This is a genomic window from Streptomyces sp. NPDC051664 (assembly GCF_044453545.1).
Classification (GTDB): domain Bacteria; phylum Actinomycetota; class Actinomycetes; order Streptomycetales; family Streptomycetaceae; genus Streptomyces.
This window is the reverse complement of the sequence record NZ_JBITCU010000006.1, coordinates 335,536-388,034: the sequence shown is the minus strand read 5'-3', so window position 1 is coordinate 388,034 and position 52,499 is coordinate 335,536. Positions and strand designations below refer to the sequence as shown.

At 71.2% G+C, this 52,499-nt stretch carries 36 protein-coding genes, 2 tRNA genes, 1 pseudogene and 2 riboswitches (1 of these 41 running past the window's edge); of the genes and pseudogenes, 17 read left to right on the top strand and 22 right to left on the bottom strand.

Annotation, left to right across the window (positions count from 1 at the left end):
* Positions 1 to 437 precede the first annotated feature (437 nt).
* Complete coding sequence (locus ACIA8E_RS15265; protein WP_399298125.1) at positions 438 to 995, bottom strand: MarR family winged helix-turn-helix transcriptional regulator; 558 nt, start codon at positions 993 to 995, stop codon at positions 438 to 440.
* Between the two features lie 132 nt (positions 996 to 1,127).
* Here ACIA8E_RS15265 and ACIA8E_RS15260 point away from each other — a divergent pair, with 132 nt between their 5' ends.
* The gene (locus tag ACIA8E_RS15260; protein ID WP_399298167.1) at positions 1,128 to 2,438 is read left to right on the top strand and encodes an MFS transporter; all 1,311 of its coding nucleotides are present in this window, start codon (positions 1,128 to 1,130) and stop codon (positions 2,436 to 2,438) included.
* Between the two features lie 16 nt (positions 2,439 to 2,454).
* On the opposite strand, the gene ACIA8E_RS15255 is transcribed toward ACIA8E_RS15260, so the two are convergent.
* Positions 2,455 to 4,215 (bottom strand): SpoIIE family protein phosphatase, encoded by a 1,761-nt coding sequence (locus tag ACIA8E_RS15255; RefSeq protein WP_399298123.1) that lies wholly within the window; start codon positions 4,213 to 4,215, stop codon positions 2,455 to 2,457.
* Between the two features lie 233 nt (positions 4,216 to 4,448).
* Positions 4,449 to 5,855 (bottom strand): NAD(P)/FAD-dependent oxidoreductase, encoded by a 1,407-nt coding sequence (locus tag ACIA8E_RS15250; protein ID WP_399298122.1) that lies wholly within the window; start codon positions 5,853 to 5,855, stop codon positions 4,449 to 4,451.
* Between the two features lie 340 nt (positions 5,856 to 6,195).
* On the opposite strand from ACIA8E_RS15250, the gene ACIA8E_RS15245 reads away from it, so the two are divergent.
* Positions 6,196 to 7,089: a TetR/AcrR family transcriptional regulator gene (locus tag ACIA8E_RS15245; protein ID WP_399298120.1), complete on the top strand. Its 894-nt coding sequence runs from the start codon at positions 6,196 to 6,198 to the stop codon at positions 7,087 to 7,089.
* Between the two features lie 378 nt (positions 7,090 to 7,467).
* Positions 7,468 to 9,456 (top strand): sigma-70 family RNA polymerase sigma factor, encoded by a 1,989-nt coding sequence (locus ACIA8E_RS15240; protein WP_399298118.1) that lies wholly within the window; start codon positions 7,468 to 7,470, stop codon positions 9,454 to 9,456.
* A gap of 52 nt (positions 9,457 to 9,508) precedes the next feature.
* On the opposite strand, the gene ACIA8E_RS15235 is transcribed toward ACIA8E_RS15240, so the two are convergent.
* Positions 9,509 to 11,620 (bottom strand): asparagine synthase-related protein, encoded by a 2,112-nt coding sequence (locus ACIA8E_RS15235; protein ID WP_399298117.1) that lies wholly within the window; start codon positions 11,618 to 11,620, stop codon positions 9,509 to 9,511.
* 1,128 nt (positions 11,621 to 12,748) lie between these two features.
* Here ACIA8E_RS15235 and ACIA8E_RS15230 point away from each other — a divergent pair.
* The 4 genes from ACIA8E_RS15230 (at position 12,749) to ACIA8E_RS15215 (ending at position 18,248) form a co-directional block, all read left to right on the top strand.
* The gene (locus tag ACIA8E_RS15230) at positions 12,749 to 14,344 is read left to right on the top strand and encodes a sporulation protein (RefSeq protein WP_399298115.1); all 1,596 of its coding nucleotides are present in this window, start codon (positions 12,749 to 12,751) and stop codon (positions 14,342 to 14,344) included.
* 161 nt (positions 14,345 to 14,505) lie between these two features.
* The gene (gene lhgO / locus ACIA8E_RS15225) at positions 14,506 to 15,762 is read left to right on the top strand and encodes an L-2-hydroxyglutarate oxidase (protein WP_399298113.1); all 1,257 of its coding nucleotides are present in this window, start codon (positions 14,506 to 14,508) and stop codon (positions 15,760 to 15,762) included.
* Positions 15,755 to 16,564, top strand: coding sequence for a tRNA (guanosine(46)-N7)-methyltransferase TrmB (trmB, locus tag ACIA8E_RS15220; protein ID WP_399298111.1), 810 nt, complete (start codon positions 15,755 to 15,757; stop codon positions 16,562 to 16,564). Before lhgO ends, trmB begins: the two co-directional genes overlap by 8 nt.
* An 82-nt stretch (positions 16,565 to 16,646) precedes the next feature.
* Entirely contained in the window at positions 16,647 to 18,248 is a 1,602-nt protein-coding gene (locus ACIA8E_RS15215) for a PrsW family intramembrane metalloprotease (RefSeq protein ID WP_399298109.1), read from the top strand.
* Positions 18,249 to 18,252: 4 nt separating this feature from the next.
* On the opposite strand, the gene ACIA8E_RS15210 is transcribed toward ACIA8E_RS15215, so the two are convergent.
* The 6 genes from ACIA8E_RS15210 to ACIA8E_RS15185 form a co-directional block, all read right to left on the bottom strand.
* Positions 18,253 to 19,197, bottom strand: coding sequence for an aldo/keto reductase (locus ACIA8E_RS15210; protein ID WP_399298107.1), 945 nt, complete (start codon positions 19,195 to 19,197; stop codon positions 18,253 to 18,255).
* Positions 19,198 to 19,371: 174 nt separating this feature from the next.
* Positions 19,372 to 20,490, bottom strand: coding sequence for a M23 family metallopeptidase (locus ACIA8E_RS15205; protein WP_399298105.1), 1,119 nt, complete (start codon positions 20,488 to 20,490; stop codon positions 19,372 to 19,374).
* An 11-nt stretch (positions 20,491 to 20,501) separates the two neighbouring features.
* Positions 20,502 to 20,654, bottom strand: a riboswitch (cyclic di-AMP (ydaO/yuaA leader).
* Between the two features lie 248 nt (positions 20,655 to 20,902).
* Positions 20,903 to 22,099: a PP2C family protein-serine/threonine phosphatase gene (locus tag ACIA8E_RS15200; protein WP_399298165.1), complete on the bottom strand. Its 1,197-nt coding sequence runs from the start codon at positions 22,097 to 22,099 to the stop codon at positions 20,903 to 20,905.
* 264 nt (positions 22,100 to 22,363) lie between these two features.
* Positions 22,364 to 22,437 (bottom strand) — tRNA-Met (locus tag ACIA8E_RS15195).
* A 117-nt stretch (positions 22,438 to 22,554) separates the two neighbouring features.
* Positions 22,555 to 23,751, bottom strand: coding sequence for an SPFH domain-containing protein (locus ACIA8E_RS15190; RefSeq protein WP_399298104.1), 1,197 nt, complete (start codon positions 23,749 to 23,751; stop codon positions 22,555 to 22,557).
* Between the two features lie 90 nt (positions 23,752 to 23,841).
* Positions 23,842 to 24,063 carry a hypothetical protein gene (locus ACIA8E_RS15185; protein ID WP_326604632.1) on the bottom strand — a complete coding sequence of 74 codons (222 nt, stop codon included), beginning with the start codon at positions 24,061 to 24,063 and terminating at the stop codon, positions 23,842 to 23,844.
* Between the two features lie 161 nt (positions 24,064 to 24,224).
* Here ACIA8E_RS15185 and ACIA8E_RS15180 point away from each other — a divergent pair, with 161 nt between their 5' ends.
* A complete protein-coding gene (locus tag ACIA8E_RS15180) occupies positions 24,225 to 24,641 on the top strand; it encodes an SHOCT domain-containing protein (RefSeq protein WP_399298101.1) in 417 nt (138 codons plus the stop codon).
* A 131-nt stretch (positions 24,642 to 24,772) separates the two neighbouring features.
* Here the strand turns inward: ACIA8E_RS15180 and ACIA8E_RS15175 are convergent.
* Positions 24,773 to 25,060: pseudogene (locus tag ACIA8E_RS15175) on the bottom strand (sulfite oxidase); the annotation flags it as partial.
* 141 nt (positions 25,061 to 25,201) lie between these two features.
* Between ACIA8E_RS15175 and ACIA8E_RS15170 the strand changes: the two are divergent.
* The 5 genes from ACIA8E_RS15170 to cobM all read left to right on the top strand — a co-directional run bounded on the left by ACIA8E_RS15170 (position 25,202) and on the right by cobM (position 29,700).
* Positions 25,202 to 26,587: an FAD-binding oxidoreductase gene (locus tag ACIA8E_RS15170; RefSeq protein WP_399298099.1), complete on the top strand. Its 1,386-nt coding sequence runs from the start codon at positions 25,202 to 25,204 to the stop codon at positions 26,585 to 26,587.
* A gap of 72 nt (positions 26,588 to 26,659) precedes the next feature.
* Entirely contained in the window at positions 26,660 to 26,908 is a 249-nt protein-coding gene (locus tag ACIA8E_RS15165) for a hypothetical protein (protein WP_399298097.1), read from the top strand.
* Between the two features lie 141 nt (positions 26,909 to 27,049).
* The gene (locus ACIA8E_RS15160; protein WP_399298095.1) at positions 27,050 to 27,457 is read left to right on the top strand and encodes an SSI family serine proteinase inhibitor; all 408 of its coding nucleotides are present in this window, start codon (positions 27,050 to 27,052) and stop codon (positions 27,455 to 27,457) included.
* Between the two features lie 207 nt (positions 27,458 to 27,664).
* On the top strand, positions 27,665 to 28,954 hold the full coding sequence (gene cbiE / locus ACIA8E_RS15155) for a precorrin-6y C5,15-methyltransferase (decarboxylating) subunit CbiE (RefSeq protein WP_399298093.1): 1,290 nt from the start codon (positions 27,665 to 27,667) through the stop codon (positions 28,952 to 28,954).
* Positions 28,951 to 29,700: a precorrin-4 C(11)-methyltransferase gene (gene cobM / locus ACIA8E_RS15150; protein WP_399298091.1), complete on the top strand. Its 750-nt coding sequence runs from the start codon at positions 28,951 to 28,953 to the stop codon at positions 29,698 to 29,700. Before cbiE ends, cobM begins: the two co-directional genes overlap by 4 nt.
* Positions 29,701 to 29,816: 116 nt before the next feature.
* Here cobM and ACIA8E_RS15145 read toward each other — a convergent pair whose 3' ends face one another.
* Complete coding sequence (locus tag ACIA8E_RS15145; protein WP_399298090.1) at positions 29,817 to 30,932, bottom strand: cobalt-precorrin-5B (C(1))-methyltransferase; 1,116 nt, start codon at positions 30,930 to 30,932, stop codon at positions 29,817 to 29,819.
* A gap of 15 nt (positions 30,933 to 30,947) precedes the next feature.
* On the opposite strand from ACIA8E_RS15145, the gene ACIA8E_RS15140 reads away from it, so the two are divergent.
* Positions 30,948 to 31,694, top strand: coding sequence for a cobalt-precorrin-6A reductase (locus tag ACIA8E_RS15140; protein ID WP_399298089.1), 747 nt, complete (start codon positions 30,948 to 30,950; stop codon positions 31,692 to 31,694).
* A gap of 175 nt (positions 31,695 to 31,869) precedes the next feature.
* Here the strand turns inward: ACIA8E_RS15140 and ACIA8E_RS15135 are convergent, their stop codons facing one another.
* From ACIA8E_RS15135 to ACIA8E_RS15125, 3 genes are all read right to left on the bottom strand, one after another.
* On the bottom strand, positions 31,870 to 33,384 hold the full coding sequence (locus tag ACIA8E_RS15135) for a precorrin-2 C(20)-methyltransferase (RefSeq protein WP_399298087.1): 1,515 nt from the start codon (positions 33,382 to 33,384) through the stop codon (positions 31,870 to 31,872).
* A gap of 2 nt (positions 33,385 to 33,386) precedes the next feature.
* The gene (locus ACIA8E_RS15130; protein ID WP_399298085.1) at positions 33,387 to 34,013 is read right to left on the bottom strand and encodes a precorrin-8X methylmutase; all 627 of its coding nucleotides are present in this window, start codon (positions 34,011 to 34,013) and stop codon (positions 33,387 to 33,389) included.
* Between the two features lie 67 nt (positions 34,014 to 34,080).
* The gene (locus tag ACIA8E_RS15125; protein WP_399298163.1) at positions 34,081 to 35,397 is read right to left on the bottom strand and encodes a cobalamin biosynthesis protein CobG; all 1,317 of its coding nucleotides are present in this window, start codon (positions 35,395 to 35,397) and stop codon (positions 34,081 to 34,083) included.
* Positions 35,398 to 35,500: 103 nt separating this feature from the next.
* Positions 35,501 to 35,576, top strand: a riboswitch (cobalamin riboswitch).
* A gap of 92 nt (positions 35,577 to 35,668) precedes the next feature.
* On the opposite strand from ACIA8E_RS15125, the gene cobN reads away from it, so the two are divergent.
* The gene (gene cobN, locus ACIA8E_RS15120; RefSeq protein ID WP_399298161.1) at positions 35,669 to 39,268 is read left to right on the top strand and encodes a cobaltochelatase subunit CobN; all 3,600 of its coding nucleotides are present in this window, start codon (positions 35,669 to 35,671) and stop codon (positions 39,266 to 39,268) included.
* 35 nt (positions 39,269 to 39,303) lie between these two features.
* Here the strand turns inward: cobN and ACIA8E_RS15115 are convergent, their stop codons facing one another.
* Positions 39,304 to 40,425, bottom strand: coding sequence for a lipid II:glycine glycyltransferase FemX (locus ACIA8E_RS15115; RefSeq protein ID WP_399298083.1), 1,122 nt, complete (start codon positions 40,423 to 40,425; stop codon positions 39,304 to 39,306).
* A gap of 185 nt (positions 40,426 to 40,610) precedes the next feature.
* Here ACIA8E_RS15115 and ACIA8E_RS15110 point away from each other — a divergent pair, with 185 nt between their 5' ends.
* Positions 40,611 to 42,239, top strand: a complete 1,629-nt coding sequence (locus ACIA8E_RS15110; RefSeq protein ID WP_399298159.1) for an adenosine deaminase — start codon at positions 40,611 to 40,613, stop codon at positions 42,237 to 42,239.
* 114 nt (positions 42,240 to 42,353) lie between these two features.
* Here ACIA8E_RS15110 and ACIA8E_RS15105 read toward each other — a convergent pair.
* From ACIA8E_RS15105 to ACIA8E_RS15080, 6 genes are all read right to left on the bottom strand, one after another.
* Positions 42,354 to 42,426 (bottom strand) — tRNA-Lys (locus ACIA8E_RS15105).
* Between the two features lie 90 nt (positions 42,427 to 42,516).
* Positions 42,517 to 44,037, bottom strand: coding sequence for an amino acid permease (locus tag ACIA8E_RS15100; protein ID WP_399298081.1), 1,521 nt, complete (start codon positions 44,035 to 44,037; stop codon positions 42,517 to 42,519).
* Positions 44,038 to 44,161: 124 nt separating this feature from the next.
* The gene (locus ACIA8E_RS15095) at positions 44,162 to 47,278 is read right to left on the bottom strand and encodes an FG-GAP-like repeat-containing protein (protein ID WP_399298080.1); all 3,117 of its coding nucleotides are present in this window, start codon (positions 47,276 to 47,278) and stop codon (positions 44,162 to 44,164) included.
* Between the two features lie 260 nt (positions 47,279 to 47,538).
* A complete protein-coding gene (locus tag ACIA8E_RS15090) occupies positions 47,539 to 49,842 on the bottom strand; it encodes a DEAD/DEAH box helicase (RefSeq protein WP_399298078.1) in 2,304 nt (767 codons plus the stop codon).
* A gap of 210 nt (positions 49,843 to 50,052) precedes the next feature.
* On the bottom strand, positions 50,053 to 50,646 hold the full coding sequence (locus ACIA8E_RS15085; RefSeq protein WP_399298076.1) for a hypothetical protein: 594 nt from the start codon (positions 50,644 to 50,646) through the stop codon (positions 50,053 to 50,055).
* Positions 50,647 to 50,824: 178 nt separating this feature from the next.
* Positions 50,825 to 51,175, bottom strand: coding sequence for a metallopeptidase family protein (locus ACIA8E_RS15080; protein WP_030929660.1), 351 nt, complete (start codon positions 51,173 to 51,175; stop codon positions 50,825 to 50,827).
* 101 nt (positions 51,176 to 51,276) lie between these two features.
* On the opposite strand from ACIA8E_RS15080, the gene ACIA8E_RS15075 reads away from it, so the two are divergent.
* Positions 51,277 to 52,499, top strand: partial view of a metallophosphoesterase gene (locus ACIA8E_RS15075; protein WP_399298074.1) — the 5' portion only. Its footprint extends 358 nt past the window's final position; the window shows 1,223 of its 1,581 coding nt (coding positions 1-1,223); its start codon is at positions 51,277 to 51,279; its stop codon lies beyond the right edge, outside the window.

Sequence of the window (52,499 nt, the reverse complement as noted above, 5' to 3'; positions counted from 1 at the left end):
TTTCCTCCGGGCTTTTCCCTTCGGTCTTGCGTTTCCGACTCTATCAGACTCTTTCGTGTCCGATTCCCGGTCGAAGCGGGTTCCGCTTTCCAGGTCTTCGCTTTCGCGTTTCCCTTTCCGGCGAGTCCGACTCTATCAGATCCTTTCGGGCCTGATTCCCAGTCAGCGGGGTTCGTCTTCCCGGCTGTTGGACCGTTCCGACGTCCAAACTCTAGCGGACTTTCCCGGCGGCTCATAATCGAGCCTTCGAAATGAATTCCGGCATGCCGAAATTCTCCCGAGTGGGAGATCGTGCAGAGTTTTGGTTGCCGCATTCGCGGCGGGATCGGCTGCCGCAGAACCGTTCCGGCTCCGTGACAACTCGAAGAACTTTACGGATCGACGGGGGGTGTGTCAACCCGCCAGGTCAAGCCGTTTTCCCCCTCGCCCGGCGTGGGTCAGCCCAGGTCGGTGAGGCGGCCGCCGGCGTCCGGCTGGGCTTGTTCCACCCGGCGCAGGAGGCGGATCAGCATCTCGCCGAGGGCTCCGCGTTCGTCGCCCGAGAGGTCCTGGAGCAGGTCCTCCTCGAAGGCGGACGCCATGCGCATCGCCTCCAGCCACTTCGTACGGCCTTCGTCGGTCAGCTCGACGATGACGCGCACCCGGTTGTTCTCGTCCCTGTCCCGGGTGACCAGGCCCTCGCCCGCCATGCGGTCGATGCGGTGGGTCATCGCGGCCGGGGTGAGGCCGAGGCGCTTGGCCAGCTCGCCCGGGCCCAGGCGGTAGGGAGAGCCCGCCACGACGAGGGTCTTGAGGACCTCCCACTCGGCGTTGCTGATACCGAGGTCGGCCAGCTGGCGTCCGTAGCCGACGTTCATCCGGCGGTTCAGTCGGCCGAGGGCCGAGACGACCTGCTCGACCTGGGGATCCAGGTCCCGGAACTCGCGCTGATAGGCCGCGATCTGCTCGTCGAGGCTCGGCTCCTGGAGGCCGGAGGGCTCGGTGGTGTCAGACATGGCGGGCAGTATGGCACGCCTTCATTGGCGTCGAAGTCCTTCGGTCTGTACTGTTGAAGCTCTAACTTTACTGTTAAAGTCTTTGGACGTCAGTCCTTCGTGAGCTTGAGGTAGGTGAGTGTGACCAGGGAAATGGGCGCAGCGCTGCGGCGGATCCAGCTGGGGAGCGCGCTGAGCGCGTTCGGTGTGGGGTTCACCGTTCCGTATCTGTACGTCTATGTGGCGCAGGTGCGGGATCTGGGCGCCGGTACGGCGGGAGTCGTGCTGGCGGTCTTCGCCATGGCTGCGCTGGCTGTCCTGCCGTTCACCGGACGGGCCATCGACCGGCGCGGTCCGATGCCGGTGCTGATCGTCGCCGCCGTGGTGGCGTCCGTGGGGGCGGCTGCCCTCGGGCTTTCGTCGAATGTGACGTCCGCCGTGCTGTCGGCGGCCGTCCTCGGCGCGGGCACGGCCGTCATGTCGCCGGCGCTCGCCACGATGCTCGTCTGGTGCTCCAGCACGGCCACCCGTACACGCGCCTTCGCCATGCAGTTCTTTCTGCAGAACCTGGGGCTCGGCATCGGTGGGCTGGTCGGCGGGCAGATCGTCGACACGAACCGGCCGGAGACCTTCACGCTGCTGTTCCTGATCGAGGCGGCGATGTTCATCGTGCTCGGCGTCGTCGCCGTGACGGTGCGGATGCCTCGTACTCCCGTGTTCGCGGACGCCCGGCCCACCGACGGGTCCACCGCGAAGGGCGGGCTGCGGGCGCTGCTGTCGCACCGGGCCATGGTTCAACTGTGTGTGCTGGGCTTTGTGCTGTTCTTCGCCTGCTACGGGCAGTTCGAGTCCGGTCTCGCGGCGTACGGCACCGAGGCTGCCGGGATCGAGCCCTCAACGCTGGGTATCGCCCTTGCTGCCAACACGGCGGTCATCGTCGTGGCGCAGTTCGTCGTGCTGCGGCTGGTCGAGCGACGCAAGCGCAGCCGGGTCATCGCCTCGGTCGGCCTGATCTGGGCTTTCGCCTGGATCGTGGCGGGGTACGCGGGGCTCGGGCACGGCAGCCAGACCATGGCGACGGCCGCGATGATCTCGACGTACGCACTGTTCGGACTCGGCGAGTCGATGCTGTCGCCGACGGTGGCGCCGCTGGTCGCCGATCTTGCCCCGGAGTCGATGGTCGGTCAGTACAACTCGGCTTTCGCCCTGGTCAAGCAGCTTGCGCTGGCGGTCGGTCCGGCTGTGGGCGGGCCTATGGGGGCTTCGCTGCACGGGCCGTACATCGTGACGTTCGTGCTGTTCTCCCTGGGCATCACCGTGCTCGCCCTGCGGCTGGGCCGTCGGCTCACCCCCGTACAGGACCAGCCTTCGCTCGCGGCGGTGCCGTCGCGGGTGGTGGCCGTGTCACGGCCGGAGGCCGGGATGGTGGCCGAGCGGGTGTCCGAGCCCGCTGCCGCTCGGTGACGTCACCCGCTGACGCTCACTGAGGCAGCGCGAACTCGCACCAGACCGCTTTGCCGCCGCCCGGTGTGCGACGGCTGCCCCAGGACGAGGCGATCGTCGCGACGATGGAGATGCCGCGGCCCGACTCGTCCGCCGGTTCGGCGCGGCGGCGGCGCGGCAGGTGGTCATCGCCGTCGGTCACCTCGATGATCAGGCGGCGGTCGGTGCGGCGCAGTCCCAGGCGCATCGGCGGGATGCCGTGCTGGAGGGAGTTCGCCACCAGTTCGCCGGCGGCCAGGACGCCCAGATCGCACAGCTCGACCGGGAAGCGCCACGACGTGAGGACGCCGGTCGCGAAGGCGCGGGCGCGCGGGGCCGCTTCGATGCCGCCGAGCAGATCGAGCGAGGCGTTGTGGAACAGCTCCGCGTTCGTCCCCGTGCGGGCGGGATGCTGGACCACGAGCACGGCCACGTCGTCGTCGTGTTCGGCCGTGACTCCGAGGGAGCGGATCAGACGGTCGCAGACCACCTGCGGAGACCCCTTGGCACCGGAAAGGGCGCGCTCCAGGGCGGCGACCCCCTCGTCGATGTCCTCACTGCGGCGTTCGACGAGACCGTCCGTGTAGAGGACGGCGGTGGAGCCGGGCGGCAGCGCGATCGTGCCGGAGGTGTGGATCCAGCCGCCGGTGCCGAGCGGCGGTCCGGTCGGGTCCTCTGCCCGGTGGACCGTGCCGTCCTGATCGCGCACAAGGATCGGGAGGTGGCCGGCGGAGGCGTAGACGAGCCGGCCCTCGTTCGGATCGTGGACCGCGTAGGCACAGGTGGCGATCTGGCTGGCGTCGATCTCCGCGGCGAGACCGTCGAGCAGCTGGAGTACCTCGTGCGGCGGAAGGTCGAGACGGGCGTAGGCGCGCACGGCCGTGCGGAGCTGGCCCATCACCGCGGCGGCGCGCACCCCGCGGCCCATCACGTCTCCGATGACGAGGGCGGTGCGGCCCGCGCCGAGAGTGATGACGTCGTACCAGTCGCCGCCGACCGCCGCGTCCGTGCCGCCCGGCTGGTACGTGGCGGCGATCCGCAGGTCGTCCGGCTGCTCCAGCTCCTGCGGGAGCAGGGAACGCTGGAGGGTGACGGCCGTTTCGCGGTGGCGGCGTTCACTGGTACGCAGGCGCTCGGCCGCTTCGGCGTGGTCGGTGACATCGGCGGCGTACAGAAGGACACCGCCGCCTTCGCTCCCCTTGTTCCTGCCGTTCTTGCTCTTGCTCCTGCCGTTCGCGGGGAGACCGGCGGGCGTGGCGACGGGGGTGCAGGTCACGGTGTACGAGTTGCCGCTGCGGACCTTGCGGGACTTGACCGTGCGGGGGGTGCCGCTGCGCAGGACCTGGTCCATGAGGGGCAGCAGGCTCAGCTCGTCGAGCTCGGGCATCGCCTCGGCGGCGGTGGCGCCCGTGGGTCTGGGGCCGAAGGCGGCCGCGTAGGCGTCGTTGACGTAGGCGATGCGGTGGTCGGGGCCGTGCACGAGGGCGACGAGGGCGGGCAGCCGGCCGAGGATCTCGCGGGCGGAGAGATCCTCCAGGAGAGCGGGGCCGGAGAGTTGGTCGGCGGTCCGGCCCGCGCTCTCCTGAGAGATCTCTGCGGATGCCCCGGGGGAGGCCCTGGGGGTGTCGCCGTCCGCCGGGCCGCACCCGGGCTCGGGCCTGGCGTACTCGGCGCGGGCCGCGGGCACGGAACTGCGGTCGTCCCGGGCGGCGGTGCGGCGCGTTCCTGGTAGGCGGGCGCTCCAACGCGTGAAGTTCACGGAATTTCTGGCCTCGTGTGTCGGTCTGGTCCGCTCGGGCGGGCTGCTTCCTCTTCCGGCTCTTGTGCCGGTTCTCTCTCGCCGGGGTCGGGGGCACCGGGGGCCGGACCCCCGGGGAGGCGCAGCCGGGCCTCGTCGTACTGGTCACTGTTGGTCACTGCCGGCCGGGTCACTCTGTGCAGGTGTGGGCCCACCTATGGTCACACGTCCAGTGTGACTGACCGTACTGACAGTCAGCCATCCTTCTTCGGCGGGCCGTCGCCGTCGGTACGTCTTCCCCCCGCGGCGAGTTCGAATTCGGCGCGCGGGTGTTCCAGTGAGCCGAGGGAGACGATCTCGCGTTTGAAGAGTCCGGCGAGGGTCCATTCGGCAAGGACGCGGGCCTTCCGGTTGAACGTCGGCACCCGGCTGAGGTGGTACGTACGGTGCATCAGCCAGGCCGGATAGCCCTTGAGCTTGCGCCCGTAGACATGGGCGACGCCTTTGTGGAGGCCGAGCGAGGCGACGGAGCCCGCGTAGCTGTGCCGGTACTCCTTGAGCGGTTGGCCGCTGATCGCCGCGAGGATGTTCTCGGCGAGGACCTTGGCCTGACGCACCGCGTGCTGTGCGTTGGGAGCGGTCTCCTTGCCCGGTTCTTCCGCGGTCAGATCGGGAACAGCCGCGGCGTCCCCGGCGGCCCAGGCGTGTTCGGCGCCTTCGACGGTGAGCTGCGCCGTGCACCTGAGCCTGCCGCGTTCGTCGATCGGCAGGTCGGTGGCGGCAAGGATCGGGGCGGGCTTGACGCCCGCCGTCCACACGAGCGTGCGGGTCGGGAAGCGGGAGCCGTCGCTGAGGACGGCCACCCGGTCCTCGCAGGAGTCCAGCCGGGTGTCGAGGCGTACGTCGATGTTGCGGCCGCGCAGCTCCCGGATGGCGTATGTGCCCATCGCGGCACCGACTTCGGGAAGGATCCGGTCCGAGGCCTCGACGAGGATCCATTTCAGGTCCTCGGCCTTGATGTTGTGGTAGTAGCGGGCGGTGTAGCGGGCCATGTCCTCGAGCTCGGCGAGCGCCTCGACGCCCGCGTAGCCGCCGCCGACGAAGACAAAGGTCAGAGCGGCGTCGCGGATGGCCGGGTCGCGGGTGGCGGAGGCGATGTCCATCTGCTCGATGACGTGGTTGCGCAGGCCGATGGCCTCCTCGATGGTCTTGAAGCCGATGCCGTGGTCGGCGAGGCCGGGGACCGGGAGGGTGCGCGAGACGGAGCCGGGCGCGATGACGATCTCGTCGTACGGGATCTCCACGGCACCCGTGCCGTCCTCGCCGCTGGCGAGGGTGGTGACGGTCGCGGTGCGCTTGGCGTGGTCGATCTGGCGCGCCTCGCCGATGACGATGGTGCAGTGCGCAAGGACGCGACGGAGCGGCACGACGACATGGCGCGGCGAGATCGAGCCGGCTGCGGCTTCGGGAAGGAACGGCTGATACGTCATATACGGCTCGGGCGTGACGACGACGATCTCGGTCTCGCCGGACTTGAGTCTCTGCTTCAGCTTCCGCTGGAGACGCAGCGCTGTGTACATCCCGACGTAGCCGCCGCCGATGACGAGAATGCGCTCACCCGGCGGCGGGCCGGGGGGCGTCCCCCGGGAATCTGAAGCCATCACCTCCCCATGACGCAACGTGCTCCGATATTTGTCCACAGCCCCGGCAAATTGTGTGACCGGAGGTTTTCCGGGAGCCCGTGTCGTTGATCCCTGCGGGTGTACGGAAGGCGCGCAGGTCAGACGTTGCAGCAGGGGTGGCGGGGTGGGGGCGGAAACGGGAACCAACCGGTCCTAGCTCCGATCGGGGGGCGCTCCGTGCGGAACTACCCCCTTCTGAATTGACCCGGGCTCAACTATGTTCGTATGTCGTCGGGGTGTCGGGGTGGGATGATGATCCACTCCCCGGCTGACACGGCGGGAGTCTCCGGGGGGAGACGTCATAACCGGGGGAAAAGTTATGCACATTCAGGAATCGCATTGGCAGACTGCTGCTGTCTCGTCCGACGGAAACGGACGAATCAGCACAGTGGGGACAGTCGGCTCGGTGAGTTCCGCCGGAGCGGGAAGTCCGGTGGGAACCACGGTCGGATCCGGCGGCGGCGCCCGCTCGGCGCCGCTGCGCGTGGACGCACAGCGCAATCTCGAGCATGTACTGCGAGCCGCGCGCGAGGTGTTCGGCGAGCTGGGGTACGGGGCCCCGATGGAGGACGTGGCGCGCCGCGCCCGGGTCGGGGTCGGCACGGTGTACCGGCGGTTCCCGAGCAAGGACGTGCTGGTGCGCCGGATAGCCGAGGAGGAGACCTCCCGGCTGACCGACCAGGCGCGGACCGCACTGGGGCAGGAGGACGAGCCGTGGTCGGCGCTCTCGCGCTTCCTGCGCACGTCCGTGGCCTCGGGCGCGGGTCGTCTGCTGCCGCCGCAGGTGCTGCGTGTCGGCGTCGATGTGGACGACTCGACAGTCGTCGGGGAGTCGGCGGCTGCACGGGACGCAGGCGCGGCCCCGGGGCAGGGCTCCGGCTCCGGCTCCGGTGAAGTCCGGGGTGAGGTTCGGGTGCCTCACCAGCGGCAGGGGGTGGCGCAGGCCGACCTCCGGGTCGTCGGCCTGCGCTCCGCCGACGAGGACGGGCTCGCGGACGACGACACGGGTGCGGCCGAGCTGCTGGAGGTCGTGGGCCGGCTGGTCGACCGGGCACGGGCGGCGGGTGAACTGCGCCGCGATGTGACGGTGGCGGACGTGCTGCTCGTCATCGCCACGGCGGCACCCTCGCTGCCGGACGCGGCTCAGCAGGCCGCCGCTTCGGCCCGGCTGCTGGACATCCTGCTGGAGGGGCTGCGCTCACGCCCCGCGTGAGCGGGGTGATCGGGCTGCTCGAGTGGGGCCGTCGGTTCCGTGTGAGGTCCAGCGGGCCGGGTGCGTTCTCCGGCACGATCCGCGCATCCATCGGGCCGGCTGCTGTGCGCGGGGGTCTTCGGCTCTCTGAGGGTGCCGCTTCGGGCGGGTGACGGTGGCGTGGGGGGGGCGGTGCGGCTCCTGTGTGCGGGGTCGCGCTCGACAACTCACCCGCCTCTCGGACGCATTGTTCCTTCCCTGTTCGAGTGGCTGTTAGTGCTCGCTTTCGGGAAAACGCCCCGGATGAGTGGTTGCGGGAACTGAACGACCGTCGTCATTGCGCCATGTGACACTCTTGCCCGGTGTTCGGGTCCGAAGGCGCATACGGGGGCTTCCGCGATGAGCGGTGACGGGCAGCAGGAAGAGTCGTTCGACGGCATCTCGACCGTGGGCGGTGGCGCGGAGGCCGGCGGGACGCCCGCCCGGCAGGTACCGGGTCAGGCCGGCCCCGGGCGGTCGGGCGACGACGCCGAAGGCGGCAATGTGCTGCCCGGCCCCTGGCTGCCCGCGACCGGCGGCAGCGGGCCGGTGGAGCCGGCCGGCGGGATCGGAGCCGAAGCCGCCGTACCGATGCAGCGAGCAGGTGGCAGTGGTTCCGGCACCGCCGCACTCGCCCGCTCCGACGCCCAGTTGATCCTGCAGATGCGGGACGGCGACGATCTCGCGTACGAGGAGCTGTTCCGGCGCCACTCGGACAGTGTGCGTCGTTACGCGCGGAGCTGCTGCCGGGACGCCCACACCGCCGACGACCTGACCGCCGAGGTCTTCGCCCGCACCCTGCAGGCGGTTCGGGGCGGCAAAGGGCCCGAGGAAGCCGTCCGTGCGTATCTGATGACGGCCGTCCGGCATATCGCAGCCGCCTGGACGAAGACGGCGAAACGGGAGCAACTGGTCGACGACTTCGCGGTGTTCGCCGCGCAGGCGGCCGGCTTCTCCGAGGTGTCGGACGCGGACACGCTGGATCTCGGCGCCGACGTCCTGGCGATGCACGAGGCCGAGCAGTCGATGGCCATGAAGGCGTTCCGCAGTCTGCCGGAGCGCTGGCAGGCGGTGCTGTGGCACACCACCGTCGAGGAGGAGTCGCCGAGTGAGATCGCGCCGCTGTTCGGGCTCACCGCCAATGCCACGGCGGTGCTGGCCAGCCGGGCCCGCGAAGGGCTGAAGCAGGCATATCTGCAGGCGCATGTGAGCCAGTCGCTCACTTCTGGCGGCAACTGTGCTCGCTATGCGGACCGGCTCGGCACGTATGCCCGGGGCGGGCTGCGGATCCGGGCCGAGCGCGGGCTGCGCAGGCATCTGGACGAGTGCGCGAAGTGCCGGGTCGCCGTGGGCGAACTGGCACATGTCAACGCCGGGATTCCGGCACTGCTTCCGGTCGCGGTCATCGGCTGGTTCGCCGCCGGGTACGCGCTCAAGACCGCCGGGATCGTCGCAGGTGGCGCCGCGGGTGCGGCGGGTGCGGGTGCCGCGGCGGCGACGGGCGGGAGCTCGTCCGGCAGCTCGGCCGGTGGCGCGGCGGCCTCGGAAGGCCTGGGTGCGCCGGTCAAGGCCGGGATCGCGGCAGCGGTGGCCGTCGCGGCCGCGGCCGGTCTGGTGTGGGCGCTGGTCGGGGATGAGTCGCCGAAGCCGGAGGCCAGGCCCGTGACCAGGCCTCCGGTGGTGGCGCCCGCGGTGCCGTCGCCCCCACCGTCGAAGCCGACACCCACGCCCGAGCCGCCGAGGGCTCCCGCGCCGCCGGCCACTGCGCCGACTCCGTCCCCGAAGCCCACGGCTACTCCTACGCCTACGCCTACCCCCACACCTACGCCGAAGCCCAAGCCGCCTGTCCCCGCACCGCCGAAGCCCAAGCCGTCCGCGACGGTCACCTCTGCCCCGCCGCCGCCCGCGCCGCCGACCGTCTACCGGGTCAGCGCTTTGCGCTACTCCGTCCTCGGTGACCACACCAAGCCTGAGGTGGCGACGGGTGAGAGCAGCTGGGTCTGGCGGCGCTCCGGTATGTCCATCGGTGGTACGCGGTACGCGCACGGGGTGACCGTGCAGAGCAATTCCTCGGTCACCATCGAGCTGAACCGGCCCTGCAGCCGTTACGAGGCGATGGTCGGCGTCGACGATCTGACACCGGGGCTCGGCTCGGTGCGCTTCTCCGTGGTCAACGGTGACGGGGCACGGCTGTGGCGGTCCCCGGTGATGAACGGCAACCATCCGGCCGTGCCGGTGAGTCTCGGTATCGCGGGACAGCAGCGGATCCGGCTCCTCGTCGAATCGCACACGCCGTTCGGCGGGGTGGCGCCGGCCGACTGGGCGGAGTCGGCAATCAGCTGCGGCTGAGGCGCGGCCGGTTCGGGGCCGGGCGGTAGGTGACAGCGCCGGCGGCCGGCCGTCAGCGTTGCAGGGTGCGTCGCGCCGGGGTCACTCCGCCCGCCACCGCGCGCTGTCGGGGCGCCGCCGTGCCTGTCCAGCAGGTGCCTCGGCGCGAGACGAGGCGGCGGAGCCAGAGTTCCGTGGCTGCCAGGTCGGCAAGGCCGGCCAAGGGCAGCGGTTCGCCCTCGGAGGCCGCGCGCAGTGCCTTCCGCACGACCCGGGCCTCGATCAGGCCCGCGTCGGCGAGCAGCGGGGCGTCGAAGAGCGCGATCAGGTCGGGGAGCGCGGTGCGCAGGCCGGTGCGGCTGACCGCGGTCGAGGTGTCCTGGGAGGGGGTGCCCCAGCCCGTCGGCAGTTCATGGATGCCCGCGCCGGCGAGGACCCGGCGCAGGATCGCGGCGCGGGCGCCGGGCTGGACCCGCAGCGATTCGGGGAGGGCGCGGGCGGCGCGCACCACCTGATTGTCGAGGAACGGGGCGTGCAGCCGCTGGCTTCGGATCTCGGCGGCCTGCTCCAGGATCCGGTGGTCGGCGGCGTGCCGGGCGAGCGCGGCACGGGCGCGCGCCTCACCGGGGCGCTGCACGGAGGTGGGGCGGATCGCCGCCTCCTGCAGACGGACCGATACTTCGGCGAGCGCCTCCCCCGTCAGCCAGCGTGCGGCCGGGCCGGGCCGCGACCAGGTGAGCGCGGCGAGCGAGGCGTCGGCGGGGGTGTCGAGGCCGGGGGTGTGGCGATTGGCGTCCGGGAGCCGGTCGGCCGCCGCTTCGAGGCCGGTGCGGTACGACGTACGGGCCAGGCGGCGGGCGGCGCGGTAGATGGTCAGCGGGACGAACAACGAGTGCGCCGAAGGACGTTCGGCTCTGGCCAGGGCGGCGACCGGGCGCAGGAGGTGGCGTCGGCGCCGATCCATCAGGAGATCGGCGAGGCGGGCCGGGTGGGCGTCGAGGACCTGCCGGGCACCGTCACCGACGAAGTGGTCGGCGCTGCCCGCGGCGAGCCGGCGACGGTGGCGTTCGGCGACGACGAGGGATGCGGCCGGTTCGTCGGTGAGCGGGCCACTGCCCAGGTCGGCGTAGGGCAGGGCCTCCTCGCCGGCGGCGACGACGACGTGGTGCAGGCGCGGGTTGGCGGCGATGACCGCGGCGCGTTCGAGTTCGTCCTCGTGATCGCGGGTGGTGAGGTCGTTGAAGGTGACCGCGAGCAGCCGCTCGCCCGCGCCCGTGCCGTGGCCGAGGAGCGTGCCGGGCAGCCCCGGCAGCCCCGCGGCGAGCAGGGCGAGGGTGGCGGAGGCGCTGCCTCCGGAGAGGTCGGCGCCGATGCCGGGGACGGGTGCGCCACGGGCGGCGCGGCGTTCGGCAGGGCCCATGCCGGGGACCGGGCCCGGGTCGGGCGGCAGGGACTCGGGGGCGTGGCGCGGGGCCGTGAGCCTGGCGCGTACCGCTTCCACCAGCGCGTCGCGCACCCCGTCCACGGCGCTCACCGGGTCGAGTTGGGGCGCCGCAACGGCGAGGGAGGCCACCGGTTCGTACCCGGTGATCTCGCGCGAGCCCTCGCGGAGGATGAGCGCGTGCCCCGGCGGGATGCGCTTCACACCCACGTACGGAGTGCCGTCGCGCAGCGCCTCCGGTGTCTCGGGGCAGGCGAGCAGCGCGGCCAGGTGGCCGATGTCGAGCTGCGCCTCGATCAGGTCGGCGAGCGGGAGTGCGGCGGTCGCGTACGCCGTGCCGCCGGCCCACGGTGTGTAGAAGACCGGGCGGGCTCCGGCGAGGTCTCCGACGACGGTGACCCGTCGGCCTATCTGAACGACGGCCGTGTAACTGCCCGCCCAGGCGGTGAGATGGCGCAGCGCCCCGCCGCGGGCGGCGAGGAGGCCGAGCCGGAGCTGTTCGTCGGTGGCGCCGCAGCAGCCGAGGACGGCGAGGCGGGCGGTGGGTGTGCCCTCGGCGGTCTCCAGGGTGCTGATCCGGATCTCGTCGGGCCGCCAGTCGCCGACGGCCCAGAGCGGATCCGGGTCGCCCCACAGGAGCTGGGAGCCCACGGGGTGCACCGTGAGCCCCTCGTCACCCGCGCCGACCGCCCCGACCGTGCCGAAACTCGCGGCGATACTGCTCCACCCCACCAACCAACGCATCGCCGCCTCCACAGGCTGTGGACAAAACGGCGCGCCCGGAACATGTCGGGAGAACTGCGGGAGATGCAGCGCCGTTGCGAACATGCTGCCACGACAACGGCGCGTAGGAGTGGCTACGGAGGGCGCACGTCGGAAGCGCATGCGCCCCTGGCAAAGGCCGGAGGGTGGGTGACGGGCGCGCGGCCCCGTCGGCGCGGACGGCGTGGCGGACCGCGGGACAACGGACGCAAAGGTTCCGGGTGTTGCGTTCCCCGCCGCACCCGGACCGTACCGGCTGAAATCCGGCCAGCCTCCGGTCCGCCGGTCAACAGCCCGTCGAGTGTCCGCAAATCGCTCGGCCCAACCCCGACCGACCGACGTCATTCGGCCATTCTCGGAGGGCGCATCGACCGCCGGGCGCGAAGAACGTCGCACATAACGCGCCGTTATATTCCGTTTCGGGGCAAGACTGTCGGGCGGAATCCCTGCCGAATGCGAACTGGCTGCCGCACCGGTCCGCCACCGGCTGCCCATCGGCTCCGCGCACGGTCCGGGAGGCGCGGTTCGCCTCCCGGACCGGTCCGCCGCCTGCGGGGAATGAGGCGGCAGTGTCCCCCAGCCCACTGTGTCCAGTGCAGTGGGCCGACCCACGCAGCACCCATGGAAGCGCTCCCTCGACGGCCGGACAACAGCGCACGGCCGGGCGCACGGCCACACGACAGGAGCACGAGCGGAGCTCGCCCCGCAGGGTCCGGAGCGGCATTCCGGCAGGTCCGCAGGGCGACCGGATCGTCACGGCGGGCTCGCTCCCTGTCCGCCTCGTGTCCGCCGGCCGTCCGCCTCATGCTCCCCTCCCGCCCCTCGCACCCTCCCCCCTCCCCTCCGTCCCGTCGCGCTCCCTCCACCGTCCGTCCGCGACCGTCCGCACGGGCAACAATCCCGCCATACGGACGTCTGCCCCTTAACGGTAGGGATGCGGCGAACTACGCTGGGTTCACTGAGGTTCTCGGCAGGAGGCATATTCCTCGGGGCTCGGCCACATGCCTGTGCGGCCGGAGTGCCGGGGTCCGTCCCTGGGGAGGACACGGTACGAATGCCGCGCGCCTCGACGGGTGACGCGGCGGCCGTCTGTGTGTCGAGGGGTGGCGCATGTCCAGGGAGCAACGCGGGCCGAACGAGAAGCTCGGAACCGTTCTCGCCCTCGCGGGAATCAGTAACGCCGGGCTCGCCCGGCGGGTCAACGACCTCGGGGCGCAGCGCGGTCTGACACTTCGCTACGACAAGACCTCGGTGGCGAGATGGGTCTCCAAGGGCATGGTGCCTCAGGGCGCCGCGCCCCATCTCATCGCCGCGGCGATCGGCGCCAAACTCGGCCGCCCGGTCCCGCTGCACGAGATCGGGCTCGCGGACGCCGATCCGGCACCGGAGGTCGGTCTTGCCTTCCCGCGCGATGTGGGTGAGGCGGTGCGTTCGGCAACCGAGTTGTATCGGCTGGATCTGGCCGGACGGCGGGCGGGCGGCGGCGGGATCTGGCAGTCGCTGGCGGGCTCGTTCTCGGTCAGTGCGTATGCGACACCCGCGTCCCGCTGGCTGATATCCCCCGCCGACGCGTCGGTGGCACGCGACTCGTCGGCCGCGGAGGCGGCGATCCTCGGCACACAGAGTGTGCCGACTGCGCAGGGCGCTCAGAGTGCGCCGGGCGCACAACGGGGCGCATCAGCAGGCGCAGCACCGGGCGTTCCGAGCACGGAGGGCGCGCCGGGCGCGCTGGGCGCACCCGCCCCTCCCGTACAGCCGGGGGCCGACTCCATGAACGACATCTCGCCGCTCCGGGTCGGCCACAGCGACGTGACCAAGCTGCGCGAGGCGGCCCAGGACGCGCGCCGCTGGGACTCCAAGTACGGCGGCGGCGACTGGCGCTCCTCCATGGTCCCGGAGTGCTTACGGGTGGACGCGGCGCCACTGCTCCTCGGTTCGTACAGCGACGAGGTGGGCCGGGCACTGTTCGGCGCCGCCGCCGAACTGACCAGACTCGCCGGGTGGATGGCATTCGACACCGGCCAGCAGGAAGCCGCGCAGCGGTACTACATCCAGGCGCTGCGGCTGGCCCGGGCCGCCGCCGACGTACCGCTCGGCGGCTATGTACTCGCCTCGATGTCGCTGCAGGCGACCTATCGCGGCTTCGCCGACGAGGGAGTCGACCTCGCGCAGGCCGCCGTCGAACGCAACCGCGGGCTCGCCACCGCCCGCACCATGAGTTTCTTCCGTCTTGTCGAGGCGCGAGCCCACGCGAAGGCGAGCGACGCACCGGCCGCAGGGGCGGCGCTCAAGGCCGCCGAGAGCTGGCTGGAGCGTTCCCGGGACGGCGACGCGGACCCGTCGTGGCTGGGCTTCTACTCGTACGACAGGTTCGCCGCCGACGCCGCGGAGTGCTACCGCGATCTGAAGGCGCCCCGGCAGGTGCGGCGCTTCACCGAACAGGCGCTGTCCCGGCCCACCGAGGAGTTCGTCCGCTCGCACGGGCTGCGGCTGGTGGTCTCGGCGGTCGCCGAGCTGGAGTCGGGCAACCTCGACGCGGCGTGCGCGGCGGGCACCCGGGCGGTGGAGGTGGCGGGCCGCATCTCGTCGGCGCGGACGACCGAGTACGTACGGGACCTGCTGCACCGCCTCGAACCGTACGGGGACGAGCCGCGCGTCGCCGAGCTGCGTGAGCGGGCGCGACCGCTGCTGGTGGCGCCCGCGTAGCGGCCTCCGCCGGGCGACGCCCGTCTCCTCGGATGCCTGTGCGGAGTCCTCCGGGCGACGCGCAGGCGGCCGCCGGCCGAAATCTCGGCGCCACGCTGGGCCTCGCTGGTTTGAGTGCGTTGTCAGTGGGTCAGTGCACTATCGGGGTGGGAGGTGGCGTGATGATGACGCACGCGGCGTACGACTGCGATGTGCTGGTGATCGGCGGCGGGATCGTCGGCCTGTCGACGGCGTATGCGATCACGCGGACCGCTCCGGGCACGCGGGTGACGGTGCTGGAGAAGGAGTGGGGCCCGGCGCGCCACCAGACGGGGCGCAACAGCGGCGTGATCCACAGCGGTATCTACTACCGCCCTGGTTCGCTGAAGGCCCGCTATGCGGTGCGCGGCGCCGCGGAGATGGTCGACTTCTGCGCGGAGCACGGCATTCCGCATGCGGTGACCGGCAAGCTGATCGTCGCGACCGAGCGGTCCGAGCTGCCCCGGCTGCACGCGCTGGTGCAGCGCGGCCGGAGTCACGGGCTGCCGGTGCGGGAGCTGGGACCTGCGCAGATCGCGGAGTACGAGCCGCAGGTGCGCGGGCTCGCGGCGATCAGGGTCGGGACGACCGGGGTGTGCGACTTCAAGGCGGTCACCGAGCGGTTCGCGGCCGAGGTGCGTGGCGCGGGCGGGCTGATCCGGTTCGGGGCGGAGGTCACGGCGATCGACCGCCGCCCGTGGGGTGTGGCGGTGCGGACGGCGGACGGACGGGTGGTGCGGGCCCGGGTCCTGGTCAACTGCGCGGGGCTGCAGTGCGACCGGGTGGCGCTCCTCGCGGGCGACGACCCGGGCATGCGGATCGTGCCCTTCCGCGGGGAGTACTACGAGCTGGCCAGGCCGGAGCTGGTGCGCGGGCTGGTCTACCCGGTCCCCGACCCGGCGTTCCCGTTCCTCGGGGTGCATCTGACCCGGGGCCACGACGGCAGCGTCCACGTCGGACCGAACGCGGTGCCGGCGCTGGCCCGCGAGGGGTACGGCTGGCCGGTCGTACGCCCGAATGAACTCCTGGACACGCTGGCCTGGCCCGGCTCCTGGCGGATCGCGCGCAGGCACTGGCGGTACGGGGCGGGAGAGGTGCACCGTTCGCTGTCGAAGCGCGCGTTCACGGCGGCGGTGCGGCGGCTGCTGCCCGAGGTCACCGAGGACGATCTGCGTCCCGCCGCGGCCGGTGTCAGGGCCCAGGCGGTGCTGCGCGACGGCACGCTGGTGGACGACTTCCTGATCCGCGAGGCCCCGCACACCGTGCACGTGCTGAACGCTCCGTCGCCCGCCGCTACGGCCTCGCTGCCCATCGGGCGGGAGGTGGCACGCAGGGCGCTGCTCCGGGCACGCGGGACGGGATGGAAGCCGCCCGCCGTAGAATCGGGGCATTGTGTCTGAGTCCTTGAATCCCGCCCCCGAGACCGACGAGTCCCACGATCTGCGTGCCGCCGCCTTCGAGCGTCAGCGCAGGCTGCGTCAGGAGCCGCGCTTCCCCGGCGGGCCCGCCGCTGATCCGGCCGGTTCGCACCACGAGCGCCGGATCCGCAGTTTCCAGCCGCGCCGCAGCCGTGTCACACCCGGCCAGGAGGACGCTCTGCAGCGGCTCTGGCCGCAGTGGGGTCTGGACATCGACGGGCAATCGGTCCTCGACCTGCCGGAGCTGTTCGCCGGGCTCCCGGTCGTGCTGGAGATCGGCTTCGGGATGGGTGAGGCCACCGCGCAGATGGCGGCCGACGACCTGGGCACCGGCATACTCGCCGTCGATGTGCACACCCCGGGCCAGGGCAACCTGCTCGGCCTCGCGGACCGGAACGGTCTGTCCAACATCCGGGTGGCCAACGGTGACGCGATCATCCTGCTGCGCGAGATGCTGCCGCCGGACTCGCTCGACGGGCTGCGGGTGTACTTCCCCGACCCGTGGCCCAAGAAGCGCCACCACAAGCGACGGCTGATCCAGCCGGAGTTCCTCGACCTGGTGGCGCAGCGGCTGAAGCCGGGGGCCGTGCTGCACTGTGCTACCGACTGGGAGCCGTACGCCGAGCAGATGCTCGAGGTGCTGACCGCGCACCCCCGCTTCGAGAACACCCAGGCGGACGGCGGCTACGCACCGCGGCCCGCGTTCCGGCCGCTGACCCGGTTCGAGGGACAGGGCCTGGACAAGGGCCATGTCGTGCACGACCTGCTGTTCGCCCGCCGCTGAGCCGCTGATTTTCCTACGGGGTCGGTACGCATCCCCGGTCGCCCCATGGTCAGTTGTCAGTCCCCCTCGTTAGGGTCATCGGGTGTCCGACGGGTCTGTGCAGCAGAAACAGTCGCAGCCGGCCGTCCCGCTTCTCGAGGAGCAGCGGGTCGGCGAGATCCTGGCGGCCGTCCCGGAGCGGGGCCAGTGGCGCTACCGGCCGCGCCGGGTCGGCCTGGTCTGGCGGAGCAAAACGTTCCGTGCCGGTGCGGTCTTCACGGTGCTGGCTCTCTGCGGGCTGGTGATCCTCGCCCTGGTCCGCGATCAGACGGGTACGGAGGGGTTCCTGGTCGGTCTGGGCCTCGCCGTACTGCCCGTACCGCTGCTGATGGCGGCGTTCCGCTGGCTGGACCGGGTCGAGCCGTGGTCCTGGCGGAATCTGCTGTTCGCCTTCGCCTGGGGTGCGTGCGCCGCCGCCCTGGTCGCGATCATCGCGAATTCGTTCGCGACCCGCTGGATCGCGACGGCCACCGCCGACCCGGCGAGCGCGGACACCCTCGGCGCCACCGTGATAGCACCGGTGGTCGAGGAGAGCGCGAAGGCCGCGGCCGTCCTGCTGATCTTCCTCTTCCGAAGGCGCCACTTCAGCGGCATCCTCGACGGCGTCGTCATCGCAGGCTTCACCGCGACGGGCTTCGCCTTCACCGAGAACATCCTCTATCTGGGCACTGCCTTCGGCGAGGACCAGCAGATCGGCACGTCGGGCTTCGCGTCGGTGACGGCCGCGACGTTCTTCGTACGCGTCGTGATGACGCCGTTCGCGCATCCCCTCTTCACCGTGCTGACCGGCCTGGGTTTCGGATTCGCGGCGCTCTGCGCACGTCGCCACCGCATCCGCCGGATCCTGTTGCCGCTGCTCGGGCTGATCCTCGCGATGGGCATGCACGCCCTGTGGAACGGCTCGGGATCGTTCGGTCCGTACGGTTTCTATGTCGTGTACGGGGTGTTCATGGTCCCGGTCTTCGGGCTGGTCACCTGGCTGGTGATCTGGTCGCGCCAGCGGGAGCTGAGGACACTGGCCACCGAGCTGCCCGCCTATGCGGCAGCCGGCTGGCTCACCCCGGCCGAACCGCTCGCGCTCTCCTCGATGCGGGCCCGCGGCATGGCCCGGGACATGGCGCGCCACCAGCACGCGAGTGCCTACGGAAGCGCGAGTGCGTACCGCACCTCGTACGGAGTGCCGTACACAAGCGCCGGCTACGGCTACCCCGCGCCCGGCCCGCCACCGGCCCACTCACCGGCGTACGGCAGCAGCCGGGTCGCAGCGCAGGTCCGAAGGCATGCCAAGGCGCAGGCCAAGGCGCGCGGCGGGGCTGCCGCCCGTGCGGTCGCCGAGTACGAGTCGTTCGCGACGTCACTGGCGTTCCTGCGCCGCCGGGCCCGCCGCGGGGCCGCGGACCCGGACTTCGTGGCACGCGAGCTGGAGCTGTTGCACCATCTCTGGCAGCGCAGGGAGGTGGCCGGACCCGCGCTGACGTACGCGGCGCAGGCAACGGGCCGCCTGCGCCCCCGGTACATACCTGTGGGGCCGGCCCCGCACCCGCAGTACGGCGGCTACCGCCCGAACCCGTATCTGCCACCCCACGCCCAGCAGCCGTATGCCCGGCCGCCGTACGGCAGCGTCCCGCCGCCGCGCTCCTGGTGAGGGCTCAGGCCGATGCCTCGGTGAGCTCCGCCAGCTCCTGTTCGGTCAGCTGAAGGTCGGCCACCGCCACCAGGGCGGGCACCTGCTCGACCGTACGGGCCGAGGCGATCGGCGCGGCGACGGTCGGACGGGCGGCGAGCCAGGCCAGGGCGACGGTCGCGACCTCGGCGCCGCGCTCCTTGGCGACCTTGTCGAGTGCGGCCAGGACCTTCTGGCCGCGCTCCGACGCCAGGTACTGGCCGGCCTTCTCGGCCCGCGCGCTCTCCACCGACGCACCCGGACGGTACTTGCCGGTGAGGAAGCCCGAGGCCAGGGCGAAGTACGGGACGGCGGCGAGCCCGGCGCGGGCGGCCGTCTCCTGGAGCTCACCCTCGTACGTGTCGCGGGAGACGAGGTTGTAGTGCGGCTGCAGGGCGACGTAACGGGCGAGCCCCTCGCGCTCGGAGAAGTCCAAGGACGCCTGGAGCCGCTCCGGGCTGATGTTGGAGGCGGCGATCTCGCGCACCTTGCCGTCCTTCACCAGCTGGTCGAGGGCGGTGATGATCTCCTCGACCGGGACGGTCTCGTCGTCGAAGTGCGTGTAGTAGAGGTCGATGTGGTCGGTGCCCAGCCGGCGCAGCGACTCCTCGGCCGCGGCCTTGATGGTGGCGGCGGAGAGCCCCTTGTACGCGGGGTGGGCGCCGACCTTGGTGGCGACGACGATGTCGGAACGGTTGGAGCGTGCGGCGAGCCACTTGCCGATGACCGTCTCCGACTCGCCGCCCTCGTTGCCGGGGATCCACGCGGAGTACGCGTCAGCGGTGTCCAGGAAATTGCCGCCCGCCGCGACGTACGCGTCGAGTACGGCGAACGACTGCGTCTCGTCGGCGGTCCAGCCGAAGACGTTGCCACCGAGCGCGAGCGGGAAGACCTGGAGGTCGGAAGAGCCGAGCTTACGAAGAGAAGTCATAAATGGATCAACGGACTCCGCCGCCCCGGCTATTCCGTACCGGGGGATGAAAGTGGGTCCGCACGGGCATCCGCACCGGCGTCGCAAGTACCGGGTGACAGCGGACCGGCAGCCCTGACGTCGGGGGGGGCGTCAGGACCGCCGGGTTCGAGGGGCCGGAGAACCGGCGCGGGCTCAGACGGTGAGGCCCTTGTCGCGCAGCCAGGTCATCGGGTCGATGCCGGTGCCGTCCGGGGTGTGGACCTCGAGGTGGAGGTGGGGTCCGGTCACGTTGCCGGTGGCTCCGACACGGCCGATGGTTTCACCGGTGGTGACCTTCTGGCCGACGCTGACGTCGATCGACGACTGGTGGCAGAACCACAGCTCCGTACCGTCCTCGAGCTCCAGGACCGTGCGGTAGCCGTACGAACCGGACCAGCCCGCCGACTTGACGGTGCCGGTGTGGACGGCCTTGATCGGGGTGCCGGTCGGCGCCGCGAAGTCGAGGCCGGTGTGGTAGCCGGAGGACCACATCGAACCGGCTTCACCGAAGGTCGAGGTGATCGTGTACGAGGAGGTGGGGATGGCGTAGGAGGCGGCGAGCTTGGCAAGCCGTGCGGCCTCGGCCTTCGCCTTTGCCGCTTCCTCCGCCTTCTTCTTCTCGGCGGCGGCCTTGGCCTCTGCGACGTCCTGCTTCGCCTTGGCCTCGGCGGCGGCCTTCTCCGCCGCGGACTTCTCCTCAGCGGCCTTGATCTCCGCTTCGGCGGCGTTCTGCTGCTGCTCGGCCTGCTGGAGGATGCGGGCTCGCAGCGCCTCGCCGGCGTCGGTGGTGCCCTGCTCGGCCTCGGCGGTGGTGATGCCGGCACTGGTGAGCGGGGCGGTGGCAGCCGCGGACTTCGCCTGGTCGGTGGCGGACTCGTCGGAGAACAGGGCGCCTACGCCGGGAAGGGACTTGGCGTCGGGGAGGTTGTCCGCGAGGGAGTCGGGAAGGGAGATGGAGACCGGCGGCTTGCTCTGCGCGGTGGCCATGCCACCCGCGCCCACGGCCGCGATGACGCCGACTCCGAGCACCGTGGAGCTGCGGGCGAGCCCGTTGCGCTGCTTGACGACGCGGTGCCTGCCGCGTACGGGGCGGACGGACTCCTCGGTGGGGTTCCATTCCTCCCACGCCCGGTCGGTCTCACCGAAACCTTCGGTCGCGAACTCAGTGGTGAACTCGGCGCCGAAATCGGTTCGCTGCTCGGTTCCGTACTCGGTCGTGAAGTCGGAGCCGAACCGGGAGGGGGCTTCGGGGGCAGGCTTGTTGGACGCCACGGGGGCGCACTCCTTTCCTTCCTTCTCGCCTACCGGGTTAGCTGACGGGTTCGGAGCAGGAAGGTCTCCTACGGATCCCTCTGCCTCTCACGAGACACAGGTGTCCGATTCACCCCATGTAGGTGGTTCCCCGGTTCCCTTGCGGAATTCGGCGCTCGCGCACGGTGCCGCCACTGACGACGGCTGGGACAACCGCGCTGCGTTATCGAACGTTAATAGACGGACGGCTCCGATTCCAAGCCGTTCCCACTGATCGTTAACGGCTTTGGCCTGGACTTTACGGGACACAATCGGGCGGAAACGGGCGAGTTGATCGCCACTCGACCACCACCCGTTTTCTGACGTTGCATCAAATGTTATGCGGAGCGAGGCCTTTCGGTTACGCACGGTGGCATCGCCCTGCGAAGCCGCTTCACCGACTCAGCCCTTCCTCACTCGCATCCCGGCCCACGATCTTCACAGTCCTGCGCCGCTTCGGCTGCCCCTGCGCGGGACGTGCGACCGCGAGCAGCGCCATGTCGTCGGTGGACCTGCCGCCGGTGTGCAGCCGTACGTCGTCGGCCAGCGCGGACAGCAGCTCCTCGGGCCCGGGAAAGATCCGCCCGCGCAACCTGGCCGCGGGATCGTAGAAGACCCCCTGGACGTCGCGCGCCTCGGAGAGTCCGTCCGTGTACGCGAGCAGCGTCATCCCGGCGGCCAGCTCCCACACGTCGGCCCGGTCCGTCCACACCCCCAGGTCCATGCCGAGCGGCAGCGCAGGCACCGTCGGCGACAACACGTCCAGTGAGCCGTCGGGGTGGAGCAGCAGCGGCTCGGGGTGGCCGCGGTTGACGATCCGCACCTCGGCCGCACCGGGCGGGATCTCGGCGAGCACGGCGGTGACGAAGCCTTCGACCGGATCGATCCCGCCCTGCCTCGCCCCCTCCCGCGCCAGCGCCCGCTCCAGCCTCCGCGCCACACCCTCCAGCGAATCCTCCTGCTCGGCGGCCTCCCGGAACGCGCCGATGACCACCGCCACCGTCCCGACCGCTTCAAGCCCTTTGCCCCGCACGTCCCCGACCACGAGCCGTACGCCGTACGAGCTCTCCGCCACGGCGAACAGGTCGCCACCGACGAATTCATCCGCCTGGGCCGCCTCGTACCGCGCGGCGACATGGAGCCCCCCGATCCGCTCGGACGGCGTCGGCAGCACGGCCCGCATGGCGGTCTCCGCGATGACCCGCGCCGAAGCCAGCTGCTCGTTGCTGCGGCGTACGACCTGGTTGATGACGACGGCGAGGGCCGAGACCGTGATCACGGTGGAGAGCTCGATGGACGGCACGATGTGCAGCAGAGTGCCGCTGGACAACCTCAGTGCGAGGATCGAGAAAATCGCGGCGACGCCGGTAAGGACGGTGCTGGGCAGCGAGAAGAACGGTGCGGCGATCAACGGAGCGGCCACGAACATCGGCACGGCGGTGAAGGGCGGTGGGCTGAGGTAGTCGAACACGAGCCCACCGACGATCATCAGAAACGGCAGCGCACGGACGAACCACCAGGCCCCGCCGCGCACCACGGCACGCCCTCTGGCACGCCTCCTGGCCCGCCCCCCGCGCAGCTCCTTCGCCATCCCCACCTGTGGTCTCCTGCCCGGCGCGCCCTGTGCTGTCCTGGGCAGTGCGCCCTGTGGTCTCCTGCCCCGTGCACGCACGGGCTTTCCCTGCCCGGCACACGCACGGCTGTCCCGACCTGCACGCGCACGGCTGCGGACATGCGCCCGCTTCCCAGGCTTGCCGGAGCGGCGTCGCGCGGCGACTCCTCATCGGCCAAAGGGGGGACGGAAAACACGAGTCAGGCCCGGCACGCTCAATGCATGCCGGGCCTGACTCTTCAGTAGCGGGGACAGGATTTGAACCTGCGACCTCTGGGTTATGAGCCCAGCGAGCTACCGAGCTGCTCCACCCCGCGTCGGTAAACACAACTCTACGCCATCAGGAACGGACTGCTGACCACCGATGAAATGGCCGCCCGATCGAACGGCCCCGACGCCTTTCCCGCACCCTTCCCGTCCCGGCCCCGCCCTGGTCAGTTCGAATCGGTGATGCGCGGCGCCCGCTTCGCGTCGACCGCCGGTTTCCCCGCGCTCGCGCTGCGCTGGAGCGAGTGGAGAATGGCCAGCCCCTGGCCCACCACACCCGCCGCCATCTCATTGACCCCGTTGGTGCCGTTGAGCACGGTGAGGTTGGCCCCCTCCATCCCGCGGGCGGCCGCGTCGGCCAGCGCCGGCAGGTTCTCCACGATGCGGTTGGCCGCGATCAGTTCCTGGTTGCCGTCCCGGAGCGAGGCGGCGCGGGCGGTGTTGGCGTCGGCCTGCGCCTGGGCCAGGGTCCGTTCGGTGTACGCGTTGCCGTCGGCCTGGAACTTCGCCTGGTCACGGGCGGCCTCGGCGAGCGTGCGCTGCCGGTACGCCTCGGCGTCCGCCGGACGCCTGACTTCCGCCTCCAACCGCTGTGCGGCCAGCCCGGCCTGCCGCTCGGCCAGAGCCGTCTGCTCCTCGATGACCTCCTGCGACGCCCTGGCCTGGGCCAGCGGTCCGGCCTGGGCGGCGCGGGCGTTGTACTGCTCGGTCTCGGCGAGGAAGCCGGCCCGCTTGATCGCGGTGTCCCGTTCGTACTCGGCCTTGAGCGCCGCGGCCTGCTGCTCGCGCTCGGCCGCTTCCTGGTCGGCCCTGGCCTGGGCGATCCGGGCCTGGCTGGCGACGGCGGCCGCGTGCGGGGCGGCGAGGTTGTTGATGTAGCCGGTGGCGTCGTCGATCTCCTGGATCTGGAGGGCGTCCACGACGATGCCGAGTTTCTCCATCTCGCCGTGGCTGCCCGCGATGACCTCCTGGGAGACCCGGTTCCGTTCCCGGATGATCTGTTCGACGGTCAGCCCGCCGATGATGGAACGCAGGTGACCGGCGAAGATCCGGCCGGCGAGCTCCTCCATCTGGTCCTGCTCGGACAGGAAGCGGCGTGCGGCGTTGGCGATGGAGACGGCGTCGTCACCGACCTTGAAGACGGCGACTGCGCGGACGTTGAGACGGATGCCCTGCTGGGTGACGCAGTCCTCGGTGATCTCCGCCTCGCGCAGCGCCAGGGAGAGCATGCGCGCCTTCTGCTTCACGGGTACGACGAAACTGCCGTGGCCGGTGACGATCCGGAACTGGGTGTCCTGCGTCTGCCGCTTCGATCCGGAGATGAGCATCGCCTCGTTGGGGGCGGGAACGTGCCAGAACAACATGAGCGAACTCCTGCCGTTAGGTCATTTTCATCGCGGCGTCGGTTCTCGGCGTCGGTCCCTGGCGTCGGGTCTCGCGCTCCGTTTCTGCGTTCAGGCCGGCAGCCGTTCGACCATCACGCTGCGCGCCGAGACCGAGTCGACGACAACCACACGTTCGTCCCGGTCGATCGACGTCGTCGACCATGCGGTGTAGGCCTCCGACCCACCCCGTACGGCCACCAGCACCTCGCCCGGGCCGCCCTGCGGGATCGGCACGGTCACGCGCCCGATCGCCCCGACCGGGCTCAGGGCCGACTCATCTGCGGCTCTCATACGCCCTCGCCCACGCCTCCCTCGTGATTCCAAGGTACTCCGCACCACCCCCGGAGGAACGGCCTCGAACCACGACGAGCATACGTCTATATGTGGTGATATGACTGGTTCACAATTCAGACATTCGACGCTGTGCCACAGCGAGGACCAGGGAGCCGAACATGGACGACTACCCCCTGCTCAATCTGTTCTGGACCATGCTCTGGTTCTTCCTCTGGATCATGTGGCTGTTCCTCCTCTTCAAGGTCATCGCGGACATCTTCCGCAGCGACGACCTGGGGGGCTGGGCCAAGGCGGGCTGGCTGATCCTGGCCCTGGTGCTCCCGTATCTCGGCGTCCTGGTCTATGTGATCGCGCGCGGCAAATCCATGGGGAAGCGCGACCTCAAGGAGGCCCAGGAGAGAGAAACCGCCTTCAAGGCGTACGTGCGCGAGGCCGCAGGCACCGGTGACACGGGGGGCGGCGCACCGAAGAGCCGCGGCAGCGTCGAGGACCTGGCGAAACTCGCGGACCTCAAGGACCGGGGCGCCATCACGGAGGAGGAGTTCCGGCAGGCGAAGACGAAGCTCCTCATCTGAGCCGCGCCGCCCCTCCGGCCTCCGGGGCGTACTCCTCATCCCACCCGTCCCGCAGTGGACCGGGATCCGCTGGATGCGGTTGTTGCCGAAGCCGCCGCGGTTCCACGGCTGGGTGAGGGGCCGGCCCCGGCAGGGAACGACCGCAGGGCCGCCACGTCCAGCGCCAGCGGTCTGCGGACCCGGCCGGGCACGGTGAGCTGCTGGCGCGCGACGGAGGCGTCGGGGACGTACGGGATGTCGTAGTGGACCAGTACGTAGTGCAGTCCGAGCGGGGTGAGGTCGTGACGCAGCGCCTCCAGCGGCAGTCCATGGTTGCGCGCCGCGAGCGCGAGTTCCTCCCGGCTGATGCCCTCGCCGGGCCCGGCGAGGCGCCCCGGTGGGCTGATGCCGCCGGTAAAGGCCCCTGGCCATGGCTTCATGGTGCGCCCACCGGCGTCCGGCACCCATCGCTCCCCGGCACCGCATGTCGCTCTTTGCGCGGCCCCGGGCGATTGCACGGCTCCCTGCCCGGCGGGAGCGTGGAGGAATCGGCGGTCCGCGCGCCCGGCAAGGAGACGACTATGGACGGCACCACTCTCGAAGCGATGCGAACCGCGCTGCGCGGCCCGGTCATCGGCCCGCAGGACCCGGAGTACCGCGAGGCCCGCACGATCTACAACGCCATGATCGACCGGCGTCCGGCTGCCGTGGTGCGGTGCGCGGACGCGGCGGACGTCATGGCCGCGGTCGGCTTCATCCGCGACGAAGGTCTCGAACTCGCCGTCCGGGGCGGCGGGCACAGCGGTGGCGGACTGTGCCTGGTGGACGACGGCGTCACCCTCGACCTGTCGCCCATGCGCTGGGCGCACATCGATCCGAGCACCCGTACCGCCCGCGTCGGCGGCGGCAGCAGGCTCGCCGACCTCGACCACGCCGCCCACGGCTTCGGGCTGGCCACCCCGGCCGGGATTCAGTCCACCACGGGCATCGGCGGCCTCACCCTCGGCGGCGGCCACGGCTATCTCACCCGCAGCTACGGCCTGACGGTGGACAACCTGCTCGCAGCGGACGTCGTACTGGCCGACGGCAGCTTCGTCACTGCGAACGAGAGCGAGAACGCCGATCTGTTCTGGGCGCTGCGGGGCGGCGGCGGGAACTTCGGAGTCGTCACCTCGTTCACCTTCCGGTTGCACCCGGTGGACACCGTGGGTGTGGCGATCACCGTATGGCCGGTCGACCGGACCCGCGAAGTCCTCGAGTGGTACCGGGACTTCCTGCCGCAGGCGCCCGAGGAGCTGAACGGCTTCTTCGCGGCGCTCAGCGTGCCACCCGGCCCGCCGTTCCCGGAGGAGCTGCACAGCCAGAAGATGTGCGGAGTCGTCTGGTGCTGGACCGGCGACCCCGATCTCCTCGAAGAGACCCTCAGGGCCGTGAACGAACCGGGCCCGCCGGCCTTCCACTTCACGGCACCGATGCCGTACCCCGCACTGCAGGGCATGTTCGACGAACTGCTCCCGGCCGGTCTGCAGTGGTACTGGCGCGGCAACCTCTTCGACCGGATCACGGACGGCGCCATCGACGTACACACCAAGTACGCCGAGAACCTCCCGACCGATCTGTCGACCATGCATCTGTACCCGGTCGACGGAGCCGCCCACCGACTCGGCCCCGACGACACGGCCTGGGCCTACCGGGACGCGGTCTGGTCCGGTGTCATCGCGGGCATCGACCCGGACCCGGACAGCGCCGAAAAGCTCAGGCAGTGGTGCGTGGACTACTGGGAGGAGCTGCATCCGCACTCGATGGGCGGCACGTACGTGAACTTCATCGGCGCGGGTGAGACGCCGGACCGGGTGAAGGCCACCTACCGCGGTCACTACGACAGACTCGCGAAGATCAAGCAGACGTACGACCCGGACAACTTCTTCCACGCCAACCAGAACATCACGCCGGCCGAGCAGCGCTGACCGCTTCTGGTACCTCGGTCGTGTGATGCCGTCCGGCGAGCGCGACGGTCCCGGCGGTCCTATGGTCAAAATATGGGTGTCTTCGTCAAGTTGGTCGAGAATCGCCCCCCTAAGGAATACGCGGAGCGGGGGGTGGCGGACATCTCGTACGTGGACATCGCGGAGGGCGACTCCGAGATGGTCTACGAGTACGACCTGCTCCCCAGCGGCGCCTTGAGGATCCTGCAGGTGGCGAGGGGGGAAGCCCCGCTCGTCCATGCGGTCTACGCGCCGGGCCTGTGGTTCCGCGTCGAGGGGCAGTGGCACGGCGGCACGGAATAGGCGATGTGCGCGGCGATGTGCGGGACCCCTACGGTTACGAGCTGCCCCGACGGGTCGAACGGCATGCCGGAACCTTCCGTTCGACCCACCTGGAAGGAACACCGCTCGTGTCCTCGTGACCGGCGGTTCGTTACCTCCACCGTGATCGTCCCTACCGTCGCCCGGCGCCTGGCTGCCGCCTCGCTGACAGCAGCCGCCCTGGCCGCACCCCTGCTCATGTCCCCGACCGCGCACGCCGACTCCCGGGAAACCGTTCTCTTCCTGACCGTCTCCGGCAGCGAGAACACCTGGATCCGCGGCATCGCCCTCCAGTGTCCGGCCACCTCCCTGGGCCACCACCCGAGGGCGGCGGAGGCGTGCGCCGCGCTGGACGAGGCCGGGGGCGACTTCGACAGGCTGCCCGGCAACCCGCACCTGTGCCCGTTGATCCACGACCCTGTCACGGTCACCGCGAAGGGGATGTACAACGGCGACGCGGTGGACTGGCAGCGCACCTACCCGAACGCCTGCGGCATGGAGGCGGCTGCAGGACCCGTCTTCGCATTCTGATCCAGACTTCTGGCCTCGAACGCCCCTGCCCGGCCCACGCGCCGGGCAGGGGCGTTCCGCTGTCCTGCGGCCCGGTGAGAAGCACCGTCCGGCCGAGGGCGTACCGGCGTACGTATGGCGATGCTCACCCGGCCGGAACGATCTCGCCGGTCGGCGCGAACAGTAGAGTTTCGGCTGCGTCAGCCCCCGAACACCGAGGTACCGGCCGTGATCCCCGCAGAGCCCGCAATACCCCCGCCACCTGCGCCGACCGTGGTGGGGATCGGCGCCGACGGGTGGGCGGGGCTGCCGGAGAGCTCGCGTGCGGTGCTGCTCGACGCGCAGGCGGTGATCGGCGGTGCTCGGCAGCTGGATCTGCTGCCGCCGGTCTGTACGGGGCGCCGTGTGCCCTGGCCTTCTCCGCTACGGCCCGCCGTGGCCGGACTCCTTGCCGCGCATCGGGGCCTTCGGGTCGCCGTGCTGGCCAGTGGCGACCCCATGTTCTACGGCATCGGGCGCGCGCTCTGCGAGGAGTTGGGGGCCGGGAACCTCCGCGTCCTGCCGCATCCGTCGTCCGTCTCCTATGCCTGCGCCCGGCTCGGCTGGCCGCTGGAGGACACCGAGGTCGTCACGCTGGTGGGCAGACCCACCGCCCGGCTGGCCGCCGCCCTGCACGAGGGCCGGCGGCTGCTGGTGCTGAGCGCGGGTGCCGGAACCCCCGGCGAAGTGGCCGTGCTGCTGCGCGAACGCGGCTTCGGGCCCAGCCCGATGCGAGTGCTGGAACAGCTCGGCAGCGAGGCCGAGGACTGTGTCACGGGGACGGCCGACGGGTGGGCGCATCCGGCGGGCGATCCGCTGAACGTCATTGCGGTCGAGTGCCGGCGGGCCCCGGACGCACTTCGGCTCGGCGCCGTACCCGGGCTGCCGGACGACGCGTACGAGCACGACGGACAGCTCACCAAGCGTCATGTCCGCGCCGCCACCCTCGGGGCACTGGCCCCGGCGCCCTGCGAGCTGCTGTGGGACATCGGCGGCGGTTCCGGATCGATCGCCGTCGAGTGGATGCGTACGCACCCGTCCTGTCGGGCCGTCACCGTCGAGCGCGACCCGGTACGGGCCGGGCGCATCGCCCGCAACGCGGACCGGCTCGGCGTCCCCGCGCTCCGTGTGGTCACCGGCCGGGCCCCGGAGGCGCTCGCCGGACTACCGGTGCCGGACGCCGTGTTCATCGGCGGTGGGCTGACCGTGCCGGGGCTGCTGGACGCCTGCTGGGACGCACTGCCGCCCGGCGGACGGCTGGTCGCCAACACCGTCACGCTGGAGTCCGAGGCGCTGCTCGCCGAGCGGTACCGGCGCCACGGCGGCGAGCTGGTGCGGCTCGCGGTGGCGCACGCCGTGCCGGTCGGTGGCTTCACCGGCTGGCGGCAGGCCATGCCGGTCACCCAGTGGTCCGTGTGCAAGCCCGTCGGCACCTCCCCGATACCGTCCTCACCGTCCTCATCAGGAGAGAACAGATGACCGTGTACTTCATCGGCGCCGGGCCCGGCGCCGCCGACCTGATCACGGTGCGCGGTGCCCGGACGCTCGCCGCCTGCCAGGTCTGTCTGTACGCGGGCAGCCTGGTCCCCCGCGAACTGCTCGCCGAATGCCCGACGGACGCCCTGCTCGTCGACACCGCGCAGCTCGACCTCGACGAGATCACCGACGAGTTGGTACGCGCCCACGAGGACGGACACGACGTGGCCCGGCTGCACTCCGGCGACCCGTCCGTCTTCAGCGCGGTCGCCGAGCAGATGCGGCGTCTCGACGCGGCAGGGGTGCCGTACGAAGTGGTGCCCGGCGTCCCGGCGTTCGCGGCGGCCGCTGCGGCGCTGAAGCGGGAGCTGACCGTGCCGACCGTCGGCCAGACCGTCATCCTCACCCGGATCGCCCACCGCGCCACAGCCATGCCGGACGGCGAGGACCTGGCGACGCTCGGGCGCAGCGGTGCGCTGATCGTGCTGCACCTGGCCGCCCGGTACGTGGACCGGGTGGTCGAGGAGTTGCTGCCGCACTACGGGGCCGACTGCCCAGCCGCCGTGGTGGCCATGGCGTCCCGCCCGGACGAGCTGATCCTGCGCGGTTCGCTGAGCGACATCGCCGAGCAGGTGAAGGCCGCCGGAGTGATCCGTACCGCCGTCATCATGGTCGGCCGCACGCTGGGCGCCGAGCAGTTCCGCGACAGCCACCTGTACTCGGCGGAGCGCGACCGGCACGTCTGCTGACCTCAAGGGGGCGCCGCCCCCGGACCCCGGCCTCACTCGCCGGACGGGCTTGAACACTGAGCCCGTCCCGCGCTCGAGGACCCCCGGGAAGGGGCGGGGTGGGGGAAACCCACCGGTCAGTGGACTCCGCTGCGGCCGACGACCGCGCCCGCCCGGTCGATACAGATGACGTCCACGGCCACCGGCGCCCCACGCAGCACCGACAGCGCCTGGTCGCGCGCGGCCACCGCGACCAGGTCACCCAGCGGGACCCCGGCCGCCGCGCACAGCTGGAGGGCGGCCAGGCCCGTGTTGGCGTCCGCCACTTCGGCAGCCAGGGACGCGTCCGCGCCGCCCTGCCGGGCGAGTTCGGCGAGGAACCCCTTGTCGACCTGGGAGCGGGCCGAATGCAGATCCAGATGGCCCGCAGCGAGCTTCGACAGCTTCGCGAACCCGCCGCAGACCGTCAGCCGGTCCACCGGATGCCTGCGTACGTACTTGAGCACCGCTCCCGCGAAGTCCCCCATGTCGAGCAGGGCGATCTCCGGCAGGCCGTACTCGGCGACGACGGTCTTCTCCGAGGTCGACCCGGTACACCCCGCCACATGCGTGTGCCCCGCCGCGCGGGCCACGTCCACGCCACGGCGGATCGAGTCGATCCACGCCGAGCAGGAGTACGGGACGACGACCCCGGTCGTGCCGAGGATCGACAGACCGCCCAGGATGCCCAGGCGCGGGTTCCACGTGGAACGGGCGATCTCCTCACCGTGATCGACGGACACGGTGATCTCGACGTCGCCTGTGGCCCCGTGGTCCGCAGCAACGCGCGCGATGTGGTCGCGCATCATCTGCCGCGGCGTCGGGTTGATCGCGGGCTCGCCGACGTCGAGCGGCAGACCGGGGCGGGTCACCGTGCCCACCCCCGGACCGGCCCGGAACACCACACCCGAACCGGGCGGCAGGCGGCGCACGGTGGCCCGCACCAGCGCGCCGTGCGTCACGTCCGGGTCGTCCCCCGCATCCTTGACCACGCCGGCCGTCGCCCGCTCCCCGTCGAGCTCCTCCACCGCCAGCGCGAACGCGGGGGTCTGGCCCTTCGGCAGGGTGATGGACACCGGGTCGGGGAAGTCGCCGGTCAGCAGGGCCGTGTACGCCGCGGTCGTGGCCGCGGTCGCACAGGCACCGGTCGTCCAGCCGGGCCGCAGACCGGTGTGTTTGAGTTGGGCGCTGCGCCCGCCCTTCGCCTCACTCATGTCTGGACCGATCCCATGCACGTACTCGTCCTCGGTGGCACGACGGAGGCCCGCCGCCTCGCCGAGAGCCTGGCGGGGGCGCTCCCGGCCGGGGCCCGGGTCACCAGTTCGCTCGCCGGCCGGGTGGCCAGTCCGAAGCTGCCGCCCGGCGAGGTGCGGGTCGGCGGGTTCGGCGGAGCCGACGGGCTCGCCGAGTGGCTGCGTACGCACCGGGTCGACGCGCTCATCGATGCCACCCATCCTTTCGCCGGGACGATCAGTTTCCATGCGGCGTCGGCCGCCGCCGCCGCCCATGTTCCCCTGCTCGCGCTTCGCCGGCCCGGCTGGGTGCCCGTCGACGGCGACCGCTGGCATCCGGTCGGATCGCTCGACGAGGCGGCGGCCGCCCTGCCCGCGCTGGGCCGCCGCGTCTTCCTGACCACGGGCCGGATGGGACTCGCCGCCTTCGCCGGCCTCGACTCCCTGTGGTTCCTGATGCGGTCCGTGGACGCCCCCGACGGACCGCGCCCGGCGCGGATGGAGGTCCTGCTGGACCGGGGGCCCTTCACCCTCGACGGCGAGCGCGAGCTGATCCGCCGTCACCGCATCGATGTCCTCGTCACGAAGGACAGCGGGGGCGACGCCACCGCACCGAAACTGGCCGCCGCCCGGGAGGCCGGCATCCCGGTGGTGGTGGTCCGCCGGCCGCCGGTCCCGGAGGGCGTGCCCATGGTCGGTACGCCGGAACTCGCCGTGGACTGGCTGACCGGCCTGCGCGGCTGAGAGCCTGTCGGGTGACCTTCGATCGGATAGCGGACGCGGTCCGGTGCGTGCGATTCCAAGGCGGCGGAATGTCCTCGTAGCGGAGCTACCAGGACATTCCGGCAACGCGGGAAGCGTGCGTGCCAGGGCGTGGCCGCCCGATCAGAGGTCACCCGACAGGCTCTGAGGCCGGACCTCAGACCTCCGGATACCGCCGCGGCGTCCACACGATCTGCCGGCCGTCCCCCCGCCGCACCGACCGCGTCTGCGAGGAACCGACCAGCAGGATCGTCCGCATGTCCACCTCGGCCGGGTCCAGCTCGGCCAGGGTGACGATCCGTACGCTCTCCGCGGGCCCGCCCACATCCCGGCCCACCACCACCGGAGTGTCCGGCGAACGGAGCTCCAGCAGCAGGTCACGGGCCTTGCCGACCTGCTCGGTACGGGTCCGCGAACCCGGGTTGTACAGCGCCAGCACCAGATCCGCCGCCGCGGCCGCACGCAGCCGGGCGGCGATCACCTCCCACGGCTTGAGCCGGTCGGAGAGCGAGATGGTGGCGTAGTCGTGGCCGAGCGGCGCGCCCGCACGGGCGGCAGCGGCGTTGGCCGCGGTCACGCCGGGCAGCACCCGCACGGGCACCTTCGCGTACGCGTCCTGCGAGGCCACCTCCAGCACGGCGGTCGCCATCGCGAAGATCCCCGGGTCGCCGCCCGACACCACGGCCACGCGGCGGCCGCGGCGGGCCAGGTCGAGGGCGAACTCGGCGCGCTCCGACTCCACCTTGTTGTCGGATCCGTGGCGGGCCTGTCCGGGGCGGACCGGGACGCGGTCCAGATACGTGGTGTAGCCGACGAGGTCGTCGGCGGCGGCCAGCGCCCCACGGGTCTCCGGGGTCAGCCACAGCGGTCCGGCGGGACCGGTACCCACGACCACGACCTCACCGGTGCCGGCCGCGTCCGCACTCGCTGCCGGACGGGGTGCGTCGATCCGGCTGGGCAGCACGGCGACGGCGAAGTACGGCACGGAGTCCGGGTCGGTGTCCGCCAGATCGCCGGTACGCTCCCCGGCCATCGTGGCGCGCTCCACGTAGTGCGCCTCGTCCAGCCGCCCCGACGCCTCGAAGGCGCGGCGCACCGCGGGGAACGTACGCCCCAGCTTCATCACCACGGCGGCGTCGGTGGCGGCCAGCCTGGCCGTCAGCTCCTCCTCCGGCAGGGTGCCGGGCAGGATCGTCAGCACCTCCTCGCCCTCGGCGAGCGGGGTGCCGAGCCGGGCGGCGGCCGCGCTGACCGAAGTGACGCCGGGGATCACCTCGGTGGGATAGCGGTCGGCGAGCCGCTTGTGCATGTGCATGTACGAGCCGTAGAACATCGGGTCACCCTCGGCGAGCACCGCCACCGTCCGTCCGGCGTCCAGGTGCACCGCCAGCCGGGCAGCGGCCTCGCCGTAGAACTCCTCCATCGCACCCCGGTAGCCCCCCGGGTGGTCGGTGGTCTCCGTCGTGACCGGGTAGACCAGCTTCTCCTCCATATGGTCCGCGCGGATGTGCTCGGCGGCGATGGAGCGTGCGATCGACCGCCCGTGACGGGCGCTGTGATAGGCGATGACATCGGCCTCGGTGATGATCTGCACCGCGCGTACGGTCATCAGTGCCGGATCGCCGGGCCCGAGTCCCACCCCGTACAGCCGGCCCGTGTTCTGTTCGCTCACTCTTACTCTTCCTCGCTGGCGATCGCGTTGAGCGCGGCTGCGGCTATGGCGCTGCCGCCGCGACGGCCCCGTACGACCAGGTGTTCCAGACCGGACGGATGGTCAGCCAAAGCGTCCTTGGACTCGGCGGCTCCGACGAAGCCGACGGGCACACCGATGACTGCGGCCGGGCGGGGAGCACCCTCCTCGATCATCTCGAGCAGCCGGAACAGCGCGGTCGGCGCGTTGCCGACGGCCACCACCGCCCCTTCCATGCGGTCCCGCCACAGCTCCATCGCGGCGGCGCTGCGGGTCGTGCCCAGCTTCGCGGCGAGATCGGGGACCGTGGGGTCCGACAGGGTGCAGATGACCTCGTTGTCGGCGGGCAGCCGCTTGCGGGTGACACCACTGGCGACCATGGCCACGTCGCACAGGATCGGCGCCCCGGACCGCAGCGCCCGGCGGGCGCCGGCCACCACGCCCGGGGTGAAGTCGATGTCGCGTACGAGGTCGACCATGCCGCAGGCGTGGATCATGCGAACCGCGACCTGGCTGACGTCGGCGGGCAGGCCCGCGAGATCCGCCTCGGCGCGGATGGTGGCGAAGGACTGGCGGTAGATCGCCGGTCCGTCCTTCTCGTACTGGAACACGGTGGTTTCGCTCTCTCCGGTCGGTGGTGGTCGGGCTGACGAGGTGTGGGGCCCTGGGGCCGGTGGTTCAGCTACAGGTGCCGCGGGCGGCCGTCACCGCGGCGGCCAGGTCGGACGGGCTGCCGTGGACCGTAGCCGGGGCGCCCCGCACGTCTCCGCGCACCCGGGACACCTGGTGCCCGCCAGGGACGGCGACGACGTCGACCCAGCTGCCCTTGGGGTGGCCGCACCGGCGTTCGCAGCCGGACCAGTACACGGGGAGTCGCGCAATGCCCGGCTCCCCCGCCGTCACCGTGGCCTCCGCGTCCCCCCGTACATCGGCCAGGGACTTCGCACAGCCCGGCCGGCCGATGCAGGCCCCGACGCCGGTCCACGCGGAATCGGGCCCGGCCACCAGCCCGGCCGCGCCCCACTCGGCCAGCCGCGCCGCCGCCCGGCCGCGCGCCACACCTGTCACGACGACGCTGCGCCAGGGGGTCAGCCGCACCTCACCGCCCGCGCGGGTCAGGCTCTCCCACTGCGCACCGGTGAGGCGTCCGAAAGGCACACCCACGCAGAGTGCGGCCGGGCCGGAGGTGCCGACGAGTCCGTACTCGGGCTCCTGCGCCGCCGTCGGCGGTGGTAGGTGCTCCACGTGGCGGGCCGCGTCAACCCCGGCCGCACGCGACGCCGTTCCCACCGCCTCCAGCAAATCGTCGGAAGGGAGCGGTAGTTCGCTCACCCGCCAGGCGCCCGTCTCCCGCGCCAGCTCCACGAACGTCTCGGCGGCAATGAGCGCGGCCCGGGGCGCATCCGCCCCGGAGACCCTCAGAACCGCACCGGCGGTCCCGGTCCGCAGCAGCGCACTGCCGTCGCTCCGCCCCAGCAACGTCACATCCGCACCCAGGGCATCCACGTCACCACGGCCGTCGTCGAGTGCGAACAGAAAGCGGCCGGACAACCCGGCCGCTTTGTCACTTCCGCACAACAGTCCGTCCAGCTCGGTCAGCCACGGCCGGACGTCCGACCGGCCCCGGCCGTCGAGCCCGGAGAGCGGGGAGGCCACCACGTTACGTATCCGCTCATGGCGCCGGGAGGGCAGCAGCCCTGCTCCGCCGAGGAGTTCGGCGAGCCGTCCGCCGCACTCCTGGCCGAGCCCGCGCAACTGGACATTGCCCCGCGAAGTGAGATGCAGCTCACCGTCGCCCAACTCCCGTGCGGCCTCCAGGAGCACGTCCGCCTGCCGGATGCTCAGCACACCACCGGGGATCCGTACCCGCGCCAGCGCACCGTCGTCCGCCCGGTGCAGCCGCAGCGACCCCGGGCAGGCATCGCCACGGTCCCGGGACGGGGGCTCCCCCGGGGCCGACGGCGGAGTGGGCGAAGTGGACATGGCGGCGAGCATACCGACCATCATCCTGAGCTGTATGAATCCCATCCGATGTATGACCCTTACTATGCCTAGCAGCGGGCCACCCGGCCCGGCATCGCCAGAGACGGCGACATGGGAGGAAGCCCGGTGCGAATCCGGCGCGGTCCCGCCACTGTGAGTCCGGCCGCAACGGCCGGGCGAGTCAGGAACTCCCTTCCCCAAGCTCTCGACGCCGTTCGAGCAGGGGAGACCCCATTCCGACACCGCCCGGGGCGTGGACACCCCGAGGAAGGCCCGACGCCGCATGATCCTGCTCCTGTCGACGTCCGACACCGACCTGCTCAGCGCCCGCGCCGCGGACGGTCCGGTGACCTACCGCTACGCCAATCCCTCGCGCCTGCCGCTCGACGACCTCCCGGCTCTCCTCGACGGCACCGACCTCGTCGTCGTACGCCTTCTCGGCGGTGTCCGTGCCTGGCAGGAGGGGCTCGACCAAGTCCTCGCCACCGGCAGGCCGGTTGTCGTCCTCACCGGTGAACAGGCACCCGACGCCCAGCTGATGGCCGCCTCCACCGTGCCGATCGGGATCGCCGCCGAGGCCCACGCCTACCTGGCGCACGGCGGCCCTGCCAACCTGGACCAGCTGGCCCGGTTCCTCTCCGACACGGTCCTGCTGACCGGCCACGGCTTCGAACCCCCGGCGCCCGCCCCCTCCTGGGGCCCCCTGGAGCGCACCGCGCGCGCCACCGACGGCCCGACCATCGCGGTGCTCTACTACCGCGCCCACCACATGAGCGGGAACACCGCGTTCGTCGACACGCTCTGCCGGGCGGTCGAGGACGCGGGCGCCCGCGCCCTCCCCCTGTACGTCGCTTCCCTGCGTACCCCGGAACCCGAACTCATCGACGAACTGCGCGCCGCCGACGCCATCGTCACCACCGTCCTCGCCGCGGGCGGCACCCGGCCCGCCGAGGCGTCCGCCGGCGGCGACGACGAGTCCTGGGACGCAGGCGCGCTCACCGGGCTCGACGTACCGATCCTGCAGGCGCTCTGCCTGACCGGCTCGCGCAGCGACTGGGAGGACAACGACGAGGGCGTCTCCCCGCTCGACGCGGCCAGCCAGATCGCGGTCCCCGAGTTCGACGGCCGGCTGATCACCGTCCCGTTCTCCTTCAAGGAGATCGACGAGGACGGCCTGCCGGCATACGTCGCCGACACCGAGCGCGCCGCCCGGGTCGCCGGAATCGCCGTACGCCACGCACGCCTGCGCCACATCCCGGCCGCGGACAAGCGCCTGGCGCTCGTCCTCTCCGCGTACCCGACGAAGCACTCCCGCATCGGCAACGCGGTCGGCCTCGACACCCCGGCCAGCGCCGTCGCCCTGCTGCGCCGGCTGCGCGCCGAGGGCTACGACTTCGGCCCCGAAGCCGACCTCCCCGGACTGGTCTCCGGCGACGGCGACGAGCTGATCTACGCCCTGATCGAGGCCGGCGGCCACGACCAGGAGTGGCTGACCGAGGAGCAGTTGGCCCGCAACCCGGTCCGGATCCCGGCCGCCGACTACCGGCGCTGGTACGCCACACTGCCGGAAGGACTCCGCGACGCCGTCGAGCAGCACTGGGGCCCGCCCCCCGGCGAGATGTTCGTGGACCGCTCCCGCAACCCCGAGGGCGACATCGTGCTCGCCGCCCTGCGCCGCGGGAACCTCCTGATCCTCATCCAGCCGCCGCGCGGCTTCGGCGAGAACCCCATCGCGATCTACCACGACCCCGATCTGCCGCCCTCGCACCACTACTTGGCCGCATACCGCTGGATCGCGGCGGACCGGGACGACGGCGGCTTCGGCGCCGACGCGATGATCCACCTCGGCAAACACGGCAACCTGGAGTGGCTGCCCGGCAAGAACGCGGGCCTGTCCGCCGCCTGCGGCCCGGACGCGGCACTGGGCGATCTCCCGCTCGTCTACCCGTTCCTGGTGAACGACCCGGGCGAGGGTACGCAGGCCAAGCGCCGCGTCCACGCCACCCTGATCGACCACCTCGTACCGCCGATGGCCCGCGCGGACAGCTACGGCGACATCGCGCGCCTGGAGCAGCTCCTCGACGAGCATGCCCAGATCGCCGCGATGGACCCGGCGAAGCTGCCCGCGATCCGCGCCCAGATCTGGACCCTGATCCAGGCCGCCAAGCTCGACCACGACCTGGGGCTCGACGACCGCCCGGAGGACGAGGGCTTCGACGAATTCATCATGCATCTGGACGGCTGGCTCTGCGAGATCAAGGACGCCCAGATCCGCGACGGGCTGCACGTCCTGGGCGGCGCCCCGGCCGGTCCGGACCGGGTCAACCTGGTCCTGGCGATCCTGCGCGCCCGCCAGATCTGGGGCGGCACGGCGTCGCTGCCGGGCCTGCGCGAGGCACTGGGCCTCGACGAGTCCGCCGCCACCCGCACCACGGCGGACGAGGCCGAGGAGCAGGCACGCGCCCTGGTCCAGGCGATGGAGGACGCGGACTGGAACCCGTCGGCGGTCGCGACCGTGGCGGCGGCCCACCCTCAACCGGTCCGGGACATCCTCGACTTCGCAGCCCGCGAGGTGGTCCCCCGCCTCGCGGCCACCACGGCGGAACTGGATCACACCGTCCACGCCCTGAACGGCGGCTTCGTACCTGCGGGCCCGTCCGGCTCCCCGCTGCGCGGCCTGGTCAACGTCCTGCCGACCGGCCGCAACTTCTACTCCGTGGACCCGAAGGCGGTCCCGTCCCAGCTCGCCTGGGAGACCGGCCAGGCCCTGGCCGACTCGCTCCTGGAGCGCTACCGCACCGACAACGGCGAATGGCCGACCTCGGTCGGCCTCTCCCTGTGGGGCACCAGCGCGATGCGTACGTCGGGCGACGACGTCGCCGAGGCACTGGCGCTGCTCGGCATCCGCCCGGTCTGGGACGACGCCTCACGCCGCGTCACCGGCCTGGAACCGATCGACCTCGCCGACCTGGGCCGCCCGCGCATCGACGTGACCCTGCGCATCTCCGGCTTCTTCCGAGACGCGTTCCCGCACACCATCGGGCTGCTCGACGACGCGGTACGCCTCGCCGCATCCCTCGACGAACCTGCCGACCACAACCACATCCGCGCCCACGCCCAGGCCGACCTCGCCGAACACGGCGACGAACGCCGCGCCACCACCCGTATCTTCGGCTCCCGTCCCGGTACGTACGGAGCGGGCCTCCTGCAGCTCATCGACAGCCGCGACTGGCGCACCGACGCCGACCTCGCCGAGGTCTACACGGTCTGGGGCGGCTACGCCTACGGTCGCGAACTCGACGGCCGGCCGGCCCGCGACGAGATGGAGACGGCCTACAAGCGGATCGCCGTGGCCGCCAAGAACACGGACACCCGCGAGCACGACATCGCGGACTCGGACGACTACTTCCAGTACCACGGCGGCATGGTGGCCACCGTCCGCGCCCTGCGCGGCACGGCCCCCGAGGCGTACATCGGCGACTCCACCCGCCCGGAGACGGTCCGCACCCGCACCCTGGTCGAGGAGACGTCCCGGGTCTTCCGCGCACGCGTGGTCAACCCCAAGTGGATCGAGGCGATGCGCCGCCACGGCTACAAGGGCGCCTTCGAACTGGCCGCGACGGTCGACTACCTCTTCGGCTACGACGCGACGACGGGCGTGGTCGCCGACTGGATGTACGACAAGCTCACCGAGACGTACGTCCTGGACCCGACCAACCGCGAGTTCCTCCAGCAGGCCAACCCCTGGGCCCTCCACGGCATCGCGGAACGCCTCCTGGAGGCCGAGTCCCGCGGCATGTGGTCCAAGCCCGACCCGACGGTCCTGGAGGCGCTGCGCCAGGTGTTCCTGGAGACGGAGGGGGACCTGGAGGGCGAGGACTGACCCCACGGGCGTAGTGGGACTTCCCGGATCCGGCCTCAGCGGCGGGACATGTACAGGTCGAGTGCCTTGTGCAGGAACCTGTTGAGAGGGAAGTCCCATTCGCCGAGGTACTCCACGGCCTCACCACCGGTGCCGACCTTGAAGCGGAGCAGGCCCAGCAGATGGTTGTCCTCGTCCAGGGTGTCGGTGATGCCACGCAGGTCGTAGACGCTCGCACCGAGTTCGTGGGCGTCGGACATCATCTGCCACTGGATGGCGTTGTTGGGCTGGACCTCGCGCTTGCGGTCGGTGGAGGCGCCGTACGAGTACCAGACGTGCTCGCCCACGGTCAGCATCGTCGCCGCCGCGAGGACCTCGCCCTCGTGATGGGCGAGGTAGAGCCGCATCCGGTCCGGGTCCTCGGCCGTGAGTGCGGTCCACATCCGCTGGAAGTAGGCCGGCGGGCGGGCGATGAACCGGTCCCGCCGGGCGGTCTCGACGTAGAGCCGGTGGAAGGCGGGCAGGTCCTCGTAGCCGCCCCGGACGACTTTGACGCCGGCCTTCTCGGCCTTCTTGATGTTGCGGCGCCACTGCTGGTTGAGGCCTCGCTGGACCTCTTCCAGCGACCTGCCCGTGAACGGGACCTGGAACACGTACCGCGGCTGACCGGCGGCGAAGCCGTCCTCGCCGCCGGGCTCGGTCTGCCGCCAGCCCATCGCGCGCAACCGGTCGGCGATGTCGAAGGCCCGTGGCTCGCGGGCGGTGGCCTCGGCGTCCCCCAGCCGTCCGGCCCGCGGGTCGGCGATCGCGGCCTTGACGGCCTCCGCGCTCCAGCGGCGGGCGACGACGGGCGGGCCCATCTTCACCGAGAACACACCCTGCGCCTTCAGGTGGTCGAGCATCGGCTGCAGCCACCGGTCCAGATCCGGCGCGGACCAGTCGATGAGCGGCCCTTCGGGCAGATAGGCGAGGTATCGCCTGAGCTTCGGCAGCGGCCTGAGCAGGACCAGGCCCACGCCGACGAGCCGATCGCTCTCGTCGAGCCAGCCCAGGCTCCGCGCCCGCCAGTCCGGCTTCACATCCCCCCACGAGGGAAGCTGCATGTGGCTCGCGGAGGACCGGTCCCTGACGAAGGCCAGGTGCTCCTCGCGGGTGATCGCCTTCAGGCGCAGACTCATGCGCAGTGCTCCTTCGTCCGGGCGCATCAGCCTACTGAGATCCACCTCACATCACCGGCAACCGGCTCGCCGCCGCGGAGAAGAGGCAGCAGGACGCAGGTGTGATCACTCGGCCGGGTGGACCCGGCCGGGTGACCGCCCGTCGCGCGTCAAGCGTCCGAGGTACTCGGGATCATGCGCAGGTGATCTTCGTGAACCGCCGCTCCGTGCGCCGCGCGCGTGGCCCCCTGGCCCCGATCGGTCTCGGCGCGCTCGCCGTCCTGTCCCTCCTGCCGGGCACGCTGCCCGCGGCCGCTCAGCCGGTGGCCGCCGCTCAGTCGCGTTCCGCCGCGCCCCTGCCGCCGCCCACCCGCGGGGAGTACCTGGCCTCCGCGCGGCTCACCGCCATCCGGAACGATCCGGCCGCGCTGCGTGCCTTCTTCAGGGCACTGCCGAAGGGAGGGGACCTGCACAACCACCTGTCGGGCGCCGTCTCGACCGAGTACCTGATCTCGCTCGCCGCGGACGACGGTCTGTGCATCGACGAGCAGACACTGACTGCGGTGCTGCCGCCGTGCGGTGCGGACCGACGGCCGGCGTCCGACGCCCTGACCGACGCCGCTTTCCGCCGCGCGGTGCTGCGGGCGTGGTCCATGCAGGACTTCCCGCCGGGCCGGTCGGGGCACGACCACTTCTTCGACACGTTCGGGAAGTTCGGCGAGGTCACCTGGCGCCACCGGGGCAAGCTGCTCGCCGACGTGGCCGACACCGTCGCGAGGCAGAACCAGTTCTATCTGGAGTCGATGGTGACCCCGGCCTCCGACGGCGCGCGGATCCTGGCCGACAAGGTCGGCTGGGACGCGGACCTGGCGAAGCTGCACGGCAAACTGCTGGCCGGCGGCAAGCTGGACGCGCTGGTCGCCGAGGCGAGCCGGGAGACGGACGAGTCCGACGCGGAGTTCCGCACGGCGGCACGGTGCGGTACGCCGCGCGCGGAGGCCGGCTGCCGGGTTCCGGTGCGGTGGATCTCCCAGGTGTCGCGCAGCAGTTCACCTGAGCGGGTCTTCACCCAGCTGGCCCTGGGACTGCGCCTCGCCGAGCGGGACAAGCGGTTCGTCGCCGTGAATCTGGTGCAGCCGGAGGACTGGGACAGCTCCCTGCGGAACTACAGCCTCCAGATGCGGATGCTCGACTACCTGCACCGCGTGTATCCCAAGGCGCACATCACCCTGCACGCGGGCGAGTTGTGGCCTGGCCTGGTCAAGCCCGAGGACCTGGCCTTCCACATCGGTGAGGCCGTGAACATCGCCCATGCCGAGCGCATCGGCCACGGTGTCGATCTGGTCCACGAGGACAACTGGCAACAGCTCGCCCGCACCATGGCCGACCGGCAGATCGCGGTCGAGGTGCCGTTCACCAGCAACGCGCAGATCCTCGGGGTCAAGGGCGCCGACCATCCGTTCACCACCTACCGCGCCTACGGCGTGCCCGTCGTGCTGGCCACCGATGACCCCGGTGTCTCCCGGACCGACATCAGCCACGAGTACCGGTACGCCGCCAGGACGTACGACCTCGGCTACCGCGAGTTGAAGGACCTCGCGCGAGCCTCCCTGGAATACGCCTTCCTGCCGGGTGCCGGCCTCTGGCGGGGCAACCCGACCCGCGACAGCTACCGTCTCACCGGCCCCTGCCGCCACAGCAGCCCCGGCGCTGACAACCCCCGGCAGCAGTGCCGACGACTCCTGAACACCAGCACCAAGGCTCGGATCCAGTGGCGCCAGGAGGCCGCGTTCGTGGCCTTCGAGCGGCGTTTCGCCACCACCAGGGCAGACTGACGGACCCGGACCCGACACCACGGGCGCCTGCCGACGACGGAGCGCCCCGCCCGGTCGGAACCGGGCGGGGCGCTCCCTTGCAGGTCAGAGGTCGAAACCTCGCCCCGCAACACGTAGGCCGTGTGGGACTCGAACCCACAACCAACGGATTAAAAGTCCGCTGCTCTGCCAATTGAGCTAACGGCCCTTGGTGAATCACCCCTGAGCATAGCCCGCCGCGGCCCGGCCGCCGATCGGGTATCGGCCGCCGGGCCCGTCGAGCCGTCACCGGAGGTCGTCAGTCCGCCGAGATGTCCGAGCTCGTGCGTTTGTGATCCGGTTCGAGGAACCAGTGCCGCGCCGACGCGAACCACCACGTCGCCGCGAATCCCAGAACCACCAGGACCGCGATCGGGGCGTAGTTGAACGTCTCCCAGGTGACCGGGGACAGCTGCGGCAGCATGAAGAGGACTGTGATGACGACCACCCACACCACCGCGACGATCCCGATGGGCCGGGACCAGCGGCCGAGATGCCAGGGACCCGGGGTGAAGTCGTCGCCGCGCATGAGGCGGAGCAGGGTGGGGATGACGTACGCGATGTAGAGGCCGATCACCGCGATCGAGGTCACCGCGGCGTACGCGGTGACGTTGATCAGGTACGGGAGACCGAGGACCAGTGCGCCGGCCGCGGCCAGCCAGACCGCGGCGACGGGGGTGCGGGTGCGGGGGCTGACCGTGTGCCAGACGCGGGAGAACGGGAGTGCGCCGTCCCGGGAGAACGCGTAGATCATGCGGCTGTTGGCGGTCACGGACGCCATCCCGCAGAACAGCTGCGCACCGATGACGACCAGCAGCAGGAGCTTGCCGGTGGTGGCGCCGAGGGCGTCCAGGAGGATCTGGGCGGGCGGCGCGCCGGTCGGGGAGTTCAGGGCTCCGTCGTACGACTGGATGGCGAAGGTGAAGCCGAGGAGGAGGACGAAGCCGGCGATCCAGGAGGTCCAGATCGACTGGACGATGCCTCGCGGGCCCGCCGTCGCCGCGTCGTGGGTCTCCTCCGTCATGTGGGCGGACGCGTCGTAGCCGGTGAAGGTGTACTGGGCCATCAGGAGCCCGATCATCACGACGTAGTAGCCGCTGCCCCAGCCGGTGTTGTTCACGAACTCGGTGAAGACGAACGACGCCGACTGGTGGGAGTCCGGTACGAAGGTCAGCGCGCCGACGATGACGGCGACCCCGAGCACGTGCCACCACACGCTCACACTGTTCAGGATCGCGACGATGCGGACGCCGAACGTGTTCAGGAGTCCGTGCAGCAGCAGGATCGCGGCGAACAGCACGATCGTACGGCCGGGCGTCACCTCGAAGTCGAACTGGAGATTCAGATACGCCCCGAGGAAGGAAGCCGCCCCGAAGTCGATCCCCGCGGTGACGGCGACCTGGCCGAGGACATTGAACCAGCCCGTGAACCAGGCCCAGGCCGCCGCCGAGCGCGGCGGGGCCAGCCGGTGCGCCCAGAAGTAGAGGCCTGCGGAGGTCGGGTACGCCGAACAGATCTCCGCCATCGCCAGCCCGACGAACAATGTCATCAGGCCGACGCCGACCCAGCCCCAGGTGATGACGGCGGGACCGCCGGTGTTCATGCCGAACAGATACAGCGTCAGGCAGCCGGAGAGCACCGAGATGATCGTGAACGAGACGGCGTAGTTGGAGAAGGCGGACATACGCCGGGCGAGCGTCTGCGTGTACCCGAGCTGCGCCAGACGCTCCTCGTCGGAAACGCCCGGTGGCGGCTTGTCCTCGCTGATGTCTGTTGTCATGACCCCAGCGATGCCCTCGCCCCGGCGTACGCATGCCGCCGTCGTGGTTACGACTGGGAAAACATGGCATACGACGCAAGGGCGCGGCCCGGAGGCCGCGCCCTTGCCCTCACCCGAATCCGGGTCAGAAGATTCCCTTGTAGCCCTGCCACCCGGTGGCGATCTTCGTACGCGCGCCGAACGCTCCCTTGCCGTCGCCGTTGTTGCGGTAGAGATTGCCGGAGCCGTCCCGCTCGACGAGGTCGGCCTTGCCGTCACCGGTGATGTCTCCCACCCCGACGACGACGTTGTACGAGGCTCCCCAGTCCTTGAAGACCAGCACCCGCTCCTTGAACTGGCCCGACGCCGTGCCGTTGTAGCGCCACAGTTCGTTCGACTTGTCCTTGGCCAGCAGGTCGCCGTACCCGTCGCCGTTCAGATCGCCCACCCCCATGACCTTGGTGTAGGTCCAGTGGGAACGGATCTTCTTCCCGGCCGCCATCGTCCCGTCGCTCTTCGTCGCGAAGAGGTAGAGGTCGCCGGTCGATGTCTTCCAGCCGAGCAGATCCGCACGGCCGTCCCCGGTCAGGTCACCGGCGGTGGTGAGGGTCTTGTACGCCTGGAAGCCGGTACCGAGCTTCGTGTAGGAGGTGGTGGGCGTCACGGCCTTCCCGCACGCGGGCTTGTAGCCCCGCAGCGATCCGTCCGTCATGCGCACCAGCACGTCGTTGCAGCGATCACCGTTGAGGTCCCCGAACGGCACCGCGACCGCCGACGTCGACCAGCCACTGCCCGAGGTCGTCCCGGAGAGCTTCCCCGTCCCGTCGCCGCGCTGGAAGATGAACTGGCCCTTGGAGTTCAGGGTCAGTACGTCTCCGATGCCGTCACCGGTGTGGTCCCGCGGCACCGCGATGCCTCCCGTCACCTGTACCGTGCCCGACTTCGTCAGCGCCGCTCCGGCACCGTCCGCGGGCTTCGCCGTCAGCGTCCAGGTGTAGGCGCCGTTCGGCAGCAGTCCACCGCCGCTGGCGTGCCCGTCCCACGAGGTGGCGACGGAGTAGGCGGCGTTTCCGCCGGCGCGGGTGGTCACCACCTTTCCGGTGGCCTTGTTCCGGACCGTGACCATCCACAACGCCGCCGGCTCGGACAGCCACCATTCGCCGCGCCAGGCGACGGGCGTACTGTCCGTGTCGGCCGTTGCCGTCACCACGCTGTACGGCGAGGTGAGGGAAGCGGCGGGCAGGCCGGCGCGCAGGACACGGATCCCGGTGTTCGACTGCACGGCGATGTCACCGGTCCGGGGGTCCAGCGCGGGGTTCACGCCACCGAGCGGCTGCCCGACGGCCGTGCCGCTGTGCACGTCGTAGCGGGTGGCCTGGGCACCGTTGGTCACGACGACCCCGTTGCCGAGTTGCGCCGTACCAATGTCTTTGAGGGGTGTGTTCGCGCGGGTGCGCAGGTTGTAGGCACCGGCGGCCTGGTACGGAGCGGCTGCGATGTTGCACTTCCAGTACAGCCACTCGCCAACGGCCTGGAGGTCGGTCGGCGAGGTGCATCCGGACCCCACGGTCGCGGTCGTCAGCTTCGCTCCCGTGCGTGCGTCCTTGGCCGTAACGGCCAGCTTTCCCGCGACGGCGGTCCCGGACGACGTCCACAGGGTGTTGCCCCAGAGCGCGCTCACTGCGAACGGCTCCTTGCGCACCACCGCGCCGTTGCTGATGTCGATCACACGCAGCTCGCGCGCGCCGCCGCTCGGCGTGCCGGTGACGAGCACGAGGTTCCCGGACGCCGCGCGGACGACCGTGCCGTAGTAACCGTCTTCGTCCCACGCGCCACTGAAGCCCGTCTTCCACTGGGTCCCGGGAAACGCACCGCCCTTGCCCACCACGGAGAGGGTCCCTTCCTCCTCCGGGGTGACGCTCCGGTAGACGGTCCGGCCGTCCCCGGTGGCGACGAGTTCGGGGCAGAAGGACTCTGTGGTGTTGCCGCAGTTCTGCAACGGCTTCTGAAGGCTGCCCCGGTCGGTCCGGGGACCGTAGCCCGGGGACGCCGCGGTGAGGTCGCGCGCGTACACAGCCGTACGACCGTCGCCGTACTCCACCGTGCTGACCTGTCCGTTGTCCATCAGCAGACGCCGGGTGGTCATCGGCACGGGCGCGATCGGATGAAGCGGCACCGCGTGCGCTTCACCGGTGCCGTCCGCCGTGATGGCGGTGAAGCCGAAGTCCAGAGCGGACGAACCACCCATGATCACCAGGCCCCCGTCCGGCCGGACCGTCAGATGGTCCAGCTCCGCTCGGGCCACGAGTTCACGTTCTGCCGACCCGTCGAAGGGGAGGGCGAAAACGCGCCACTGAGCGGCGAACTGCCGCTTGGCGCCGTATGCGGGGTCGTACCGACCGACGATGAGCGAGTCGCCGACCACACCGACAATCTTCTCGGCGACGAAAGAGGCGGGCAGATCGCGCACGGGACCATCGAACTTCCCCTGCTCGTAGATACGCAGGCCTGTCACCGTACGCACAACGATATGGCGGCCCGTCACCATGGGCGAGCCGTAGTACCCCTGCGGCAGCAGAGTGAACTCCGCCGTGTCGAGATCCACCCAGCCGTACTGCAGGGTAGTGGCGCCGGGTTCCGTGATGGCCCTGAGGAATCCCCGCGCGGTCCCCTTCCCGCCGAGAACGAACGTTGCGCCCTCCGGCAGTCCGGTCACCTTCCGGTCGACCGTGGTGCCGTTCTCGTTGCGCAGCAGATGCGTGTCGGACCATGAACCGGAACCGTCGTTGGCGAAGCCCCCGTGTGCGACCACGGTGTTCCCGAGCGTCGTGTAGTACCGCTCGCCTGCGGGGACGGTGACGGTCGACGACATCCGACTGGCCATGTCCCGCAGAACGACGTCTCCCACGCCGCTGTCGGGCGGCAGCGCCACAATGTCCGAGTCGGCACCGTAATACTCGATCGGGGAGTACGGCCCCTTGCCGTCGCCGCCCTCGACCCTGCGGGTGACCCCGTCGTACGTCGTCCAGTCCAGACCGTAGTCCGGAGTGGTGCTGAGGTGCAGGAAGCCCGTGGCCCCGGCACTCATAACGGCGCCGTAGCCCGGTGTCGTGCGCATCGTCGCCGGGATCGTGATGTCGGTGACCGGGTCGTCGGCGTGCGCCGGCATCGTCCCGAGTCCGGCCGCGAGCACGGTGAGAGCAGCCAGTGTCGCGCGGCTGCGCTTGGCGGTCCGGAAGCGTACAGAAGCATGGTGCGCCAAAAGAGTCCCTCCCCGAAAAGCCTGAAAAGGCATGCCCGGCACAGGGATTCAACGGCTGCGTGCCGTAAAAGGAATGAATCGAGCGGAGCCCCCCGGCCGCACTCCCCCATGCAGGTCGCCGGATGCTAACAGCCGCTCCACCTGCGAGGGAAGGGAAAATAAGAGCGGCTCACTCAAAACAAAAGCGGGTCCAACTCCTGAGGAGCGGACCCGCTTTCGGTTCATCAATTGTTCAGTTGTTTTTAGCTTGCGCGTGAACGTCAGCCGTTGCGCTTCCAGCGCGGCTTGTCGTCGCGGCGGCCGAAGGAACCGGTGTTGGTGCCGGTGCCCGTGCCACCACGGTGGTCGTCGCGGCGGCCGGTCGGACGGTCGCTGCCACCGGAGCGGAAGCCACCGGCCGGGCGGTCGTCACGACGGTCGCGGTTGAACGGACGGTCGCTGCCACCGGAGCGGAAGCCACCGGCCGGACGGTCGTCACGACGGTCGCGGTTGAAGGACGGGCGGTCGTTGTCGCGGTTGAACGACGGACGGTCGTTGTCACGGCGGAAGCCACCGGACGGACGGTCGTCACGACGCTGGAAACCACCACGGTCACCACCACGGTCGTCACGACGGTCGCGGTTGAACGACGGACGGTCGTTGTCGCGGTTGAACGACGGACGGTCGTTGTCACGGCGGAAGCCGCCCGACGGACGGTCGTCCCGACGCTGGAAACCACCACGGTCACCACCACGGTCGTCACGACGGTCGCGGTTGAAGGACGGACGGTCGTTGTCACGGCGGAAGCCACCGGACGGACGGTCGTCACGACGCTGGAAACCACCACGGTCACCACCGCGGTCGTCACGACGGTCGCCACCGCGGTACCCACCGCGGTCGCCGCCCCGGTCGTCACGACGGTCGCCACCGCGGTTGTCGCGGCGGTCGAAGTTGCCACGGTCGTCGCGACGGTCGTCGCGGGCTACGGGCTGCTCCGGCACGGAGACGGCGGCCTCGATCGCGGCCTCCGCCTCGGCGGCTGCCTCGGCCACTGCTGCCTCGGGGTCGTCGCCCCGCTCGCGCGCGGCACGGGCGACCAGACGGTCGGCCTCCTCGCGGAGCTCACCGGCGCGGCGCTGGACGCGCTCCAGCTGCTTGGTCAGGTCGGCGACCTCGCGCTCCGCCTGCTTGGCGGCGTTGTTGGCGGAGTCGGCCTGGACCTCGGTCAGCGAACGGGCACCGGTGATCTCGGCGACCTCCGGCTCGAAGACACCCGCGCCCTGCACGATGTGGCGGGAGGCGTCGACGCCCGCGTCCTCCATCAGGCGGAAGATCTGGCGGCGCTGGTGCGGCAGCGCCAGCGAGACGACGACACCGGACTTGCCGGCCCGGGCGGTACGGCCCGAGCGGTGCAGGTAGTCCTTGTGGTCACCGGCCGGGTCCACGTTCAGGACCAGGTCGATGCCGTCGACGTGGATACCGCGGGCGGCGACGTCGGTCGCGACGAGCGCGTTGACGTAACCCTTCTTGAAGTCCTCGAGAACGCGGGTACGGGCGCCCTGCGTCATGCCGCCGTGCAGCGCGTCCGCCTTCACGCCCGACTCGATGAGCTGCTCGGCGATGCGGTCCGCCCCCAGCTGGGTACGGACGAAGATGATGGTGCGGCCCTTGCGCGCGGCGATGGCGGAGGTGACCGGCGCCTTGTCCTTCGGCTTCACGACGAGGACGTGGTGCGACATGGTCGTGACGTTGCCCTGGGCGCTGTCGACCTCGTGGCTCACCGGGTTGTTCAGGTAGCGCTTGACCAGCGTGCCGATCTCGTTCTCCATCGTGGCGGAGAAGAGCATGCGCTGACCGCCGACCGGAACCTGGTCGAGCAGCTCGGTGACCTCGGGCAGGAAGCCCAGGTCGGACATCTGGTCGGCCTCGTCGAGGACGGCGACCTGGACGTTCTCCAGGGAGCAGGCGCCCCGGTTGATGATGTCGCGCAGCCGGCCCGGGGTGGCGACGAGGACGTCGACACCGCGCTCCAGCGCGTAGATCTGGTTGCCCATCGACGTACCGCCGCAGACGACCTTCATCTTCAGGCCGAGCACGTCGCCGTAAGGCTGCAGCGCGTCCGCGACCTGCATCGCGAGCTCACGGGTCGGGGTGAGGATGACCGCGCGGGGCTTCTTCTTCTCCGTGTGGCCGCCGGCCAGCGTGGCCAGGGTCGGCAGACCGAAGGAGAGCGTCTTGCCGGAGCCGGTACGGCCACGGCCCAGGATGTCCTTGCCGGCCAGGGCGTCCGGAATGGTCGCGGCCTGGATCGGGAAGGGCGCGGTCACGCCGTTCTGCGCGAGCTTGCGGACGATGCCCTCGGGCAGGCCCAGGTCCCCGAAGGTGACGGTCGGCTCGGCGTCCTCGGCATCGGCATCGGCGGAGGCGTCGGCGGAAGTGGTGTCGTTGTCGGTGGTGGCCTCGGTGGAGTCGACGGTCTCGGTCGACTCGGACACCTCGGCGGCCTCGGCCACTACGGCCTCGGCTGCGGTGACAATCTCGTCGTTCTCGGGCATGACGGTGTTGTCAGAGCTGAAATTGGACATGCGAAATGCGAAACCTTCCGGAGTCTCGGCACGCGCCCATAACTCCGTGATTCGCAATTTCGACCGCCTCAATGCGGTCCAGCCACGGCAAGGGAGAGTACGCGCCACACGGCGCTCTTCTGTGTCGGCGCCGGGCAATGGGATCAAACGATCTACTACCATACGCACCCCCACCCACATTGCGCAAATCGCGCGTCCCCGAACCGCCCGCTACACCGGCCCCACCTGCGGCGACACCTCGGGCGTCCGCATGGCCTCCAGCCCGTCCGGCACGCTCATCGCGTCGCTGCGGAGCTCCGCGGCCGGCGACTCGGACGGCCCCGGGAGCGGATCTGATGGCTCCGGATCGGGCGTGCTCGACGGCTCAGGAGTGGCCGGCCCGGACGGTTCGGAAGGCCCCGACGGCTCCGACGACGGCCCCGGCGGCTGCTGCGGCCCGCCGGACCCCGGCGGCGAGGGCATCGGCAGGTGTCCTCCCCGCGTCGGCAGCGGACCACTCGGCCCGACGGCCGCCGGCCCGCCGCCGGGACCGGCCGAGGCGCCCACGGAGGCGCTCGGGTCCGGCGACTCGGGGGCCTCCCGGTCGGAGTGCGCCTCCGCATCGCTTCCGGAACGGGCCCGTCCCGTACCGGCCACCGTGGAACCGTCCGGTTCACTCACCGAGCCCTTCGGCCGGGCCGACTGCGACGGGACCGGCTTCCCCCCGTCGTCGCTGACGCTCATGCAGCCGGTGGACGCGGCGATCGTCACTGCGGTGACGGCTGCCCATCGAACAGGGACGGACAAGGCGGGCAACTGGCGCACGGACGGCACCTCCGGGGCGGGAGCGAAGCGGGGCGGGAGCGAAGCAGGGCGGGAACGGACGGGCGGGGGCGCTGTGCCCAACTCCCCTTCCCCCGCAAGGGACACGCCCCGAGCCCCGATCCCGGACGCTCCTGCGCCCCGCCGGACCCGAACGGCCGCTCACTGTCCGCCCGTCGGCTCAGCCGTAACCCAGCGCGTGCAGCCGCTCGTCGTCGATGCCGAAATGGTGGGCGATCTCGTGGACGACCGTGATTTCCGTCTCGGCGACCACATCCTCGCGCGACTCGCACATCCGCAGCGTCGGCCCCCGGTAGATCGTGATCCGGTCCGGCAGCACCCCGGCGTACCACTCACCGCGATCGGTCAGCGGCGTGCCCTCGTACAGCCCGAGCAGCTCCGGATCGCCGGGGTCCGGTTCGTCCTCGACGAACACCGCGACGTTGTCCATCAGCCGCGTCAGCTCCGGCGGAATGCGGTCCAGGGCCTCGGCGACCAGTTCCTCGAACTCTTCGCGCGTCATCTCCAGCACCCCGCCATTGTCACGTAACCCCGGCCGCGCGGCCCCCGGCGGCCGCGCCCCATCCACCCTCGTCCCGCATGGCCGCCCCGCTCCCCGGGCATACGCGCCCAATGCCCCGCGACCCGTTCCGCGCAGCAGCAGCCGTCCTGGCCGGAGTGACCGCAGCGGCCGACGCGGTGGCCCGCGCCCTGCGCCGCCACCGTTCCCGTCCCGCCGCCCCCGGCAACACCCCCGCCCTCGCGCCCTCCCTGGGCAGCGCCCCGCACCCCTGTGCCCGGGCGCTGGGCCTGGTCGCCGTCGTCGTGTTCGGTGCCTGGCTGGGGCTGCTGATCGTCGGCAGTGTCCGTACGCCCGTCGGGCCCATGGACACCACCATGACCCTGCGCCCCTCCCTCACCGGCGGCACGAAGATCAACGTGGCCCCGCTCGGCGCCCTGGAGCTGGACTCCCACATAGCCCCGGTCCGTCTCGACGTCGATGTCGACCGCCTCGACCCGGTGCGCTCCGAGGCTCTGGTCCAGCACCCCGAACGGCTCTCCGGCCTCCAGCAGGAGGTCGCCGAGGACGTCTCCACCGGCGCCCGCGATCTCGCTCTGCGCTCCTGCACAGCCGTCGTCTCCGGCGCCACCGCGCTCGGCCTCGCCGTCTACCGCCGCCCGCGCCGCGCCCTGGCCGCCGGCGGGCTCGCGCTGGCGCTCCTGGCCGCGTCCGGCGTCAGCGCGTACGCCACCTGGAACCCGAAGTCCGTGCTGGAGCCCAAGTTCTCCGGGCTGCTCTCCAGTGCTCCCTCGGTGGTCGGTGACGCCCGCTCGATCGTCACCGACTTCGACGTCTACCAGCGTGAACTGGCCCGGCTCGTCACCAATGTGACCAAGTTGTACGACGCCACGTCGACGCTTCCCGTCTACCGGCCGGACCCCGCCACCCTCCGTGTCCTGCATGTCTCCGACATCCACCTCAACCCCGCGTCCTGGCAGATCATCGGCTCGCTGGTCCGGCAGTACGACATCGACGTGATCATCGACTCGGGCGACACGATGGACCACGGCTCCGCGGTCGAGAACGGCTTCCTCGACCCGATCCGCGATCTCGGCGCGCCCTACGTCTGGGTCCGCGGGAATCACGACTCGCGCATCACCCAGATGTATCTGGAGCGGTTCAAGAACGTGCACGTGCTGGACGACGGGCGGGCGGTGGATGTCGGCGGGCTGCGGGTGGCCGGCATGGGGGACCCCCAGTTCACCCCGGACCGCTCGCAGCCTGCCCAGGGCGCGGCGGCCGAGCGGTTGGCGGGCATGCGGCTCGCCTCCGCGCTGCGCGGCCAGGAGCAGGC

What these genes read in the sequence shown, in the direction of transcription:
- ACIA8E_RS15265 (WP_399298125.1), bottom strand. Translation starts at nt 995, where the DNA reads ATGTCTGACACCACCGAGCCCTCCGGCCTCCAGGAGCCGAGCCTCGAC.
- ACIA8E_RS15260 (WP_399298167.1), top strand. Translation starts at nt 1,128, where the DNA reads ATGGGCGCAGCGCTGCGGCGGATCCAGCTGGGGAGCGCGCTGAGCGCG.
- ACIA8E_RS15250 (WP_399298122.1), bottom strand. Translation starts at nt 5,855, where the DNA reads ATGGCTTCAGATTCCCGGGGGACGCCCCCCGGCCCGCCGCCGGGTGAG.
- ACIA8E_RS15245 (WP_399298120.1), top strand. Translation starts at nt 6,196, where the DNA reads ATGCACATTCAGGAATCGCATTGGCAGACTGCTGCTGTCTCGTCCGAC.
- ACIA8E_RS15240 (WP_399298118.1), top strand. Translation starts at nt 7,468, where the DNA reads ATGAGCGGTGACGGGCAGCAGGAAGAGTCGTTCGACGGCATCTCGACC.
- ACIA8E_RS15235 (WP_399298117.1), bottom strand. Translation starts at nt 11,620, where the DNA reads ATGCGTTGGTTGGTGGGGTGGAGCAGTATCGCCGCGAGTTTCGGCACG.
- ACIA8E_RS15230 (WP_399298115.1), top strand. Translation starts at nt 12,749, where the DNA reads ATGTCCAGGGAGCAACGCGGGCCGAACGAGAAGCTCGGAACCGTTCTC.
- lhgO (WP_399298113.1), top strand. Translation starts at nt 14,506, where the DNA reads ATGATGACGCACGCGGCGTACGACTGCGATGTGCTGGTGATCGGCGGC.
- ACIA8E_RS15210 (WP_399298107.1), bottom strand. Translation starts at nt 19,197, where the DNA reads ATGACTTCTCTTCGTAAGCTCGGCTCTTCCGACCTCCAGGTCTTCCCG.
- ACIA8E_RS15200 (WP_399298165.1), bottom strand. Translation starts at nt 22,099, where the DNA reads ATGGCGAAGGAGCTGCGCGGGGGGCGGGCCAGGAGGCGTGCCAGAGGG.
- ACIA8E_RS15190 (WP_399298104.1), bottom strand. Translation starts at nt 23,751, where the DNA reads ATGTTGTTCTGGCACGTTCCCGCCCCCAACGAGGCGATGCTCATCTCC.
- ACIA8E_RS15185 (WP_326604632.1), bottom strand. Translation starts at nt 24,063, where the DNA reads ATGAGAGCCGCAGATGAGTCGGCCCTGAGCCCGGTCGGGGCGATCGGG.
- ACIA8E_RS15180 (WP_399298101.1), top strand. Translation starts at nt 24,225, where the DNA reads ATGGACGACTACCCCCTGCTCAATCTGTTCTGGACCATGCTCTGGTTC.
- ACIA8E_RS15170 (WP_399298099.1), top strand. Translation starts at nt 25,202, where the DNA reads ATGGACGGCACCACTCTCGAAGCGATGCGAACCGCGCTGCGCGGCCCG.
- ACIA8E_RS15165 (WP_399298097.1), top strand. Translation starts at nt 26,660, where the DNA reads ATGGGTGTCTTCGTCAAGTTGGTCGAGAATCGCCCCCCTAAGGAATAC.
- cobM (WP_399298091.1), top strand. Translation starts at nt 28,951, where the DNA reads ATGACCGTGTACTTCATCGGCGCCGGGCCCGGCGCCGCCGACCTGATC.
- ACIA8E_RS15145 (WP_399298090.1), bottom strand. Translation starts at nt 30,932, where the DNA reads ATGAGTGAGGCGAAGGGCGGGCGCAGCGCCCAACTCAAACACACCGGT.
- ACIA8E_RS15140 (WP_399298089.1), top strand. Translation starts at nt 30,948, where the DNA reads ATGCACGTACTCGTCCTCGGTGGCACGACGGAGGCCCGCCGCCTCGCC.
- ACIA8E_RS15125 (WP_399298163.1), bottom strand. Translation starts at nt 35,397, where the DNA reads ATGCTCGCCGCCATGTCCACTTCGCCCACTCCGCCGTCGGCCCCGGGG.
- cobN (WP_399298161.1), top strand. Translation starts at nt 35,669, where the DNA reads ATGATCCTGCTCCTGTCGACGTCCGACACCGACCTGCTCAGCGCCCGC.
- ACIA8E_RS15115 (WP_399298083.1), bottom strand. Translation starts at nt 40,425, where the DNA reads ATGAGTCTGCGCCTGAAGGCGATCACCCGCGAGGAGCACCTGGCCTTC.
- ACIA8E_RS15100 (WP_399298081.1), bottom strand. Translation starts at nt 44,037, where the DNA reads ATGACAACAGACATCAGCGAGGACAAGCCGCCACCGGGCGTTTCCGAC.
- ACIA8E_RS15090 (WP_399298078.1), bottom strand. Translation starts at nt 49,842, where the DNA reads ATGTCCAATTTCAGCTCTGACAACACCGTCATGCCCGAGAACGACGAG.